Origin of the sequence: Dyella thiooxydans (assembly GCF_001641285.1) — a bacterium.
Taxonomy (GTDB): Bacteria; Pseudomonadota; Gammaproteobacteria; order Xanthomonadales; family Rhodanobacteraceae; genus Dyella_A; species Dyella_A thiooxydans.
Genome location: NZ_CP014841.1, coordinates 3,484,645 through 3,542,315, shown reverse-complemented (window position 1 = coordinate 3,542,315; position 57,671 = coordinate 3,484,645). Strand labels below are relative to the sequence as shown.

43 protein-coding genes, 1 pseudogene and 1 riboswitch (2 of these 45 only partly in view) are annotated in these 57,671 nt (G+C 67.3%); of the genes and pseudogenes, 33 read left to right on the top strand and 11 right to left on the bottom strand.

What is annotated here, in order from left to right; all coding sequences use genetic code 11:
* Nucleotides 1–1,510: the 5' portion of an NADP-dependent isocitrate dehydrogenase gene (locus ATSB10_RS15895; protein ID WP_063673708.1), read on the bottom strand. 722 nt of this gene lie to the left of the window's left edge; the window shows 1,510 of its 2,232 coding nt (coding positions 1–1,510); it begins with the start codon at nt 1,508–1,510; the stop codon falls past the left edge of the window.
* 365 nt (nt 1,511–1,875) lie between these two features.
* Here ATSB10_RS15895 and ATSB10_RS15890 point away from each other — a divergent pair, with 365 nt between their 5' ends.
* The 6 genes from ATSB10_RS15890 to ATSB10_RS15865 all read left to right on the top strand — a co-directional run bounded on the left by ATSB10_RS15890 (nt 1,876) and on the right by ATSB10_RS15865 (nt 10,579).
* Nucleotides 1,876–3,534: an OFA family MFS transporter gene (locus ATSB10_RS15890; protein WP_063673707.1), complete on the top strand. Its 1,659-nt coding sequence runs from the start codon at nt 1,876–1,878 to the stop codon at nt 3,532–3,534.
* Between the two features lie 15 nt (nt 3,535–3,549).
* Nucleotides 3,550–4,071, top strand: a complete 522-nt coding sequence (locus ATSB10_RS15885) for a formate dehydrogenase subunit gamma (protein WP_205631067.1) — start codon at nt 3,550–3,552, stop codon at nt 4,069–4,071.
* Entirely contained in the window at nt 4,068–5,606 is a 1,539-nt protein-coding gene (locus ATSB10_RS15880; RefSeq protein ID WP_063673706.1) for a formate dehydrogenase beta subunit, read from the top strand. Before ATSB10_RS15885 ends, ATSB10_RS15880 begins: the two co-directional genes overlap by 4 nt.
* A 26-nt stretch (nt 5,607–5,632) precedes the next feature.
* Complete coding sequence (gene fdhF / locus ATSB10_RS15875; protein WP_063673705.1) at nt 5,633–8,518, top strand: formate dehydrogenase subunit alpha; 2,886 nt, start codon at nt 5,633–5,635, stop codon at nt 8,516–8,518.
* 25 nt (nt 8,519–8,543) lie between these two features.
* Nucleotides 8,544–8,774, top strand: a complete 231-nt coding sequence (locus ATSB10_RS15870) for a formate dehydrogenase subunit delta (RefSeq protein WP_063673704.1) — start codon at nt 8,544–8,546, stop codon at nt 8,772–8,774.
* Nucleotides 8,775–8,893: 119 nt separating this feature from the next.
* On the top strand, nt 8,894–10,579 hold the full coding sequence (locus ATSB10_RS15865; RefSeq protein WP_063673703.1) for a type IV secretory system conjugative DNA transfer family protein: 1,686 nt from the start codon (nt 8,894–8,896) through the stop codon (nt 10,577–10,579).
* Between the two features lie 33 nt (nt 10,580–10,612).
* Here the strand turns inward: ATSB10_RS15865 and ATSB10_RS19470 are convergent, their stop codons facing one another.
* Nucleotides 10,613–10,894: a hypothetical protein gene (locus ATSB10_RS19470; protein ID WP_157469313.1), complete on the bottom strand. Its 282-nt coding sequence runs from the start codon at nt 10,892–10,894 to the stop codon at nt 10,613–10,615.
* Between the two features lie 415 nt (nt 10,895–11,309).
* Between ATSB10_RS19470 and ATSB10_RS15860 the strand changes: the two genes are divergently transcribed.
* From ATSB10_RS15860 to ATSB10_RS19075, 12 genes are all read left to right on the top strand, one after another.
* Entirely contained in the window at nt 11,310–11,846 is a 537-nt protein-coding gene (locus ATSB10_RS15860) for a hypothetical protein (RefSeq protein ID WP_335645872.1), read from the top strand.
* Nucleotides 11,847–11,886: 40 nt separating this feature from the next.
* Entirely contained in the window at nt 11,887–12,759 is an 873-nt protein-coding gene (locus ATSB10_RS15855) for a VirB8 family type IV secretion system protein (RefSeq protein WP_063673702.1), read from the top strand.
* Entirely contained in the window at nt 12,759–13,529 is a 771-nt protein-coding gene (locus ATSB10_RS15850; protein WP_063673701.1) for a TrbG/VirB9 family P-type conjugative transfer protein, read from the top strand. The genes ATSB10_RS15855 and ATSB10_RS15850 overlap by 1 nt, the downstream gene beginning before the upstream one ends.
* Complete coding sequence (virB10, locus tag ATSB10_RS15845) at nt 13,526–14,701, top strand: type IV secretion system protein VirB10 (protein ID WP_063673700.1); 1,176 nt, start codon at nt 13,526–13,528, stop codon at nt 14,699–14,701. The genes ATSB10_RS15850 and virB10 overlap by 4 nt, the downstream gene beginning before the upstream one ends.
* Before the next feature lie 10 nt (nt 14,702–14,711).
* A complete protein-coding gene (virB11, locus tag ATSB10_RS15840; RefSeq protein ID WP_063673699.1) occupies nt 14,712–15,743 on the top strand; it encodes a P-type DNA transfer ATPase VirB11 in 1,032 nt (343 codons plus the stop codon).
* 16 nt (nt 15,744–15,759) lie between these two features.
* On the top strand, nt 15,760–16,605 hold the full coding sequence (locus ATSB10_RS19860) for a lytic transglycosylase domain-containing protein (protein ID WP_063673698.1): 846 nt from the start codon (nt 15,760–15,762) through the stop codon (nt 16,603–16,605).
* Between the two features lie 180 nt (nt 16,606–16,785).
* Nucleotides 16,786–17,190: a TrbC/VirB2 family protein gene (locus tag ATSB10_RS15830; protein WP_063673697.1), complete on the top strand. Its 405-nt coding sequence runs from the start codon at nt 16,786–16,788 to the stop codon at nt 17,188–17,190.
* Nucleotides 17,183–17,491 (top strand): VirB3 family type IV secretion system protein, encoded by a 309-nt coding sequence (locus ATSB10_RS15825; RefSeq protein WP_017463877.1) that lies wholly within the window; start codon nt 17,183–17,185, stop codon nt 17,489–17,491. The genes ATSB10_RS15830 and ATSB10_RS15825 overlap by 8 nt, the downstream gene beginning before the upstream one ends.
* A 48-nt stretch (nt 17,492–17,539) precedes the next feature.
* On the top strand, nt 17,540–20,014 hold the full coding sequence (locus tag ATSB10_RS15820; protein WP_063673696.1) for a VirB4 family type IV secretion/conjugal transfer ATPase: 2,475 nt from the start codon (nt 17,540–17,542) through the stop codon (nt 20,012–20,014).
* A gap of 13 nt (nt 20,015–20,027) precedes the next feature.
* Nucleotides 20,028–20,816, top strand: coding sequence for a TrbJ/VirB5 family protein (locus ATSB10_RS15815; protein ID WP_063673695.1), 789 nt, complete (start codon nt 20,028–20,030; stop codon nt 20,814–20,816).
* A gap of 84 nt (nt 20,817–20,900) precedes the next feature.
* Nucleotides 20,901–22,016, top strand: a complete 1,116-nt coding sequence (locus tag ATSB10_RS15810; RefSeq protein ID WP_063673694.1) for a TrbL/VirB6 family protein — start codon at nt 20,901–20,903, stop codon at nt 22,014–22,016.
* Complete coding sequence (locus tag ATSB10_RS19075; RefSeq protein ID WP_083966261.1) at nt 22,013–22,519, top strand: DUF4189 domain-containing protein; 507 nt, start codon at nt 22,013–22,015, stop codon at nt 22,517–22,519. The genes ATSB10_RS15810 and ATSB10_RS19075 overlap by 4 nt, the downstream gene beginning before the upstream one ends.
* A gap of 941 nt (nt 22,520–23,460) precedes the next feature.
* On the opposite strand, the pseudogene ATSB10_RS19465 reads toward ATSB10_RS19075, so the two are convergent.
* The 4 genes and pseudogenes from ATSB10_RS19465 to ATSB10_RS15795 all read right to left on the bottom strand — a co-directional run.
* Nucleotides 23,461–23,612: pseudogene (locus tag ATSB10_RS19465) on the bottom strand (IS3-like element ISXac4 family transposase); the annotation flags it as partial.
* Nucleotides 23,613–23,742: 130 nt separating this feature from the next.
* Nucleotides 23,743–26,895 carry an efflux RND transporter permease subunit gene (locus ATSB10_RS15805; RefSeq protein ID WP_063673693.1) on the bottom strand — a complete coding sequence of 1,051 codons (3,153 nt, stop codon included), beginning with the start codon at nt 26,893–26,895 and terminating at the stop codon, nt 23,743–23,745.
* Between the two features lie 201 nt (nt 26,896–27,096).
* Complete coding sequence (locus ATSB10_RS15800; RefSeq protein WP_063673692.1) at nt 27,097–30,333, bottom strand: efflux RND transporter permease subunit; 3,237 nt, start codon at nt 30,331–30,333, stop codon at nt 27,097–27,099.
* Nucleotides 30,334–30,447: 114 nt separating this feature from the next.
* Nucleotides 30,448–31,710 (bottom strand): efflux RND transporter periplasmic adaptor subunit, encoded by a 1,263-nt coding sequence (locus ATSB10_RS15795; RefSeq protein WP_063673691.1) that lies wholly within the window; start codon nt 31,708–31,710, stop codon nt 30,448–30,450.
* 376 nt (nt 31,711–32,086) lie between these two features.
* Between ATSB10_RS15795 and ATSB10_RS15790 the strand changes: the two genes are divergently transcribed.
* Nucleotides 32,087–32,608 (top strand): c-type cytochrome, encoded by a 522-nt coding sequence (locus tag ATSB10_RS15790; protein ID WP_063674537.1) that lies wholly within the window; start codon nt 32,087–32,089, stop codon nt 32,606–32,608.
* A 53-nt stretch (nt 32,609–32,661) separates the two neighbouring features.
* Here the strand turns inward: ATSB10_RS15790 and ATSB10_RS15785 are convergent, their stop codons facing one another.
* On the bottom strand, nt 32,662–33,261 hold the full coding sequence (locus tag ATSB10_RS15785) for an acyl carrier protein phosphodiesterase (RefSeq protein ID WP_063673690.1): 600 nt from the start codon (nt 33,259–33,261) through the stop codon (nt 32,662–32,664).
* Nucleotides 33,262–33,322: 61 nt separating this feature from the next.
* On the opposite strand from ATSB10_RS15785, the gene ATSB10_RS15780 reads away from it, so the two are divergent.
* Together ATSB10_RS15780 and zapE are read left to right on the top strand one after the other, a co-directional pair.
* Nucleotides 33,323–34,009 (top strand): alpha/beta hydrolase, encoded by a 687-nt coding sequence (locus ATSB10_RS15780; protein ID WP_063674536.1) that lies wholly within the window; start codon nt 33,323–33,325, stop codon nt 34,007–34,009.
* A 12-nt stretch (nt 34,010–34,021) separates the two neighbouring features.
* Nucleotides 34,022–35,140: a cell division protein ZapE gene (zapE, locus tag ATSB10_RS15775; protein WP_063673689.1), complete on the top strand. Its 1,119-nt coding sequence runs from the start codon at nt 34,022–34,024 to the stop codon at nt 35,138–35,140.
* A 52-nt stretch (nt 35,141–35,192) separates the two neighbouring features.
* On the opposite strand, the gene ATSB10_RS15770 is transcribed toward zapE, so the two are convergent.
* Nucleotides 35,193–35,819: an OmpW/AlkL family protein gene (locus tag ATSB10_RS15770; RefSeq protein WP_063673688.1), complete on the bottom strand. Its 627-nt coding sequence runs from the start codon at nt 35,817–35,819 to the stop codon at nt 35,193–35,195.
* A 171-nt stretch (nt 35,820–35,990) separates the two neighbouring features.
* Between ATSB10_RS15770 and ATSB10_RS15765 the strand changes: the two genes are divergently transcribed.
* Entirely contained in the window at nt 35,991–37,781 is a 1,791-nt protein-coding gene (locus ATSB10_RS15765; protein WP_063673687.1) for a sensor domain-containing phosphodiesterase, read from the top strand.
* 117 nt (nt 37,782–37,898) lie between these two features.
* Nucleotides 37,899–38,774, top strand: coding sequence for a pirin family protein (locus ATSB10_RS15760; protein WP_063673686.1), 876 nt, complete (start codon nt 37,899–37,901; stop codon nt 38,772–38,774).
* 16 nt (nt 38,775–38,790) lie between these two features.
* On the opposite strand, the gene ATSB10_RS15755 is transcribed toward ATSB10_RS15760, so the two are convergent.
* Entirely contained in the window at nt 38,791–40,467 is a 1,677-nt protein-coding gene (locus tag ATSB10_RS15755) for an AMP-binding protein (RefSeq protein WP_063673685.1), read from the bottom strand.
* Between the two features lie 86 nt (nt 40,468–40,553).
* On the opposite strand from ATSB10_RS15755, the gene ATSB10_RS15750 reads away from it, so the two are divergent.
* A complete protein-coding gene (locus ATSB10_RS15750; RefSeq protein ID WP_063674535.1) occupies nt 40,554–40,943 on the top strand; it encodes a hypothetical protein in 390 nt (129 codons plus the stop codon).
* Nucleotide 40,944: 1 nt separating this feature from the next.
* On the opposite strand, the gene ATSB10_RS15745 is transcribed toward ATSB10_RS15750, so the two are convergent.
* On the bottom strand, nt 40,945–42,855 hold the full coding sequence (locus ATSB10_RS15745; RefSeq protein ID WP_063673684.1) for a sigma-54-dependent Fis family transcriptional regulator: 1,911 nt from the start codon (nt 42,853–42,855) through the stop codon (nt 40,945–40,947).
* Between the two features lie 249 nt (nt 42,856–43,104).
* On the opposite strand from ATSB10_RS15745, the gene adh reads away from it, so the two are divergent.
* The 7 genes from adh to ATSB10_RS15710 all read left to right on the top strand — a co-directional run bounded on the left by adh (nt 43,105) and on the right by ATSB10_RS15710 (nt 54,745).
* On the top strand, nt 43,105–44,625 hold the full coding sequence (adh, locus tag ATSB10_RS15740; RefSeq protein WP_063673683.1) for an aldehyde dehydrogenase: 1,521 nt from the start codon (nt 43,105–43,107) through the stop codon (nt 44,623–44,625).
* 256 nt (nt 44,626–44,881) lie between these two features.
* On the top strand, nt 44,882–46,084 hold the full coding sequence (locus tag ATSB10_RS15735; RefSeq protein ID WP_063673682.1) for a porin: 1,203 nt from the start codon (nt 44,882–44,884) through the stop codon (nt 46,082–46,084).
* A gap of 30 nt (nt 46,085–46,114) precedes the next feature.
* Complete coding sequence (locus ATSB10_RS15730) at nt 46,115–47,815, top strand: methanol/ethanol family PQQ-dependent dehydrogenase (RefSeq protein ID WP_063673681.1); 1,701 nt, start codon at nt 46,115–46,117, stop codon at nt 47,813–47,815.
* A gap of 15 nt (nt 47,816–47,830) precedes the next feature.
* Nucleotides 47,831–49,060, top strand: coding sequence for a c-type cytochrome (locus ATSB10_RS15725; protein WP_063673680.1), 1,230 nt, complete (start codon nt 47,831–47,833; stop codon nt 49,058–49,060).
* 118 nt (nt 49,061–49,178) lie between these two features.
* Nucleotides 49,179–51,311 (top strand): TonB-dependent receptor family protein, encoded by a 2,133-nt coding sequence (locus ATSB10_RS15720; RefSeq protein WP_425478206.1) that lies wholly within the window; start codon nt 49,179–49,181, stop codon nt 51,309–51,311.
* Nucleotides 51,312–51,338: 27 nt separating this feature from the next.
* Nucleotides 51,339–51,725, top strand: coding sequence for a DUF779 domain-containing protein (locus ATSB10_RS15715; RefSeq protein ID WP_063673679.1), 387 nt, complete (start codon nt 51,339–51,341; stop codon nt 51,723–51,725).
* Nucleotides 51,726–51,833: 108 nt separating this feature from the next.
* Nucleotides 51,834–52,047: riboswitch (cobalamin riboswitch) on the top strand.
* Nucleotides 52,048–52,294: 247 nt separating this feature from the next.
* A complete protein-coding gene (locus tag ATSB10_RS15710; protein WP_063673678.1) occupies nt 52,295–54,745 on the top strand; it encodes a ribonucleoside-diphosphate reductase subunit alpha in 2,451 nt (816 codons plus the stop codon).
* 54 nt (nt 54,746–54,799) lie between these two features.
* Here ATSB10_RS15710 and ATSB10_RS15705 read toward each other — a convergent pair whose 3' ends face one another.
* Nucleotides 54,800–55,162, bottom strand: coding sequence for a four helix bundle protein (locus ATSB10_RS15705; protein ID WP_063673677.1), 363 nt, complete (start codon nt 55,160–55,162; stop codon nt 54,800–54,802).
* 12 nt (nt 55,163–55,174) lie between these two features.
* Here ATSB10_RS15705 and ATSB10_RS15700 point away from each other — a divergent pair, with 12 nt between their 5' ends.
* Nucleotides 55,175–56,221 (top strand): ribonucleotide-diphosphate reductase subunit beta, encoded by a 1,047-nt coding sequence (locus ATSB10_RS15700; RefSeq protein WP_063673676.1) that lies wholly within the window; start codon nt 55,175–55,177, stop codon nt 56,219–56,221.
* A gap of 170 nt (nt 56,222–56,391) precedes the next feature.
* Nucleotides 56,392–57,671 carry the 5' end (the start) of a TonB-dependent receptor gene (locus ATSB10_RS15695; protein WP_063673675.1) on the top strand. The gene runs 1,963 nt beyond the window's last position, so the window shows 1,280 of its 3,243 coding nt (coding positions 1–1,280); it begins with the start codon at nt 56,392–56,394; its stop codon lies off the right edge, out of view.

The following is a 57,671-nucleotide window of genomic DNA, read 5'->3' as shown; positions in this document are numbered from 1 at the left end:
CCTTGGCGATCACCTGCGCGTCGTGCGCGCGCTTGGCGTCCAGCCAGAACACCGCCGGGGTGCCGGACAGGCGTGCGCGGGTGACGGCGAGCTTGACCCAGTCCTGGATCGGCGCGTCCTTGGCCTGGCACATGCGCCAGATGTCGCCCGCCTCGACCGCGTGCTCGAACACCACGCGGCCGTCCTGGTCGGTGACGCGCACCGTACCGTCGGCCTCGAGCTGGAAGGTCTTGTCGTGCGAGCCGTATTCCTCGGCCTTCTGTGCCATCAGGCCCACGTTCGGCACCGAGCCCATGGTGGCCGGATCGAACGCGCCGTGCGCCTTGCAGTCCTCGACCACCACCTGGTAGATGCCGGCATAGCTGCGGTCCGGGATCAGCGCCACGGCGTCCTGCAGCTCGCCCTTGGCGTTCCACATCCTGCCGGAGTCGCGGATCATCGCCGGCATCGAGGCGTCGACGATCACGTCCGACGGCACGTGCAGGTTGGTGATGCCCTTGTCCGAGTTGACCATCGCCAGCGCCGGACGCTTGGCGTATTCGGCCGCGAGGTCGGCCTTGATCGCCGCTTGCCGGTCTTCCGGCAGCTGGCCCAGGCGCGCGTAGAGATCACCGATGCCGTTGTTGCGGTCGAAGCCGACCTGCTTCAGGTCGTCGGCGTACTTGGCCAGCACATCCTTGTAGAACTCACCCACCACCACGCCGAACATGATCGGGTCGGAGACCTTCATCATGGTCGCCTTCAGGTGCAGCGAGAACAGCACGCCCTCGTCCTTCACCCGGGCGATCTCGGCATCGACGAAGCGGGCCAGCGCGGCGCGGCTCATCACCGCGGCATCGACCACTTCGCCGGCCTTCACCGCCACCTTCTCCTTCAGCACGCTGACCGTGCCGTCCTTGCCGAGCAACTCGATCTTCAGCTGACCGGCCTTGTCCACGGTGACGGACTTCTCGCTGCCGTAGAAATCGCCGTCGTCCATGTGCGCGACACGGGTCTTCGAATCCTTGCTCCAGGCGCCCATCCTGTGCGGGTGCTTGCGCGCGTAGCTCTTCACCGAGGCTGGCGCGCGGCGGTCGGAATTGCCCTCGCGCAGCACCGGGTTCACCGCACTGCCCTTCACCTTGTCGTAGCGCGCCTTGATGTTCCACAGCTCGACGTCGCCGTGCGGCTCGTCCGGGTACTCAGGCAACGCGTAGCCCTGCGACTGCAGCTCTTTGATCGCCGCCTTCAGCTGCGGCACCGAGGCGCTGATGTTCGGCAGCTTGATGATGTTCGCCGCCGGCGTGGTGGCCAGCTCACCCAGCTCGGTGAGGTCGTCGGCGACGCGCTGCTGCTCGGTCAGCGATTCGGGGAACTGCGACAGGATGCGGGCAGCCAGCGAGATGTCCCGGGTCTCCACGGCTATACCCGCGGTACCGGCGAAGGCCTGGACGATCGGCAGCAGCGACTGCGTGGCCAGGTACGGCGCTTCGTCGGTGAGCGTGTAGATGATCTTGGGGGTCTCGGACATGGGCTGGACTCTTCCTGGACGTGGGGGCGGACATCGGTCAGCCGGCAACCATGGAGGCTGCGCCATCGCTGCGCAAGGCCGACGCGGCAAACCCCTATTGTGGGGCCTGTGCCCGCCAAGGTGGACATCCCGCGCACGGCGATCGCCGGAGGATGCTGCACCGCAGCCATCCTGCAGGCCGCCTGGCGCTGGGCATCACCTGTCCCGAGCGGCGGCACCGCGTCATTTTTCTGCCGCATTCCGTTGCGACTTTTGTCGAGTGGCGACCCCGCGCTGACGGGCGCAATGATCGAAGCGGTGTGCATCCACCGCGCGAGGGTGGACGTACCGCCGCAAGTGTTTCCACCACCTCAGGGGAGAACTGTATGGCCAGTGTGCCGGGGGCATCGAACGCCGGGAGCCGGGGGGGTTCCGGGGGAATCTTGGCTAGGGAACGCACCATTGCAGGTCCACGCTTCAATCGATGGCTGGTCCCACCAGCCGCGCTCGCCATCCACCTCTGCATCGGCATGGCCTACGGCTTCTCCGTGTTCTGGCTGCCGATGACCAAACTGGTCGCCAATGCCGATCCGGCGATGTGCACCAACCTCGGCTTCATGGCTGCCTTGACCACCACCACGTGCAACTGGACGGTGCCCCAGGTCAACCACATCTTCGAAACCTTCATCGCCATGCTCGGCATTTCCGCTTTCATCTGGGGCGGCTGGCTGGAGCACGCGGGCCCGCGCAAGGCCGGCTTCATCGCCGCACTGTGCTGGGGCGGCGGCCTGGTACTGGGCGGCATCGGCGTGTCGATGCACCAGCTGTGGCTGGTCTATCTGGGGTGCGGCGTGCTGGGAGGCGTCGGCCAGGGCCTGGGCTACATCACTCCGGTGTCGACCCTTATCAAGTGGTTCCCGGACCGGCGCGGCCTGGCCACCGGCTTCGCGATCATGGGCTACGGCGGCGGCGCGATGATCGGCGCACCGATCGCAGTGGCGCTGATGAAGCACTTCTCGGCGAGCGGCGGCCAGGGCGTGGCGTCCACGCTGATGGCGATGGGCGTGTTGTACGTGATCGTGATGGCAGCTGGCGCGTTCGGCTTCCGCATCGCCCCGACCGGCTGGAAGCCCGAAGGCTGGACGCCGAAGGCGATCGAAGCCAAGTCCATGATCACCCAGCACCACGTGCACCTGAACAAGGCGTGGAAGACCCCGCAGTTCTGGCTGGTCTGGGGTGTGCTGTTCCTCAACGTGACCGCCGGCATCGCGGTGATCTCGATGGCCAGCCCGATGCTGCAGGATGTGTTCGGCGGCAAGCTGGCCGGCCTCACCGAGGCAGCCGCCGACCTCACGGCGGCGCAGAAGGCCGCGATCGTGGCCGCGGCGGCGGGCCTGGTCGGCCTGATCAGCCTGTTCAACAGCCTCGGCCGCCTGTTCTGGGCCTCGCTGTCGGACAAGATCGGTCGCAAGAACACCTACTACACGTTCTTCGTGCTCGGCATTGTCGTGTACTGCCTGCTGCCGACCTGGGGGCACCTCGGCCTGCCCGGCCTGTTCGTGATCTCGATCTGCGTCATCCTGAGCATGTACGGCGGCGGCTTCGCCACGGTGCCGGCCTACCTGGCCGACCTGTTCGGCACGCAGATGGTGGGGGCCATCCACGGCCGGTTGCTCACCGCCTGGTCGGCGGCGGGCATCGTCGGTCCGGTGATCATCGCCAGCATCCGCCAGGCCCAGCTGGACGCGGGCGTGGCCAAGAACCTGGTGTACGACCGCACGCTGTACATCATGGCCGCGCTGCTGTTCGTCGGCCTGATCTGCAACCTGCTGGTGAAACCGGTGAAGGAATCGGTGGTCATGACTCCCGAGGAGCTCGCCCGCGAACGCTCGCTGCAACACGAGGCCAGCGGCATCGGCGGCGACGCGGCCACCGCGGCCCGCGGTGCGTTCGGGGTCACCGGCATCCTCGCCTGGGCGGCGGTGGGTGTACCGTTCCTCATCGGTCTGTACATCGCCCTGGCGAAGGCAGCCGCCCTGTTCTGAGAAAGGTTCGACGTCATGAAACACGCGGCACGCGCGGGCTCCGACCCGCAGGAAAGCAGCAAATGGCTCTCCCCGGAGAGCCACGCCGCGGTGCTCGAGGTCACCGCCCGGCTGAAGGATCAGCCGGGCGCCCTGCTGCCGATCCTGCACGGCGTGCAGGAAGCGCTGGGTTACGTGCCCGAGGGGGCCATCGCGCTGATCGCGCGCGAACTCAACCTGTCCCGCGCCGACGTGCACGGGGTAGTGAGCTTCTACCACTTCTTCCGCACCCGGCCGTCCGGCAAGCGGATCGTGTACCTGTGCCGCGCCGAGTCCTGCCAGGCGATGGGTGCGGCAGCGCTGGAGAGCCACGTCAAGCAGAGACTGGGCGTGGACTTCCACGAAACCACCGATGACGGGCTGTTTACACTCGAACCGGTCTACTGCCTGGGTAACTGTGCCTGCTCGCCGGCCGTGATGGTCGACGAGGAACTGCACGGACGGGTGACGCCGGAACGCTTTGACGCCTGGCTGAAGGCCGCCCGGGAGGCTTCATGAGTTTCACCGTCTACGTTCCCCGCGACGCCAGCGCCCTCTCGCTGGGCGCGGAGGCGACCGCTTCGGCGATCGCCGCCGAGGCCGCGCGTCGCGGCATCGATGTCACACTGGTGCGCAACGGCTCGCGCGGCCTGTACTGGCTGGAGCCGATGGTCGAGGTCGCGACGCCCGAGGGCCGCGTGGCCTTCGGACCGGTGCAGGCCGACGATGTCGCGTCGCTGTTCGATGCCGACTTCCTGCATGGCGGCAAGCACGCGCTGGCGCTGGGCCCGACCGAGCAGATTCCCTACCTGGCGAAGCAGGAGCGGTTGACCTTCGCCCGCGTCGGCATCGTCGATCCGCGCAGCCTGGACGACTACCGCGCCCACGGCGGTTACCGCGGGCTCGACAACGCGCTGGCAATGAAGCCGGCAGACATCGTTCAGGCGGTCACCGACTCCGGCCTGCGCGGCCGCGGCGGCGCGGCGTTCCCCACCGGCATCAAGTGGAAGACCTGCCACGACGCCGGCGCCGACCAGAAGTACATCGTCTGCAACGCCGACGAGGGCGACTCGGGCACCTTCGCCGACCGCATGCTGATGGAAGGCGACCCGTTCGTACTGGTCGAGGGCATGACCATCGCCGGCCTCGCGGTGGGCGCCACCCAGGGCTACATCTACCTGCGCTGCGAATACCCGCACGCGCGCGACGCGCTGAACGCCGCGATCGCCAGCGCCGAGGCCGAAGGCTACCTGGGCGCCGACCTGCGCGGCAGCGGCAAGGCCTTCCAGCTGGAAGTGCGCATGGCCGCCAGCGCCTACATCTGCGGCGAGGAGACCTCGCTGCTCGAATCGCTGGAAGGCAAGCGCGGCATGGTCCGCTTCAAGCCGCCGTTGCCGGCGATCGAGGGCCTGTTCGGCAAGCCCACGGTGATCAACAACGTGGTCACGCTGTGCTCGGTGCCCGGCATCCTGGACCAGGGCGCGGCGCACTACCGCGACTTCGGCATGGGCCGCTCGCGCGGCACGCTGCCGTTCCAGCTGGCTGGCAATCTCAAGCATCCCGGCCTGGTCGAGAAGGCCTTCGGCGTGACGCTGAAGGAGCTGGTCAAGGACTTCGGCGGCGGCACCGCCACCGGCAAGCCGATGAAGACGGTGCAGCTCGGCGGCCCGCTCGGCGCCTACATCCCGCCGTCGCGCTACGACACGCCGATGGACTACGAGGCGTTCGCCGCGATCGGCGGGATGATCGGCCACGGCGGTCTGGTCGCCTTCGACGACAGCGTCGACATGGCAGCCATGGCCCGCTACGCGATGGAGTTCTGCGCGATCGAGTCCTGCGGCAAGTGCACCCCGTGCCGGATCGGCTCGACCCGCGGCGTGGAAGTGATCGACCGCATGCGCGCCAACGTCGAGCGCGACCGCAACGAGGCCCTGCTGCGCGATCTCTGCCAGACCATGCTGCACGGTTCCCTCTGCGCACTGGGCGGCATGGCGCCGTTCCCCGTGCTCAGCGCGCTGGACCACTACCCCGAAGATTTCGCGCGCACCGCCTGACGGCACCGCGCGCTGGAGGTTCCCCCATGCTTTCCATCGTCGAAATCGACCGCGGCACCCCGGCCGCCGCGTCCACGAAGACCGTCTCGCTGGAGATCGACGGCCGTTCGATCGCGGTGCCGGAAGGCACCTCGGTGATGCGCGCGGCCTCGCTGGCCGGCATCGCCATCCCCAAGCTGTGCGCCACCGAGATGCTCGACGCGTTCGGTTCGTGCCGGCTGTGCCTGGTGGAGATCGAGGGCCGCAAAGGCTATCCGGCCTCGTGCACCACGCCGGTAACCGAAGGCATGAAGGTCGCCACGCAGACGCCGAAGCTGGCCGAGATCCGCCGCGGCGTGATGGAGCTGTACATCTCCGACCATCCGCTGGACTGCCTCACCTGCCCGGCCAACGGCCACTGCGAGCTGCAGGACATGGCCGGCGTGGTCGGCCTGCGCGAGGTGCGCTACGGCTACGACGGCGCCAACCACGTCTACGCCAAGCAGTCCGACGGCTCGGCCAACCCGCTGTTCGTGGCCAAGGACACCTCCACCCCTTACTTCACCTTCGATCCATCCAAGTGCATCGTCTGCTCGCGCTGCGTGCGCGCCTGCGACGAGGTGCAGGGCACCTTCGCGCTGACCATCCAGGGCCGCGGCTTCGATTCCAAGGTGTCGCCCAGCCAGGACGAGAACTTCCTCGACTCCGAGTGCGTCTCCTGCGGCGCCTGCGTGCAGGCCTGCCCCACCGCCACGCTCAGCGAGAACACCCTGATCGAGCGCGGCCAGGCCGAACACAGCGTCACCACCACCTGTGCCTACTGCGGCGTGGGCTGCAGCTTCCGCGCCGAGATGAAGGGCGAGGAGATCGTGCGCATGGTGCCGAACCAGGACGGCCAGGCGAACCACGGCCACTCCTGCGTCAAGGGCCGCTTCGCGATCGGCTACGCTAGCCATCCGGACCGCATCACCACGCCGATGATCCGCAAGAAGATCTCCGACCCGTGGCAGGTGGTGAGCTGGGAGGAAGCCTTCGCCTACACCGCCAGCGAGTTCAAGCGCATCCAGGCGAAATACGGCAAGCACGCCGTCGGCGGCATCACCTCCTCGCGCTGCACCAACGAGGAGACCTACCTGGTGCAGAAGCTGGTGCGCGCCGGCTTCGGCAACAACAACGTGGACACCTGCGCCCGCGTCTGCCACTCGCCGACCGGCTACGGCCTGAAGTCCACCCTGGGCGAGTCGGCCGGCACCCAGGACTTCGACTCGATCCGCGCCACCGACGTGGTGCTGGTGATCGGTGCCAACCCTACCGACGCGCACCCGGTGTTCGGCTCGCAGATGAAGCAGCGCCTGCGCCAGGGCGCCAAACTGATCGTGGTCGACCCGCGCCGCATCGACCTGGTGCGCTCGCCGCACATCAAGGCGGACTTCCACCTCAAGCTCAAGCCCGGCACCAACGTCGCCGTGCTCAACACGCTGGCCCACGTGATCGTCACCGAGGGGCTGGTGAAGGACGACTTCGTCGCCGCCCGCTGCGAGCCGGACGCCTTCCAGCGCTGGAAGGATTTCGTCTCGCAGGAAAAGTACAGCCCCGAGGCGATGGAAGCGACCACCGGCGTGCCCGCCGCGCTGGTGCGCGGCGCCGCGCGGCTGTACGCCACCGGCGGCAACGGCGCGATCTACTACGGCCTGGGCGTCACCGAACACGCGCAGGGCTCCACCGCGGTGATGGGCATCGCCAATCTGGCCATGGCCACCGGCAACATCGGCCGCGAGGGCGTGGGCGTGAACCCGCTGCGCGGCCAGAACAACGTGCAGGGCTCGTGCGACATGGGCTCGTTCCCGCACGAGTTCCCCGGCTACCGCCACGTCGGCGACACCGCCACCCGCCAGCTGTTCGAGAAGGCCTGGGGCGTGCCGCTGCTGGACGAGCCCGGCCTGCGCATCCCCAACATGTTCGAGGCCGCGCTGGACGGCAGCTTCCTCGGCCTGTACGTCGAGGGCGAGGACATCGCCCAGTCCGACCCGGACACCCAGCACGTCACCGCCGCGCTCGGCGCGATGGAGTGCGTGGTGGTGCAGGACCTGTTCCTCAACGAGACGGCCAAGTACGCCCACGTGTTCCTGCCGGGCAGCTCGTTCCTGGAGAAGGACGGCACCTTCACCAACGCCGAGCGCCGCATCTCGCGCGTGCGCAAGGTGATGAAGCCGCTGTCCGGCTACGCCGACTGGGAGATCACCCAGAAGCTGGCGCAGGCGATGGGCTACCCGATGAACTACAGCCACCCGTCCGAGATCATGGACGAGATCGCCGCGCTCACCCCGACCTTCCACGGCGTCAGCTTCGCCCGGATCGACCAGCTCGGCTCGATCCAGTGGCCGTGCAACGACGAGCACCCGGACGGCACACCGGTGATGCACGTCGACGAGTTCGTGCGCGGCAAGGGCCGCTTCATGCTCACCGAGTACGTGCCCACTCGTGAGAAGGTCAACGCCGAGCACCCGCTGATCCTCACCACCGGCCGCATCCTCAGCCAGTACAACGTGGGCGCGCAGACCCGCCGCACGGAAAACTCCATGTGGCACGAGGAGGACCGGCTGGAGATCCACCCGCACGACGCCGAGGAGCGCGGCATCAACGACGGCGACTGGGTCGGCATCTCCAGCCGCAGCGGCGAGACCGTGCTGCGCGCCAAGATCGCCGACCGCATGCAGCCGGGCGTGGTCTACACCACGTTCCACTTCCCGGGTTCGGGCGCCAACGTGATCACCACCGACAATTCCGACTGGGCCACCAACTGCCCGGAGTACAAGGTCACCGCGGTGCAGGTGATCAAGGTGAACCAGCCCTCGGCCTGGCAGAAGCGTTTCCAGAGCTTCGACCAGCAGCAGCAGGACCTGCTCAGGGCGGCCGAAACCGCCGACCGCTGACGTCCGGATACAGGATCACGCCACGATGAACATCGACACCCTCACCCGGATGGTCAACGACATCGCGAACTACTTCGCCGCCGAACCGGACCACGCCGCCGGCGTGGCCGGCATCGCCGACCACCTGAAGAAGTTCTGGGACCCGGTGATGCGCAAGCAGATCATCGCCCACCTGGAGGCCGGCGGTGAGGGCCTGGAGCCGATGGCGAAGGAAGCCGTGCAGAAGCTCGCCTCGCTGCAGACCGCGGCCGCCTGAAACCGCTCCACCCGGAGATGTGACACAGACCCGGCCTACACGAATCCGCGTGGGCAGCGGGCTCGGCTTGGCGTTTTCCGTGGCTTACCATCGCGGCTCCACACCAAGGACGGGATGGCATGCACAAGGGAAAGGTATGGACGGCGGCGGCGCTCGGCGTGGCCGCCCTGGCCGCGGGCGATGGATTGTCGGGCTGGCTGACGCTGCGTTTTCTCGAGTTGGGCACGCAGTCGCTGCGCTGGAACACTTACTTCACCTACGTACGGGCCCTGCACCTGCCGCAGGTGCAGCCCTATGCCGGTCGCATCCAAGCAGCCGGCTGGCTCGGGTTCGGGTTGCCACTGCTGCTCTGGCTGGTCGCGCTCTATTTCCTGTTGCGGTCGAAGCGGCCCTCCCTGCACGGCGACGCACGCTTCGCCAAGGGCGGCGAGCTGTCCAGCCACGGGCTGTTCAAGCCGGCCGATGACGGCATCCTGGTCGGCAAGTTCCACGGCCGGCTGGTGCGTCTCAGCGGCCAGCAGTTCGTGATCCTCGCCGCGCCCACCCGTTCGGGCAAGGGCGTGGGTGTGGTCATCCCCAACCTGCTGGAGTACCGCGAGTCGGTGGTGGTGCTGGACATCAAGCAGGAGAACTACGAACTCACCAGCGGCTGGCGCGCCGCGCAGGGGCAGGAGGTGTTCCTGCTCAACCCGTTCGCGGAGGACCGCCGCACGCACCGCTGGAATCCGCTCAGCTACGTCTCCAAGGACCCGGCGTTTCGCGTTTCGGACCTGATGAGCATTGCCGCGATGCTCTACCCGGACGGTGCCGATGACCAGAAATTCTGGGTCAGCCAGGCACGCAACGCGTTCATGGCCTTCGCGCTGTTCCTGTTCGAGGCCTGGGACGACACCGAACGGCGCGGCGTGCCGGCCTCGCTGCGCACGAAGCCCACGCTCGGCGAGATCTACCGGTTGTCCTCAGGCGACGGCACCGAGCTGAAGGCGTTCTACCAGCAGCTCGCGCAGCAGCCGTTCCTCGGCGCCAACGCGAAGTCCGCCTTCGCCAACCTGCTGTCGCAGGCGGCGGAGACCTTCGCCTCGATCCTGGGCACCTTCAAGGAGCCGCTCAACGCGTGGATCAATCCGGTACTCGATGCGGCCACCAGCGCCGACGACTTCCTGCTCACCGACGTACGCAAGAAGAGGATGACCATCTACATCGGCATCCAGCCGAACAAGCTGGCCGAGAGCCGGCTGATCGTGAACCTGTTCTTCAGCCAGCTGATCAACCTCAACACCCGCGAGCTGCCGCAGAACAATCCGGCGCTGAAGCACCAGTGCCTGCTGCTGATGGACGAGTTCACCTCGATCGGCCGGGTCGAGATCATCGCTTCGGCGGTGTCGTACATGGCCGGATACAACATCCGTCTGCTGCCGATCATCCAGAGCATGGCCCAGCTGGACGCGACCTACGGCAAGGACATCTCGCGCACGATGATCACGAACCACGCGCTGCAGATCGTCTACGCGCCGCGCGAGCAGCAGGACGCCAACGACTATTCGGAGATGCTCGGCTACACCACGGTGCGCAAGCAGAACGTCACCCGCGGCCGCACCCGTGCCGACGTCTCGCGCAGCCACACCGAGGAACGGCGGGCGCTGATGCTGCCGCAGGAACTCAAGGCGATGGGCACGGGCAAGGAAGTCTTCTTCTACGAGGGCATCCCGCACCCGGTGAAGTGCGACAAGATCCGCTACTACCAGGACAAACACTTCACCTCGCGGCTGCTGCCGAAGGTGACGATTCCCGAGCTCACCGTGTGACGCGTCCGCGTGTAGGAAGAAGCTGACACCGAATCAGTCGATGCCTCGTTTTTTGCGCCCGAACGGCCGCTCGACCGACACGTCAGATGTGAGACCGATCGCAAAATCGAGAATCCGCCCCGCGTCGTTCCGGACATCCACGGGGCCGTCGAAGACGTGACGGGACGCACAAATCAGCGCTGCAACAAAACGTGCGAAAGCGGGCCGTGGCTCGCGCCACCACGCGCTTTTCCGGATGCCCTGCGCCACCTGCCAGCCCTTGTCGCACAAGCGCTGCGCCGCACGTGACAAGCAGATGTCGGTGCTTCCGCCCACGGCCTGCGACCGATCGATCAAACGATCGAATGGAAGTGGGTTCAGCGCACGCCCGGGAATTTTTCAAGCAGGATTTTCCTATTGGCAGGGCACGCCGCTTTTGGCAAAACTTTGCCGCGGATGGTCGAGCCATCCACAGAGGGCGTACTCCGAATCGCCGCGAACAGGCGATGCGCATCCGGCACCGATGAGCAAGGAGCACGTCGCAGGAAGCAACTCCCGCGAGCAAGAGCCAAGGATCGCCATGGAACGGGCAGCACGTCCCGGTGGCACGCAGCCACCGTTTCCCCGATATCCGTCTGCCGTCGCACCAGCCTGCGACGCGGACGAGTCTTGTCCGTCGATCGCAACCCTCGGGACACACGGATCGTTTTGACACGGCCGGACACCCCGGCACGCCAGGCAGGAACGCAGGATGCGCTTGAACATCGAGCCCCACGCGGGGCCCACACTCTCTTCCATCGCAACGCACACGCGCGCCGAGCCGCGCGTCGCGGCCAGCGCCTCACGGCGAGCCCGCGGCAAGCGGCATGCGCTCGCTGGACTGCTGGTCCTCGCTGCGCTCGCCCTGGCCGGGTGTGGCACCCAGCCGGCGCGCGACTTCCGTGGCTCGTGGAAACCGGTCAACCGGTTCCAGGCCCGGCCCACCGAGATTCCGCTGGAGCAGCCGTACACCTTCTTCGCCGCCCCGCTGGATGAAACGCTGCGCACGATGCTCGAGCGCTGGGCGAAGGACACCGGTCGCACGCTGGATTACGAACTGGGCTACGACGTCACCCTGTATCGACCGGTGTCGGACATCCACACGGCGGACCTGGCGCAGGCCACCGAGGAGCTGAGCAGGATCTACGCCGCCCAGGGCGTACAGGTCGTCGGCCAGCCACGGCGGATCCTGGTCCGCGCTGCCGCCGGCGGTGCAGCGTCCGCGCCGGCGACGGGAGCACGCCCATGATGCCGCCGCGCCACCGCCGCACGACCACGGAAGCCCCGCGATGAACATGAAGAAGTCCCCCACGCCGGCGATCGACAAGGCCGTCGCCCGCTCGGTCAATTTCGAGCTGAGCATCGCCGACATTGCGCGGCGCAGCGAACGGCGCGCCTGGATGGTGGCTTTCAGTGCCATCGGCATGTCGCTGATCCTCGCCGCCGGCTATTTCTACATGCTTCCGCTCAAGCAGAAGGTGCCCTACCTGGTGATGGCCGACGCCTATACCGGCACCGCCACGGTGGCCCACCTGACCGGCAACTTCGGCCCGCACGGCATCACCGCGAACGAGGCGATCAACCGCAGCAACGTCGCCCACTTCGTGCTGGCGCGTGAATCGTACGACCTGGCCATGCTGAACCTGGGCGACTGGAAGACGGTGCAGACCATGGCCTCGCCGGGGGTAAAGGCCGAATACATGGCCGAGTACTCCTCGCAGAACCCGGACAGCCTGTACAAGCAGTACGGCAAGGACCGCGCGATCCGTATCCGCCTGCTCAGCATCGTCCTGCTCGACGCCGGTCCGGGCCGCCCGCCACGCGGTGCCACCGTGCGCTTCCAGCGCAGCCTGTACGACAAGGCCACCGGCGCGACGCATCCGATGGACAACAAGATCGCGACGCTGGAGTTCACCTACAAGCCGAACCTGGAGATGGACGACCAGAGCCGCATCGAGAACCCGCTCGGCTTCTGGGTCACCAGCTACCGCGTCGATAACGACTACGCCTCGGCGCCGCCGCCGGAGGTGGCCGCCGCCCCGGCGCCCACTGTGGTCGAGCCTGCCGCGCCATCCGCCGCCGCACCCTCGGCGAGCGGGCCGGCGCCCGGCCCGGCCCAGGCCGGCTCCACGGCAACACCTGCTACGGGAGCGACGCCGTAATGCGCCGCCGCCCGTCCCTACTACGACTCGTCGCCCTGGGCCTCGTCCTGCTGCTGGTCATGCCCCTGGCCATGGCCCAGGCGCTGCAGACCTACGACTACCAGCCAGACCGCATCTACCCCGTGCGTACCGGACTGGGTATCACCACCCAGATCGAACTGAGCCCGAGCGAGAAGATCCTCGACTACAGCACCGGCTTCAGCAGCGGCTGGGAGCTGACCCGACGCGACAACGTCTTCTACCTCAAGCCAAAGAACGTCGACGTGGACACCAACATGATGGTCCGCACGGCGACGCACTCGTACATCTTCGAGCTGAAGGTGGTGGCCACCGACTGGAAGACGCTGGACCAGGCGCGCCGTGCCGGCGTGCAGTACAAGATCACCTTCAAGTACCCGGACGACACCAGCTTCGCGGCAGCCAAGAAGCAGCAGGAGAACGCGTCCGCGCAGAGTGCCGCACTGGTGCCGGGGCGCAGCTACAACTTCGACTACGACTACGCCACACGCACCGCGAAGAAGGCGCCCTGGCTGGTGCCGGTCAACGTCTACGACGATGGCCGCTTCACCTACATCCGCATGAGCGACATGAAGGCATTCCCGACCGGTGACTTCCCGGCGGTCTTCATGCGCGAGACAGAGCACGGCGAGGACTCGCTCGTGAACACCACCGTGGAAGGCAACACGATCATCGTCCACGGCACCTACGCCTACCTGGTGATCCGGCACGGCGACTACGTCGTGGGCCTGCGAAGGAACGTGAAGAAGTGAGCGCCCAAACACCCCATGAGCCCGGCGACGAGCACGGGCACGAAGCACCGACGGACCCGCGGCACGATCCGGTAGCCGGCAACCCCTACGCCAGCCACTACCAGCAGCGCATCGAGGAACCGGATCTGGACGCCGGCGCCCCGCAACTGCGTACCGCGGAACTGCGGCGCATGAATCGCCGCGCGCTGTTCCTGCTGGCCGCCGTCGTGCTGCTGTTGCTGATGGTCGCCTACTGGATGATCCAGAGCGCGATGACCCCGCGCGAGCGGCCCAAGATGCGCGAGGAAAAAGTCACCGTCGCCGAAGCTCCCGCGGCGGTGGCGCTGCCGCAGCTGCCCCGGCCGGCGCCCGCGCCCGTGGCGGCAGCCCAGCCGATTCCCCTGATGCCGCCGCCGCGCGCACCCGCGTTGCCGCGGACGCCCGCCGCACATGCGCCGCAGGAACCCAGCCTGGTCCAGCGCCGCATTGCCGCCGCCGAGGCTGGCGAGGCCGCGCCGCCGACGATTCCGGCAGCGCTTCCTTCTGCGGGCAACGGCCTGCCGGGCAGTGCCGATTCGGAGATCACCAGCGCCCAGCCGCTGACCAAGCCGGATACGCTGATGCAGCGCGGCACCTATATCCGCTGCGTGCTGGAGACGCGGATCATCTCCGACATCTCCGGCTACAGCACCTGCCTGGTGACCGAGCCGGTGTACTCGTTCAACGGGCACACGCTGCTTTTGCCGAAGGGCTCGAAGATCCTGGGCTCGTACCAGAAGAACCAGAGCCAGCGACGCGTCGAAGTGGTGTGGGACCGCATCATCACCCCGACCGGCATCGACGTGAACATGAAGAGCCCTGGCATCGACAACCTGGGCGGCGCCGGCCTGCCCGGCCAGTACGACGCGCACTGGGGCAGCCGCATCGGCGCAGCCCTGCTGATCAGCATGCTCAGCGATGCGTTCAAGTACGAGGCCGCCAAGCACGGCCCGACCACCACCACCATCAGCAACGGCTACGTCACCCAGGAGCCGTTCGAAAGCAATACCGCCCGCACCGTGCAGAACCTGGCCAACCAGGCCGTGCGCGAAGCGGCGAACCGCCCGCCGACCGTGACCATCAACCAGGGCACCGTCATCTACGTCTACGTCGCCAAGGACGTCGACTTCAGCGGCGTGGTCGCGCGGTTCTGAGGAGCAGGTCATGGACGACCGGATGGCAGCCATCTCCAGCGACTTCCTCGACTACCAGTACGAGGTGCTGGGGCTGCGCGAGTTCATGGCCTCGCCGGACGTCACCGAGATCTGCATCAACCAGCCGGGCGAGATCTACCTGGAGCGGCGCGGCGGGTGGCACCGGGTCGACGTGCCCTCGCTCACCTTCGAGCGAGCGCGCCAGTTCTGCACCGCGGTGATCAACGAGAGCAATACCGGCCAGCGCATCACCGACGTGGATCCGGTGGTCTCGCTCACCTTCCCCACCGGCCAGCGCGCGCAATTCGTGATCCCGCCGGCCTGCGAGGCCGGCCGGGTCTCGATCACCATCCGGCTGCCGTCCAAACAGCTGCGCACGCTGGAGCAGTACCAGGCGGACGGCTTCTTCGACGAGATCGTCGAGGTGCAGCAGGGTATCGGCGAGCAGGACAGCGAGCTGCTCGAGCTGCGCGCCGGGCGCCGCTACGCCGAGTTCTTCCAGCGAGCCGTGCTTAACAAGAAGAACATCGTGGTATCCGGCGCTACCGGCAGCGGCAAGACCACCTTCATGAAGTCGCTGGTCAACCACATCCCCGCCGACGAGCGGCTGGTGACGATCGAGGACGCGCGCGAACTGTTCATCGCGCAGCCGAACGTGGTGCACCTGCTGTACTCCAAGGGTGGCCAGAGCGCGAGCAATGTCACCGCCAAGAGCTGCATGGAGGCCTGCCTTCGCATGAAGCCGGACCGCATCATCCTGGCCGAGCTGCGCGGCGACGAATCGTTCTACTTCATCCGCAACTGCGCCTCGGGTCACCCCGGCTCGATCACCAGTTGCCACGCCGGCAGTACCGAGCAGACCTGGGACCAGCTCGCACTGATGGTGAAGGCCTCAAACGAGGGCGCCGGGCTGGAGTTCGACACGATCAAGCGCCTGCTGCGCATGACCATCGACATCGTCGTGCACATCAAGGCCCACGCCGGGCGCCGCTGCATCACCGGCATCGACTTCGACCCCGGCCGCGCGGCCGCGGGCCACTGAGAACGAGGAGTCCGTCATGCTCGCCGCCGTCGACCTGTCCATGTGCCCCAACCTTGCCGTCCCGGCCGAGGTGATGCAGCACATCGCCCAGGTGGAATCCGGCAACAATCCCTTCGCCATCGGCGTGGTGGGTGGACGGCTGCAGCACCAGCCGCGCAACCTCGCCGAAGCCACGGCCACCGCGCGCATGCTGGAGAGCCGGGGCTACAACTATTCGCTGGGCATTGCCCAGGTGAACCGCGCCAACCTCGGACGTTTCGGGCTGGACACCTACGCCAGGGCCTTCGATCGCTGCAGCAACCTGGAGGCGGGCGCCAGCATCCTCGCCGACTGCTACGCACGCGCCCGGGGCCACTGGGGCAAGGCGTTCAGCTGCTACTACTCGGGCAATTTCGTCACCGGTTACCGCGACGGCTACGTGCAGCGGGTATACGCCTCCATGAGTACACCGGGGGACCGTGGCGGTGGTGCGCCCGCCATCCCGCTGGAACGGGGCAAGCCCGTCCGGAAGCACACGCACGACCCGGCGGGCTCTGTGTCCAACCGCCTCGTCGCCCTCCGCAGCGTGGCGCTGGATACGGCCGCCACGGCCGTCGTCTCGAAGGTGGCCCTGTCGCCGGGGATACCTGCTGTCGATGGCGATGAAGGCCGCGGCTCGTCTGCGGCAGACACTACGCCCACTCCGACCCCGCCGGTCGCCGCGCGACCCGCTGGGGCGTCGACCGACGACGTCTTCCACCCCATCGTGCGCGGCCCCGGCGATCCGACCGCAACCGCCAGCGCTTCGCCATTACCGGCGCAGCGGGCGGTCGATCGCGCCGACCTGCGCCAGGAGCATGCCGATGCCGCCTTCGTGTTCTGAAACGGCTCGCACGCGACGCTTAGCCATGGCCACGTGCGCGCCACCGATCCGGCCAACTGGCCAACGCCCGGTCGCGAGTCCGCTCGCTCCCGGGTATCCACCGGACGGCCGCCCCTGACGGTCGCCCACCTTCCGGCCATGCATCCGGCCACCTGTTCAACGTCGACAAGGAAATTCGAGATGGCTCCGAACCTGACCCGCAAGGACTCCGTGCTTCACTCCCGGCGCACCCGCCTGTTCGTCTTCATGTGCCTCGCCGCACTGCTGGTGTTCGTGCTTCCGGGCACGGCGTTCGCACAAGGCGATGAGACCACCACCACTGTGTGCGGGTTCGCCAGCAGTATCAACAAGGTACTCAATGCTGTTTCCATCGTGGTGGTGACCATTGCGGTGATCTTCTCCGGCTACCAGATTGCCTTCGCACACAAGCGCATCTCCGACGTGTCACCGGTGCTGATCGGCGCGATCCTGATCGGCGCGGCAGGCCAGATTGCCAAGATGTTCCTTGCCGGCAGCACCACGGCCGCAGGTGCCACCGCGTGCACCGCGCAGGTGGTGACACACCTGCTGACGCACTATGCATAAGAACGCCCTGTTCCGTGGCTGCACCCGCCCGCCGATGTTCCTCGGCGTGCCGTACGTGCCGTTCTTCCTCGGCGCGGGCGGATGCATGCTGCTGGCGATGTACACCAACCTGTTCTACCTGCTGCTGATGCCGGTGGTGATTTTCGTGATGCGACAGATGGCGCGTCGCGACGAAATGATCTTCCGCCTGCTCGGCCTTCGCCTGCAGTTCCGCACGCGCATGCGCAACATCCGGGAAAACGACGGCATGTGGGTATTGACGCCCAACCTCTACCGCGACCCGGCCAAAACCAAACCGTGAGCCTCTCCGGGCACCCCGCAGCTGCGGGGTGCCCTCTGGATCTTCGTCATGCCCAAAGCCGCCTTCATTCCCGATACGCCGATCAGCGAGTTCGTCCCGCTGTCCACGCACGTGTCGCCCACGGTGCTCAAGACCACCGGCGGCGATTTCCTGCTGGTGTGGCGACTCGGCGGCCTGCCGTTCGTGGGTCGCGAGGAGTGGGAGATCGAGCACAGGCACAACACCTTCAACCGTCTGCTGCAGACCCTGCGCGCGCCGGATTTCGTCAACGTGGCGTTCTGGGTGCACGACATCCGCAGGCGCCGGCGCCTGCGCGACCACAGCCGGTTCGGCCAGGCCTTCAACCAGTCGCTGTCCGATGCCTACTACCAGGCGCTGTCGTCGCAAAAGTTGATGCAGAACGAGCTGTACCTGACCCTGCTCTACCGCCCCGTGGTCAGCGGCAAGCGCTTTGCCGAGAAGTCCGCCGACCTAACCCGGCTGGAAGCCGAGCAGGCCGATGCGGTCAACACCATCCTCGAGCTGGCCGGCAACGTCGAGGCCGTGCTCAAGGACTACGCACCGTACCGCCTGGGCATGTACGAGGCGGCCAACGGCGTGGTGTTCTCCGAAGCGCTGGAGTTCTACGGCTACCTGCTCAACCGCATCGACGAGCCCGTGCCGGTGTTGCCGGCCCCGGTGCCGGAGTACCTGCCGCTCAGCAAGCAGCGCTTCTCGGCCAAGACCGGCGACTTCGTGCTCACCACACCGGACGGCGCCAACCAGTTCGGCGCCATCCTCAACATCAAGGAATACACCGAGGGTACCTACCCGGGCATCCTCAACGGCCTGAAGTACCTGGATTTCGAGTACGTCATCACCCACTCCTTCAGCCCGATGGGCCGGCACGACGCGCTGAAGGCGCTGGATCGCACCAAGGGCATGATGATCTCTTCCGGCGACAAGGCCTTCAGCCAGATCGCCGAGCTGGACCAGGCGATGGACCAGCTGGCCTCCGGCAACTTCGTGCTGGGCGAATACCATTTCAGCATCGCCATCTACGCCACCAGCCAGGAGGCGCTGTCGCAGCAGATCGCCACCACGCGGGCCGAGCTGTCCAACGCGGGCTTCGTCTCGGTGAAGGAGGACCTGGCCGTCGCTGCCGCGTTCTATGCGCAATTCCCCGGCAACTGGAAGTACCGCACCCGGCTGGCCAACGTCAGCTCGCTGAACTTCCTCGGCCTGTGCCCGCTGCACAACTTCGCCACCGGCAAGAAGGACAACAATCCCTGGGGCGACTGTGTCACCACGCTGCAGACCACCAACGGCCAGCCCTACTACTTCAACTTCCACGCCACTCATCCGGCGGAGAACTCGCTCGGCGAGAAGGCGATCGCCAACACGATGGTCATCGGCAAGTCCGGTACCGGCAAGACGGCGCTGATCAACTTCCTGCTCAGCCAGGTGCAGAAGCTCAGTCCCTCGCCGACGATCTTCTTCTTCGACAAGGATCGCGGCGCGGAGATCTTCGTGCGCGCCTGCGGCGGCAACTACCTCGCGCTGGAGAACGGCCGACCGACAGGATTCAACCCGTTCCACTGCGAGCGGAGCGAAGCCAACGTGCAGTTCCTCGCTGAACTGGTGAAAGTGCTGGTCGGCAAGGCCGTCTACAGCTCGCGCGAGGAAGAGGACATCTTCCGTGCGGTAGAGAACATCCTCGACACACCGATGCACCTGCGCACGATGACCAACTTCCAGAAGAGCCTGCCCAACATGGGCGACGACGGCCTGTACATCCGCATGCGCAAATGGACCGCCGGCAACTCGCTGGGCTGGGTGTTCGACAACCCGGTCGACACCATCGACCTGGAGAAGGCCAGCATCATCGGCTTCGACTACACCGACATCATCGACAACCCGGAAGTCCGCGTGCCGGTAATCAACTACCTGCTGCACCGGCTGGAGGCACTGATCGACGGCCGGCCACTGATCTACGTGATGGACGAGTTCTGGAAGATTCTCGACGGCAAGGGCGGCCTCAAGGAATTCGCCAAGAACAAGCAGAAGACCATCCGCAAGCAGAATGGCCTGGGCATCTTCGCCACACAGAGCCCGGAAGACGCGCTCGCCAGCGACATCGCCGCTGCGCTGATCGAACAGACCGCCACGATGGTCCTGCTGCCCAACCCCAACGCCAGCCGCGAGGACTACGTCGACGGCCTCAAGCTCACCGAAGCGGAGTACCAGGTGGTAGTCAGCCTCGACGAGCGCTCCCGCTGCTTCCTGGTCAAGCAGGGCCACGCCAGCGCCGTCTGCCAGCTCAACCTGCGCGGCCTCGACGATCACCTGGCAGTGATCTCGGCCTCCACCGACAACATCGAGATCATGCACGAGGTGCTCGAGGCCCGCGCCCAGGCCGAAGGCTGTTCGCCGGACGACCTCACGCCGGAACAGTGGCTTGAGACGTTCTATGAGAACCGCAAGGGGAGCGGGAGAGGCACTGATCGAAACGTTCCGCGCGCAACACGCGTGGCTGTCCGCTAACTGTGGAGAACAGATGATGCGAAACGAGAATGCCGTCGTCCGGGACTTTGGGCTCAGCACTGTTGGACCCGGACTTGCCTCGCTGACCGCGGTCCTCCTGCTCTCCGGCGCAATCGGTAGCAGAGCCCATGCGCAAGTCCTCGTCACCGATGTCGCTTCGAACGCAACCCAGAAGTCAGAGCTCGCAAAGCAGGTCCTGCAGTACGAGAAGCAGATCCAGCAGTACACGACTCAGCTGGAACAGCTGCACAACATGCTGACCAAAATCGAGAGCCTCGGAAACGGCATTTCCCTTGTGCCCAAGAGGCTCGAGCCACTGAGTAGCGCCGACCAGGAAAAGCTCGCGGATCAGGCCTGTCCCGGAGCGCCGGCAAGTGCAGTCGTCGCTGGAGCGATCTCCGGCCTGCTGGGCAGCTCGCATCAGCCAATTGTCGTTCGCCAGAACCTGATATGCAGAACGATCGTCATGACGCAGGCCGACGAATACAACATCACTGCGCAAGCACTTTCATCGCTGACAGCCCAAGCGAGTACCGTCCAAAAGCTCAGCGAAATCATCAACTCCATCGGTACGTTCGGCGAGTCCAGCAGCGCGACATCCCAGGCGGAGCAATTCATGAGCCAGCTGAATCTCGCGGGGAATACCTGGCAAAAGCAGATCGAAGCGGACGAGAAGATGATCGCCACGCTTCGGGACCAGCAAGGCACGCTCGCGAAAGTGGCGCTCAATGGAAGCAACACGATTCTTGGCAACGTCGTGCAGGCCGCCGCGCTCAAGACTGCCTTCACCGTCAATGAGTAACTACAGAGTGCATCATGTCGTGAAGATGCGTATCGCCAGTGATAGCTTGCTGGCGCAGGTGTCTTTCCACGCCCAGGAATCACCATGAGCAACCTTGGCGACTACCTCTACTACGCGCTGGTCTACAACTATCTTCAACAGAAGATCGAAGACTTCCAGCACGACGTCCTCGCTAACATGATGACGTGGGCAAGTGGCATCGCGCTCGTGCTCATCACGCTCTGGATCATGATCCAGGGTTTCCGTCTGATCACCGGGCAGTCTCGCGATTCGATGATGGCCATGGTCGTCAACATGACGCGGATCGTGATCATCGTAACGGCGGCCACCTCCATGAGTATCTTCGGCGGATCCCTGCAGGGCATGCTGTCCGCCAACGGTACGCTTGGATCAGAGATCAGCCAGGTGGTCTCCGGTGAAGACTCGCCGGTCAGCGCCATTGACAAGAATATGGCCGCAACGCAGCTTTCCTTGGCCGCGATCGATGTCGTACAGGTTCCGCCTGGCGACAGTGCAACTGCCGATCAGAAGGCCCACGCCATGCTGCTGGCTGGCTTTGGTGCAGCCAGTCCTGCCATGGCAGCCGGTGCCATGCTGCTTCTCTATCAGTTCACCATGGCGATCTTCGTAGGGCTCGGACCACTGTTCATCCTTTGTCTGATCTTTGACCAGACCAAGGAACTCTTCAGGCGTTGGCTGCTCTACGGCATCGGCACGCTCTTTTCGATTGCCGTACTCTGCGTCGTCTCTAGCATCGTGCTCAAGCTCACCATCAATGTAGCCGTGGCCCTTTGGTCAGCCTCCGTCATCAACAGCATCACAGATCAAGGTGCCGAGGGCTTTTCGAGCCAGGCGCTCCAGCAAGGCGGTATCGGTTTGCTGCTTACCGTGCTCATCATCTCCGTCCCGCCGCTCGCCGCGGCTTTCTTCCAAGGCACGGTCGGTCAGTTCTTGCACTTCTCGGCGTTCGGAGGTGGATATGCAAACCGCCCTGGACCCCAGGGACAGCCTCCGGGGTCCTATGGCGCGGGACAGTCACCATCCTCTCCTATCTCAGGACAAACTCACTCTGGACAACTTAGCGGGGTCGGCGGCTTTGGCGGCGGCGCCCGCGCCATTCGAGTTTCCAATGATCCACGCTCGGCTTTCGCTGATGGCATAAAGGCCCAGACGCGCGAGCCATCGAGAGGTAATCCATGAACATTCATCGCTGGGTTCTTATGGGAGTGCTCTTGTTGATCGCGAGCAACGTTCATGCCGAGGGCGGATGCCCTCCGGGCATGATTCCTGCGAGCGGCACCAACATCAACTCTTGCATTCCCATTCCACAGGGGTACTACCAGAATAAAAAGAGCAACTCAGCCCAGACGCCACCGGAAAGATGGATAGATCGCTGGGGCGCAATTGCGACTTACGAACCCAATGGAAGCCTTGGAATCGCCGAAAATATGCCAAGCCAAGAGAGCGCAGAGCAGCTTGCGCTCGAAGATTGCCGGTCAAAGCACGGCTCCACATGCGAGGTGCAACTCTTTTATCGCAACCAATGTGCCGCAATGATTGTAAGTAACGGTGGATATAACGTAACGCCCGCCAAGACCATCGATGCCGCCGAAAGAAAGGGCATGGACATATGCAAGAAAGCAGGAGATTCCAACTGCCACGTTTATTACTCAGCTTGCAGCCTTCCGCAACGCATTCAATAGCAACAAGCACTGCAAGGGATAGAAGGAAGAATAAAACACGCTAGTGACACGATCTTTAGACCACTTCGTAGAAATTGACTAGATTGCCGCGTTGAACCCGCTTGCGCCCAGAAAGACAATTTCCGCCCTCTTTACCCATGGCTAAGTCGATCAACGCTCGCAGATGAATAAGAGCAAGCCGACTTAGATCAAAGGAGCAGCCTTACTGCGCAGTTGACCGCGGTGCCTGAGCAAGATCCGACGCCAACATTGAAGCCACGTCTCACAGAGCCGAAACCTCGACACGTTGATCAAACGCCGTTTGGACGTCATGGATTAGGCACACGACGCGCTCTGTAAAACGCGTCATAAATTGAAGGAAGCGCAAATGAAACCATGTGCTTTACTCACTATTTTCGCTCTAGGTGCAAGCTGCCTAGTTGCCACGCCCACCAGAGCCCAGACCGTGGATCCTTGCACTGTCTATGTATGCATGGCGGGCATCTCGGGATTCGGGAAAAGTGGCGGACCCGCATGCGTACCAGCACTGGCTTATTGGCATGCCCCCGCGCCGGCGGGATTGGCGGTTTATCACCCGCCCCAAGGGTTCAATCCGCCTGCCAGCGTTGTAAAGCGCACGACTTACCTAGAGAGCTGCGTGACCACGACAGTCAATCCTGATGTCGTAAGCGCCATCATCACCATGCATGGCTCGAAGCCGTAGGCTCCGATCCACTCCGGCAACAAGCAGATCATGTCCTCGCGGAGCATGCTTGCCCATCGGTCGGTTGATTCCGCAGAGCCAGGTTTGCTTTCCTGTCTGTGGAAGTGTCGGGCGGTCATCCGCAAGCGCTGCAGTCCTCTTTCTGTTGCCCCGCTCCGGGAGCATCCCGATGAACGGCGCACCTTGATCGACGAACTACTGGACTTGCATTAGCCGACGCCGAGTGGGGAAGCTTGCGCAGTGGCGGGTGGGAGTCCGCGGCACGCGACAAATCCACACAGGCGCAGAACCGGCGTAGCGGCCGTGCGTGTACCTCGATCAGGTACCCTACCGCCTCTCGCTTGCTCGCCGTCCCTACAGTTCTTTTTCGATCAGGTCCTTCATCGCAGCGATTAGACTCCAAACCACGGTGCTACTCAAAAGTGGGGGACGTCGGACTCACGGACATGGCCTGTTGGGTCGTCGAAGCCGCGACAGAGCCGTCCGTTTCGGCGTCCTGCCGGGCCCCGCGGGACGAGCCTCAGGCGTTCGCCAGCTTGCGTAGCCGCCGCGCCGCGCGCCGCTCGCGGCGCTTCTCCCGCCGCACCCGCGCACGCTCGGCCAGGCACGAGAAGATCACGTAAAGCGCCGGGGTGCTGAGCAGGGTCAGGGTCTGCGAGATCAGCAGGCCGCCGATCATCGCGATGCCCAGCGGGCGGCGCAGCTCGGAGCCTTCGCCCAGGCCGATGGCGATCGGCAGGGCGGCGAGGATGGCGACCATCGAGGTCATCATGATCGGGCGGAAGCGCACGACGCAGGCTTCGCGGACCGCTTCCAGCGGGGGCTTGCCGTGCTCGCGCTGCGCGACCAGGGCGAAGTCGATCATCATGATCGCGTTCTTCTTGACGATGCCAATCAGCAGCACCAGCGCGATCATCGCCACGATGGAAAGCTCGGTGTTGGTGACCACCAGCGCGGCCAGCGCACCGACGCCCGCGGCCGGCAGCGTGGAGAGGATGGTGACCGGATGGATCAGGCTCTCGTAGAGCATGCCCAGCACGATGTAGACGGTGACGATGGCCGCCAGCATCAGCCACAGCATGTCGCCCTGCGACTGCTGGAAGCGGCGGAAGTCGTCACCCAGGCCCACCCGGATGTCGCCGGGCATGCGCATGTCCTTCACCACCTGGTTGATGATCTGCAGCGCCTGGCCCATCGACGCGCCGGGCGCGAGGTTGAAGCTCAGGTCCATCGTGGTCATCTGGTTGACGTGACTGATCTGCGATGGCGCCAGCCCCGGCTCCTGGTGCGCCACCGCAGTGATCGGCACCATCTTGCCGGTGTTGGAGCGCACGTAGATGCGGTTGAGCGCCTCGGGCGAGGCGGTCTGGCTCGGCAGCGCGTTCACCACCACCTTGTACTGGTTGACGTCCGAGTAGATGGTCGACACCTGGCGCTGGCCGAACGCGTCGTAGAGCGCGCCGTCGATGGTGGCCATCGAGATGCCCAGCCGCGTCGCGGCATCGCGGTCGACCACGATGTTCTGGCGCAGGCCGCCCTCCTCCACGTCGGAGCCGACGTCGCGGAACAGCTTGTTCTTCGCCAGCTCCTTCACCAGCTTCGGCAGCCATACCTCCAGCTCGTCGAGGTCGTCGCCCTGCAGCGAGATCTCGTACTGCGCGCCCTGGTTGCTGTTGCCGCCGCCGCTGGGCAGGTCCTGGATCGGCCGCAGACGCAGGTTGAGGTCGGGGTACTTGGCGGCCTTGGCGCTGAGCCGGTCGAGCACGGCGAAGGTGTCGTCCTTGCGGCCTTCGGCGTGGGTCTTGAGCTGGATGTCGAACGAACTGGCGGCGCCGCGACGGCTGGTACCCAGGCGCGAACCGACCACCGCCACGTCCGGGTCGGCCAGCAGCATGTCGACCAGCCGCTGCTGGCGCTTGACCATGTCCTGGAACGACACGGTAGCGCCGGAGGTGGCGAAGCCGTGGATCAGCCCGGTGTCCTGCGGCGGGAACAGGCCGGCCTTCACCTTGCCGAACAGCAGCACGGTGAGCACGATCAGCACCAGCGGCGTGAGCGAGAATGCCAACGCGTGGCGCAGCGAGAAGTTCAGCGCGCGCACGTAGACCGCGAGCATGCGCTCGTGGGCGCGGTCCAGCCATTGCCCCAGCCGCGCGAAGCGACGCGGGCGTCGCTCGGCATGATCCTCCGCCGCATGCCCTTGCAGGAAACGCCCGCACAACGCCGGCGTAAGCGTCAACGACACCACCGCCGACACCGCGATCGCCGAGATCAGCGTCATGGTGAATTCGCGGAAGAACATGCCGACGATGCCGCTGGCGAACAGCAGCGGGATGAACACGGCGATCAGCGAGGCGGTGATCGAGACGATGGTGAAGCCGATCTCCCGCCCGCCGCGCAGCGCCGCTTCCAGCCGCGGCACGCCCTCGTCGATGTGGCGGATGATGTTCTCGATCACCACGATCGCGTCGTCCACCACGAAGCCGATGGCGATCACCAGCGCCAGCAGGGTGAGGTTGTTGAGGGTGTAGCCGAGCACGTACATCATGATGGATGCACCGGCCAGCGACAGCGGCACCGCGGCCGCAGCGATCAGCGTTGGCGCGAGCCGGCGCAGGAACAGCGCCATGGTCAGCACGACCATCGCCAGGCTGATCAGCAGCGTGACCTGCACCTCCCGCAGCGACGCGCGGATGGTGGGCGTGCCGTCGAAATACGGGGTGAGCTTGGTCGCCGGCTGCAGGAAGCTGCGCAGCTCCGGCAGCGTCGCGCGCACGCGATCCACCGTGGCGATCACGTTGGCGTCCGGCTTCTTGTACACGTACAACAGGATCGCCGGCTCGTGCCCGAAGGTGCCGGCCTGGTAGGCGTCCTCGGGGCCGTCGTAGACGCGGGCGACGTCGCGCAGGCGGATGGTGGTGCCATTCTTCACCGCCACCACCAGGTTGGCGAAGTCGGCGGCGGTGTGCAGCTCGTCGTTGGCCGTCACCAGCAGGTTGGTGACGCCGTTGCTCAGGGTCCCCAGCGGCGAACTGACATTGGCGGCATTCAGCGCGTTGCGCAGCTGGTCCGGTGACAGACCCATCGCATTGAGCTTGCGCAGGTCCACGTCGACGCGGACCGCCGGGGTCGCCGCGCCGGCGATGTCCACTGAAGAAACGCCCTTGAGCTGGGTCAGCCGCGGCATCAGGAAGGTATCGGCGACGTTGTAGAGGTCGGTGGCCGACTGCGTCTGCGAGGTCAGCGCGAGGATGATCACCGCGTCATCGTTGGGATTGGCCTTCTGCAGCGAGGGCGCGTTGGTGAGCCCTGGTGGCAGATCCGGCGCGGCGGCATTGATCGCCTGCTGCACGTCGCGCGCGGCCGCATCGAGGTTGCGGCTGCCGTTGAAGATCATGAAGACGAAGGTGCGCCCCTCCGAGCTGCTCGAACGCATCGTGTCGATGCCCGGCACCTGGCCCAGGTGGCGCTCCAGCGGCGCGGCCACGGTGGCGGCCATGGTGGCGGCATCGGCCCCGGGCTGGGAGGTCTGCACGAAGATCGCCGGAAACTGGATGGTCGGCAGCGCGGACACACCGAGCAGGCTGTAGCAGACGGCACCGACCAGGAACAGGCCGATCGCCAGCAGCGAGGTGCCGATCGGACGGCGCACGAAAAGGGCGGAAATGTTCATGCAGGGGTCGGAGCCATTGCGCAAGGGGAAGCAAGGCACGCAGCGCGTGGACGGATCATCGCACCCCTAACGCACGGGGGCGAGATCGGTTGATACGCGCGAGAGGGCGCGATGGAGGCTCCCGCGACCCTGCTGCTGCAAAAGCAAACGGCGCGCCCGCTGGGGACGCGCCGTGGATGGGGCGGAAAACCTTCTTCAGACTCAGACGGTGCCGTGGCGCGCCTTGGCCAGCTCGCGCTGCTCGCGCCGGAGCCTCAGCCAGTCGGAGAAACGCTCCATGTACAGATAGATCACCGGCGTGGTGTACAGCGTCACCAGCTGCGACAGCAGCAGGCCGCCGACGATCGACACGCCCAGCGGCTGGCGCAGCTCCGAACCGATGCCGGTACCCAGTGCCAGCGGCAACGCGCCAAGCATCGCCGCCGCCGTGGTCATCATGATCGGGCGGAAGCGCAGCAGGCAGGCGCGACGGATCGCGTCGTGCGGCGACAGCCCCTCGCGCTGCGCCTCGATCGCGAAGTCGATCATCATGATCGCGTTCTTCTTCACGATGCCGATCAGCAGCACGATGCCGACGATGCCGTCCACCGACAGGCTGAAGCCGCACAGGATCAGCGCCAGCAGCGCGCCCACGCCGGCCGGCGGCAGGGTGGAGATGATCGTGATCGGGTGGATGTAGCTCTCGTACAGCACGCCCAGCACGATGTAGATCACGATCACCGAGGCGAGCAGCAGCAGCACCTCGTCGCCCAGCGAGGAGGAGAACTCCGCCGCCTTGCCGACGAACTCGCCACGCACCTGCGGCGGCAGGTTCTGCTGCTTGACCGCCTGGTTGATCGCATCGACCGCCTGCGACAGCGAATAGCCCGGCGCCAGGTTGAACGAGATGGTCACCGCCGGCAGCTGCTGCTGGTGGCTGACCACCAGCGGCGCGCTGGTGTACTCGGCCGAGGCCAGCGAGGAAATCGGAATGCTGCCGCCGGCGCCGACCTGGAAGCCGACGTTGCCGGTGTTGCCGATGCCCGACGGCGTGGCCGAATTGCTCGAGGTGAGCTGGCCGAAGCTGGTGGCGTTGGAACCGGTCAGCGCGCCGTTGCCGTTGCCGCGCACGGTGAGCTTGTTGAGCAGGTCGTCGGTGTTGCGGAACTGCGGCGCCACCTCCAGCACCACGCGGTACTGGTTGAGCTGGGTGAAGATGGTCGAGATCTGGCGCTGGCCGAAGGCGTCGTAGAGCGTGTCGTCGATGGTCTGCACCGGCACACCGAGGCGGCTGGCCTTGTCGCGATCGATGGTCAGCTTCAGCGCGTTGCCGGAGTCGGCCAGGTTGTTGTCCACGTCGGCCAGCGCAGGCAGCTGGCGCAGCGCCTGGGTCAGCTTCTCGGCGTAGCCGGACAGCTCCGAGGCATTCACGTCGGACAGCGAGTACTGGTACTCGGTGGCCGAGACGCGGCTATCCAGCGTCACGTCCTGCACCGGCTTGAGATACAGCGCCACGCCCGGGATATTGGCCACGGCGGCCTGCAGGCTGGGCAGCACCTTGTCCAGGCCGCCGCGCTCGGAGCGATCCTTCAGCACGATCGACAACTGGCCCTGGTTGAGCGTGGGGTTGATCGAGCCGGCGCCGATGAACGCGGCGACGCCGGTCACGGCCGGGTTCTTGCGCAGCGCGTCGGCCACGGCCTTGGTGCGCGCCTCCATCTGCGGGAACGCGATGTTCTCGTCGGCCTGTACCACACCGGTGATCAGGCCGGTGTCCTGCTCGGGCAGCAGGCCCTTGGGGATGGCGATGTACAGGAACACGGTGAGTACCACGGCCGCACCCGCCACCAGCATGGTCAGCCGGCGATGGTCGAGTACCCAGTCCAGCGTGCTGGCATAGAGATCCACCGTGCGCGTCCACAGGTCGCGCTTGCCGCCGGCGGCATGGCGCTCGTGGCTGTCGTCGCCCGGCGGCAGCTGGTCGGGCTTGAGCAGGTAGGCGCACATCATCGGCGTCAGCGTCAGCGACACCAGCATCGAGATCGTCACCGCGATGGTCAGCACCCAGGCGAACTCGTGGAACAGGCGGCCAGTGACGCCGGGCATCAGCAGCAGCGGCAGGAACACCGCCACCAGCGACACGGTCAGCGACAGCACGGTGAAGCCGATCTCCTTCGCGCCGATCTCGGCCGCCTCCCTGCCGCTCTTGCCCTGCTCGATGTAGCGCACGATGTTCTCGATCATCACGATCGCATCGTCCACCACGAAGCCGGTGGCCACGGTCAGCGCCATCAGCGAGAGGTTGTCCAGCGACATGCCGGCGAACGACATCACGCCGAACGTGCCCATCAGCGACAGCGGCACCGCCACCGAGGGGATGATCGTCGCCCACAGCCGGCGCAGGAACACGAAGATCACCGCCACCACCAGGAAGATGGTCAGGATCAGGGTGAACTGCACGTCGTGCACCGAGGCGCGGATGGTGATGGTGCGGTCGGCGAACACGTCCAGGTGCACGTCGGCCGGCAGCACCGCCTTGAGCGAGGGCAGCGTGGCTCGGATCTGCTCCACCGTCTTGACGATGTTCGCGCCGGGCTGGCGACGGATGTCCAGCAGCACCGCCGGCTTGCCGTTGGCCCAGGCGGCGAGCTGGTCGTTCTCCACCCCGTCGACCACCTTGGCCACGTCGGCCAGCCGCACCGGCGCGCCGTTGCGGTAGCTGATGATGGTGTTCTTGTACTGCTGCGCATCGACCAGTTGGTCGTTGGTACCGATCGAGTAGCTCTGCGTCTTGCCGTTGAGCGTGCCCTTGGGCGCGTTGACGTTGGCCTGGCTGAGCGCGCTGCGCACGTCCTCCATGGTCAGGCCGAGGTTGGACAGCTGTGCCGGATTCACCTGCACGCGCACCGCCGGGCGCACGTTGCCGGCGATCGACACCAGGCCCACGCCCTGCACCTGCGACAGCTTCTGCGCGATGATCGAATCGGCCAGGTCGTTCACCTCGCGCAGCTGCCGGCTGTCGGAGGTGAGCATCAGGGTGAGGATCGGCGCGTCGGCCGGGTTCACCCGGTTGTAGACGGGCGGATACGGCAGGTTGTTCGGCAGCGTGCCCTTGGAGGTGCTGATCGCCGCCTGCACGTCCTGCGCCGCGATGTCGATGTCGCGGTCCATGTTGAACTGCAGCACGATCGTCGACAGGCCGGCGGACGAGTCGGAACTCATCATCGCCAGGCCGGAGATCTGCCCGAACTGCCGCTCCAGCGGCGTGGTGACCAGGGCCGCCATGGTGGCCGCGCTGGCGCCGGGATACTGCGTGGTGACGACCAGGCTGGGCGCGTCGATTTCAGGCAGCGCCGACACCGGCAACTGGCGATAGCCGAGCACGCCCAGCAGCAGCACCGCCACCATCAGCAGCGAGGTGGCGATCGGGCGTCGGATGAAGAGCGATGAGAATCCCATGGTGTCCTGGTCTGCCGTCAGTGGCGGGGCACCGGCCCCGCCCTCGGTGGATGCGCGGGTATCCGGCACCCGCGTGCCGCAGCCGGCTCCGCCGGCCGCGGCGATCGATCATCGTCAGCCGCGGCGACCGCGACGACCGCCTTCCTTCGCGCCCTGCGCCGCCTTCTTCAGCTCGGCCTCGGTCGGCGCAGCGGGCACTTCGCCCGGCTTCAGCGCCTTGACCTTGCTGCCCGGCTTGAGGCGGAACTGGCCCTCGGTCACCACCTGCTCGGCGGCCTTCAGCCCCTGGGTGACCATCACGTGGGTGTCGCCCACTTCCTGGCCGGTGGTCACCGACTGCATCTTCACCGTGCTGTCCGGCTGCAGCAGATAGACGTAGTCGCCGTCCGGCCCGCGCTGCACCGCCTGCGACGGGATCACCAGGCCGCCCTGCACCGTGTTCACCTTCAGCCGCACGTTGACGAACTGACCCGGGAACAGGGCGTTCTCGTCGTTGGGGAACTGGGCCTTCAGGTTGAAGGTGCCGGTGCTGGTGTCGATCTGGTTGTTGATCACCTTCAGCACGCCCTTGCCGGCGATGACCTTGCTGCCGGCGCTGTCCAGCGCCGCCACCTCCAGCGGCTCGCCGCGGGCCTGCGAGCTGCGCACCAGCTCCACGTTCTGCTCCGGCAGCGGGAAGATCACGTTGATCGGATGCACCTCGGTCAGGGTGACGATGCTCGAGCTGGTGGTGACGATGTTGCCCGGATCCACGCCGCGGATGCCGGCCAGGCCGGTGATCGGCGCGATGACCTTGGTGTAGCCCAGCTGCACCTTGGCGTCGTTGATGCTGGCCTCGTCGGCGGCCACCGCGGCCTCGTACTGGCTGACGGTGTTGCGCAGCGTGTCCATGTCCTGCTTGGAGATGTAACCCTGCTTGACCAGATCCTGGCTGCGCGCAAGGTTGCTGCGCGCGGTGGACAGCTGCGCGGCATCCTGGCCCTTGCGTGCAACGGCCTGGTCATAGGCGGCCTGCAGCGAGCGCGGATCGATCTCGGCCAGCACCTCGCCCTTGTGCACCTCCTGGCCCTCGGTGAAGTTCAGCTTCATCAGCAGGCCGCCGACCTGCGGGCTGACGGTCACCGTGTTGAGCGCCTGCACCGTGCCCAGCGCGGTGAGGTAGACCGGCACGTTCTGCACGGCGACCGGCTCGACCGTCACCGGCACCGGCTCGTCCTTGCCCTTGTCCTTGCCCTCGCCCGGCGCCCCCGGCTGGCCGGACGGCGCGCCGGCTTGGCTGCGCCCCGCGGCGCCAGGCTTGTGCATGAGGCGAAGACCGACCGCGCCCACCACGAGCACGGCGACGACGATCAGCGCGATCTTCCAAAAACGCGACATGTGAAACTCCCGGGTTCGGACGGCGAGGCTGGGGGCCCTGCGCGCAAGGAGCGCGCCCTGCCTTGGGTTGTGGCTGGGAAAAGAATAGGTGCACTGCAACGAGACCGGACACTGCCGGTTGACATGGTCGAGCTATGACCGATGGCAGGGTGGAGGGTTCGCGGGGTGAGTGCCACGCCGCGCCGCAGCAGACGCAAGATACCGCGCACCGCCCGCCGCCGCCATGTGGACGCGCTGAAAGTTGGCCGGGGCTTCGTCTATACTCCCGCGGTTGCCACCGAACCGGGCCCGACGGGGACCCGCGGTGTCGCGCCGGGGGATTCATGGTGGCCCCGCGGCTCCTTCCATCGACTGGAGTACGTTCGTGAGCGGTTCCCTGAGCAAATCCGATCAGAGCTTCATGCGCCAGTTCTCCTGGCTGATCGCGGGTCTGGCTGTGCTGACCGTGTTGCTGATCACCCTGGGCTGGATGATCTACAACCACGAACCGAAGGAAACCAACCCGGTCGCCGCCAAGCAGCTTGCCGCGCGCATTGCACCGGTCGGCGCGGTGTATTCGGGCAACACCGGCCGCGCGGCGATCGCCGCCGCCGCGGAAGCCGCGGCCAAGGCAGCCGCCGCACAGGTGGCCTACGGCGGCACCACCGATGGCAAGACCATCTACGAGAACCTCTGCCACAGCTGCCACACCGCCGGCGTCGCCGGTGCACCCAAGCTGGGCGACAAGGCTGCCTGGGCGCCGCGACTGGCCCAGGGCATGGCCACGCTGATCAAGCATGCGACCGAGGGCTACCATGGCCCGGACGGCAACTTCATGCCGCCCAAGGGCGGCAACCCGGCATTGACCGACGCGCAGGTCAAGGCCGCGGTGACCTGGATCACCGACCAGGCCAAGTAAGCCGCTCCCGTTCCGGGATCGAGAGAACGCCGCCCCGACCGGGCGGCGTTTTTTTATGCGCCGTCGACGCCTCTGGTCGCCTGCCAGTCCTGCGCGAAGTCCAGCAGGTCGGGGAAGAACGCCTCGAAATGTCCCGCCAGCACGGGAGCGTTCGCCTGCAGCACGGGCAGGGCGTCGGCGAGCGGGTTGTCGCGGCGCAGCCGCTGGCCGATCCCCGCCAGCGCCCGCCCGACCACCTCCGGCCGCGCATAGGTGGCCGGCAGGTCGTTCATCTGCATGTAGGCGAGAAAGCGCGCCAGGCCGGGTGGCAGGCTCGCCCGGTGATCGACCAGCAACTGGCGCAGGCCACCGGAGAACGCATCCAGCGGCGTCGACGACCATCGGTCGAAATCGCGCGCCAGCAGATGGTCGAACCACACGTCGAGCAGGATCCCCGCATAGCGCCGGAACGGCGGCTCCAGCCGCGCCTTGGCGGCCAGCACCTGCGGGTGCGCATCGGTATAGGCATCGATCGCCCGATGCAGGCGGATGCCGGCAGCGACCCCGGCCGACCAGTCCGCCTCCGGCGCGCCGCGCACGAAGTCGCCGAGCATGCCGCCCAGACGCAGCGCCTCGTCGTTACCGGCCAGCAGGGCGTGGGCAAGATGGTTCATCGCCTGATCCAGATGCGGCCGCCGCGGACGGGGGACAAGCCGCGCGGTTATCATGGTGCGGATGAATATTGCCGCCCTGCCCCACGATCCGGCCCGGTTCCCCGACGAGGCCGCCAGCTTCATGCTCACCGGCCCGGCCGGCGAGCTGGAAACCATCACCGACCTGGCCGAGCGCCCGGGTGCCCGCCGTGGCGTCGCCGTGATCTGTCACCCCAACCCGGTGCAGGGTGGCACCATGCACAACAAGGTGGTGACCATGGTCGAGCGCGCGCTGCGCGAATCCGGCCTGGACACGGTGCGCTTCAATTTCCGCGGCACCGGCGCCTCGGAAGGCCAGTACGACGAAGGCAACGGCGAAGGCGACGACCTGGCTGCGGTGGTCGACTGGGTGCGCCGCGTGCGCCCCGGTGAAGACCTGTGGCTGGCCGGCTTCTCGTTCGGCAGCTACGTCACCATCCGCAATGCGGTGCGACTGGGCGCGCACGCCCTGATCAGCATTGCGCCTCCGGCCGGGCGCTGGCCATTCGACGGCTTCGAGATCCCGCGCTGCCCGTGGCTGGTGGTGATGGGCGAGGAGGACGAAGTGGTCGACCCGCAGGCGGTGTTCGACTGGATCGACGGCCTCGAGGTGAAGCCGGAGCTGGTGCGCATGCCGGAAACCGGGCACTTCTTCCACCGCCGCCTGATGGACCTGCGCGGTGCGGTGAAGGCCGCCGCGCGCCGCTGGTTGCCGCCCGAACGCCACTGAGTCCGACCGCCGATGAGTGAGACCATCGCCGGCGCGCCCAGCGCGCGCTACCACGAGGGCGTGATCGCGCACCGCTGGGAAAGCGACCCGGCGCAGCTCGCCGTGCTGCCCGAGTTCGACCGCATGCACGCCGCGCTCAGCACCGTGCAGGAGAGCCCGGGGCTGTTCGGGCGACTGAGGCAGAGCCTGCTCGGCAACGAACCGGCCGCGCCGGTGCCGGGGCTGTACCTGTGGGGCAGCGTGGGTCGCGGCAAGACCTTCCTGATGGACCTGTTCGTGGCCAGCCTGCCGGCCGGGACCGCGCTGCGGCGGCACTTCCACCGCTTCATGGGCGAGGTGCACGCGGAGCTGCGCACGCTGGGCGAGCGGGCCGATCCGCTGGTCGAGGTCGCCGCGCGCATCGCCAGACGCTGCCGTGTGCTTTGCCTGGACGAATTCCTGGTCAGCGACATCGGCGACGCGATGATCCTGGCCAACCTGCTGGACGCGCTGTTCGCCCGCGGGGTCAGCCTGGTCACCACTTCCAACACGGTGCCGGCGAAGCTGTATCGCGACGGCCTGCAGCGCGCCCGCTTCCTGCCGGCGATCGCGCTGCTGGAGAAGCATTGCCACGTGGTCGAGATGGTGTCGCCGCACGACTGGCGATTGCGCGCCCTGACCCAGGCGCCGGTGTACCTGACCCCACCGGGACCCGAGGCCGAACGTGCACTGGCACGCATCTTCGCCAGCCAGGCGCAGGAAGACGCCGAGGAGGACACCCCGATCGTGCTCAACGGCCGCGAGATCCCGGTGCGCCGCCGCGCCGAGGGCGTGCTGTGGTTCGCCTTCGACGCGCTGTGCGACGGGCCGCGCGCGGTGGCCGACTACATCGCGCTGGCGAAGTCTTCGGCGACGATCCTGGTGTCCAACGTGCCGCAGTTCACCATCTACAGCGAGGACGCGGCCAAGCGCTTCGTGCAGCTGGTGGACGAGTTCTACGACCGCCGCGTGAAACTGGTGCTCTCGGCCGCCGCGCCGATCACCGAGCTGTATGACGGCGAACGCCTGCGCGCCGAATTCGGCCGCACCGAGTCGCGGCTGATCGAGATGCAGAGCGAGGAATACCTCGCCGCCCCGCACCGCCCCGAATAAAAAGACGGCCGCCATGCCGGCGGCCGCGGGAAGAAACGCCCGTGCGGCGGACTCAGAAGCGGTAGCCCACGCTCACGCCGTAGATCCAGGGATTCACCTTCACCTCGCCGATGCCGGCGCCGTTGAGCTCGACCTTGCTCTTCCAGTCGAAGTAGCGCGCGTCGGCCCGCACGAACACGTTGTCGGTGGCGTACCAGTCCGCGCCGAACTGCCCGACGAAGCCGTCCGCGCCCTTCACGTCGAGCGAGGTGCCGGCGATCGGGCCGGTGGTGCGCTCGCCGCTGACGTTGACGAAGCCGTAGCCGGCGCCGATGAAGGGACGCACGGGGCTGTCCGGCAGGAAGTGGTACTGCGCCGTGAACAGATACGGCATGTGCTTGATGCTGGCCGACTTCGCCCCGTCGAGGCTGACGTCGTGCTTGAACTTGGTCAGCGGCAGCCAGGCTTCGGCGCTCCAGTTGGCGTCGAAGTTGTAGCCCACGGTCAGGGTCGGCTCGGAGTCGCTGCTGATGTCGCTGCGGAAGACCCCGGCCAGGGTGCCATTGCCGCTCTTCGGGTTGACGTAGTGATAGCCGATCGCACCGTAGAAGCCTGCGCCCGGGGCCTGCTGCGCCTGGGCCACACCGGTGGCGGCCATCAGCAGGGCACCGGCGAGGATTGCGGGAGAAGCGACTTTCATGGGGACTCTCCATGGAATGGGTGGGGAAGGACTGCCGGATCTCCTTGTGATCCGGCCGCCTGCTTACGGACCACCCCGCCCAAAGGACTGAACCTGCGCTAAATTCAACTCATACGGGGCCGCGGGCGAGCAGGCGAGGGTGGACGAGTGACCGTGCACGATTCGGGATCCATGGGGCTGGCGGGAAGCGCGTTCGACGTTCCGTCGGGTGCCACCCGCGAGGCGTTCGGCGACGGCTTCGCGGTGCCTGGTTTCGACGCGGTGGCCCGCCTGGCCGCCCACTCGCTGCATGTGCCGCTGGTGTCGCTGGTGCTTTCCACGGGGAGCGCATTCTGGTTCAGCGCCGATGCGCACCGGCCCGATTCCCCGCATGCGCTGCATCCGCGCTATCTGGAAGCCACCCGGCAGGGCCAGACCCAGGTCGTGCCCGACACCGAGGCCGACACGCGCTTCGGCGGGGCGCCACTGCTGACCGACATCGGCCCGACGCGCATGCGCTTCTTCGCCAGCGAGCCGGTCTACACGCTCAGCGGCCAGCACGTGGGCGCGCTGTGCGTCATGGATTACTCGCCGCGGGACGGGCTCAACGAGAGCGAGTGCGCGGACCTGCGCGACGCGGCCCGTCTCGCCGGCACTGGCCTGGTGCTGGGCAGCTACGTCGGCCGCATCGATCCGGTGACCCAACTGCCGCACCGCAATGCCTTCTTCGAGGATCTGCGGGCACGCCAGCGTGGCGGCGAGCACCAGGCCTGGCTGATTGCGGTCGACGTGGCGCCGGTCAGCCGTTTCAGCGCCTTCATCCGCGCCATGGGTCACGCCTACGCCGACGAGCTGATGCGCGACGTGGCGGCTCGTGTGCAGGTGTGGATGCCCGAGCACACCCACCTCTATCAGGTGGGCACCAGCCGTTTCGCGGCAATCCTCCCCGGTTCGGCAGACGGCATCGATGCCGCATGGATGGACGAGCTGGTGCATCGCCTGCGCCAGCCGTTCGACTGCCTTGGCATTCCGCTGTGCGTCCAGCCGGGCGTGGGCCTGCTCAGCCTGGACATCGATCAGCTGGAGGGCGGCGATCCGCTGCGACTGGTGATGAGTGCCTCGCATGCCGCGCAGGAGAGCGTGCGCGGCTGGGCGACCTACGAGCCGAGCGACGACGAGCGCCACCGGCAGGAATTCTTCCTCGTCACCGAGCTGGCCGCCGCGCTCAACGAGCGGGCGGAGCTGGACCTGCATTACCAGCCGCGGGTCGACCTGGCCAGCGGCCGCTGCATCGCGGTGGAGGCACTGGCACGCTGGCAGCACCCCACCCAGGGGGCGATCCCGCCGGGACGCTTCATCGAGCTGGCCGAGCAGGCAGGCCTGATGCGCAGCCTCACCGAATGGGTGCTCGATCACGGCGTGGCCCAGCTCGGCCTGTGGCAGCGCGCCGGACTGGACCTGAAGCTGTCGATCAATGTTTCCAGCAGCGACCTGGGCACCGAGCTGATCGACCGTCTGCGCGAGGCCGCCGGCCGCCATGCGGTGGCGCTGGAGGCGCTGGAGCTGGAGGTCACCGAGGGCACCCTGCTGGAACATTCGGACACCACCCGCGAGATCCTCGCGGCGATCCGCGCACTGGGCGTGGGCATCGCCATCGACGACTTCGGCACCGGCTACAGCAACCTCACCTCGCTGCGCGAGATGCCGGCGACCAGCCTGAAGATCGACCAGTCGTTCGTCCGCGGGATGGAAGCGAGCCCGCACGACGGGGCGATCGTGCGCTCGATGACCGAGCTGGCGCGTGAGCTGGGCTTCCGCGTGGTGGTCGAGGGGGTGGAGACGGCCAGCATTTTCGCATCCGTGCAGGGCATGGCCTGCGACGAAGTGCAGGGTTACCACCTGGCCCGGCCGATGCCGGCGGCGGAGCTGCCGGACTGGCTGGCGCGCCACGACGTCGCCCGCTTTCGCCGCCCGGCCGGGTGAATCGGCGCCCAATCGGCAGCGAGACGCTTTGCCCAGCGTGACCGGTGCCACAGCCCGAAGGCCGCCATCCCGTCAAAGTGCGGCATGCCCGCACTCCCCCTACGCTCCCGCCCCCCCATGTCAGACACTCCGCCCCCGCGCGACCAGGTGTTCTCGCGCCCGCTGCGCCCACGGGTGCACCCGGCTGGCGCCGACGGGCGGCTGCGGCAGTTCCGCCACGATGCCTTCGATCGCGACATGTCGCCGCTGCTGGTGGTCGACCACGTGCAGTCGGCCGGTCCGGACGGCCAGCCGGCTCCCCACGCGGGGCTGTCGGTGGCGACGCTGCTGTTCGAGCACGCGCAGGGCGCGATCGAGACCGAGGACAGCACCGGAGCGCGGCAGACGATCCGTCCGGGCGACCTGCACTGGACTTTCGCCGGCCGGGGCCTGGTGCGCCGCGCGTCGGCCGGCGACGACACCCTTTCACTGGATGCCCTGCAGCTGCTGGTCAATTCGCCCGCGGCGCTCAAGCAGCAGGCGCCGGCCAGCTTCCACCTGGCCGCGGCCGATGTGCCGCAACTGGTTCTGCCCGGCACCCGCATGCGCCTGCTCGCGGGGCGCTTCGGCGAGCAGGTCTCTCCGCTGGAGCTGGTGCTGCCGCAGCCGATGCTGGTCCTGGACGGCCGCATCGACGGCGGCGCGAGCTTCCCGCTGGAGCTGCCGGCAGGCTGGAACGCCTGGTGCTATGCCGTCTCGGGTGAACTGGCCGTCGCCGCCGACGGCGCCGCCACACGTGCCCTGCCGGCCACCACCGCGGTGATCGCGACGGCAACCAGCGACGATGTGTGCCTGCGCATCCGCGGCGTCGGCACACGTTCGCACCTGGTGGTCGTGGCCGGCATGGCGATCCACGAGCCGGTGGTGCAGCACGGTCCGTTCGTGATGAACACGCGCCAGGACGTGATGCGCGTGGTACGCGACTACGAGGCCGGCCGGCTGGGAAGCCTCTGATCCGGAAGCGCCGAGGTCAGTCCCGGCGCGCCGCCAGTTCGGCGGCCATCGCCTCGCGCATCAGGTACTTCTGCACCTTGCCGGTGACCGTCATCGGGAACGCGTCGACGAAGCGCACGTAGTGCGGCACCTTGAAGTAGGCGAGGTGGTGGCGACAGTAGTCCTGGATCTCCGCCTCGGTCGCCTGCACGCCCTCGCGCAGCTTCACCCAGGCACAGGCCTGCTCGCCGAACTTCGCGTCGGGCACGCCGAACACCTGCACGTCGAGCACCTTGGGATGCGTGTAGAGGAATTCCTCGATCTCGCGCGGATAGATGTTCTCGCCGCCGCGGATGATCATGTCCTTCAGCCGCCCGACGATACGGCAGTAGCCGTCGGCGTCGAGCGTGGCCAGGTCGCCGGTGTGCATCCAGCCCTCGGCGTCGATCGCCGTGCGCGTGTTCGCCTCGTCGTTCCAGTAGCCGCGCATCACCGAGTAGCCGCGCGTGCACAGCTCGCCGGTGTCACCGCGCGGCACGGTGGCGCCGGCCTCGTCGACCAGCTTCACCTCCAGGTGCGGATGGATCCGCCCGACGCTGTCCACGCGCCGCTCCAGCGGATCGTCCGGCACGGTCTGGAAGCTCACCGGGCTGGTCTCGGTCATGCCGTAGGCGATGGTCACCTCGGCCATGTGCATGCGCTCGACCACCTGGCGCATCACCTCCACCGGGCAGGGCGAGCCGGCCATGATGCCGGTGCGCAGGCTCGACAGGTCGAACTCGGCGAAGCGCGGATGCGCCAGCTCGGCGATGAACATGGTCGGCACGCCGTGCAGGCCGGTGCAGCGCTCCTCCGCCACCGTCTCCAGCGTCGCCAGCGCGTCGAAGCCCTCGCCGGGGATCACCATGCAGGCGCCGTGCGTGACGCAGGCCAGGTTGCCAAGCACCATGCCGAAGCAGTGGTAGAACGGCACCGGGATGCACAGCCGGTCGTGCTCGGTCAGCCGCATCGCCTCGCCGACGAACCAGCCGTTGTTGACGATGTTGCGATGGGTCAGCGTGGCGCCCTTTGGCGCGCCGGTGGTGCCGGAGGTGAACTGGATGTTCACCGCGTCGTCCGCCGACAACGTGGCCTGTACGGCACGCAGATGGGCCATCGCCGCGTCGTCGGCCGCCAGCTTGGTCCAGCGACGCGCGCCGGGGACGGGCTCGTCGTCCAGCACGATCACCTCGCGCAGACCCGGCACCCGCTCCGCGTGCAGCTGGCCGGCGGGCGCATCGCCCAGCTCGGGCGCCAGCTCGATCAGCACATCCAGGTAGTGCGAGGTCTTGAACCGCCGCGGCAGCACCAGTGCGCGGCAGTCGACGTGATTGAGCGCGTAGGCCAGTTCGTGCGCGCGATAGGCCGGATTGATGTTCACCAGCACCAGCCCGGCCATCGGCGCGGCGAACTGCAGGATCACCCACTCGGCGCGGTTCGGCGCCCAGATGCCGATGCGCTCGCCCGGCGCCAGGCCCAGCGCGAGCAGCGCGGCGGCGACCCGCTCCACTTCGGCATGCAGGCCACGGTAGTCCAGCCGTATCTGCTGGCCGCGCACCACCAGCGCCGGACGATCCGGCCACCGCCGGGCGATGCGCGCCAGCAGACCGCCGACGGTGTCCTGCAGCAGGGGTTGTTCGGTGGGGCCGGCGACGTGACTGGGCGAAGCTTGCATGCTTGATTCCATCGGATGGCGTGGCGCTGCACCGGAAGCGACGGCGGTGCTACCGTCTGGCGGCCGAGTCGACCCACGGACCGATCATGCCAAACCTGCTTGCCCTCGCGTTGCTGATGGCCCCCGGGGCTGCCGCTGCCCCCGCCGAGGATTTCCACGACCGCATCGTGCAGGGCCGGCTGGCCGAGGCGGCCGCGACCGGCGCGCCCTACCAGAAGGCGCTGTGGGCGAAGATCGGCGACCCGATGACCGACGCGCTGAAGGGCTGCATCGCGCACCACCGCAACGTGGACAAATCACCGTTCACCCTGGTCGCCGACGTCCAGGCCGACGGCCATCCGGTCCGGGTGGACGTGCAGCCGGCGACGGTGCTGGCCACCTGCCTGGCCGGGCAGTTCGCGGGCTGGACGCTGCCGGCGCCGCCGAAGGACCCGAAGCCCTACCCGATCGAGATCGACGTCAGCATCACCCACTGAGTCATTCGCCGCGCTGGCGCGCTTCCAGCCGCCGGTACAGCGTGCTGCGGCTGATGCCGAGCTTGCGTGCCGCCGCGGCCATGTTGCCGCGGCAGGCAGCGAGCACCTGGTCGATCGCCTGTGCCTCCAGATCGTGCAGGTTGCCGGCGACCGGGCCGGCGGTGAACGCAGATGACGCCGATGCATCGGCTGCCGGGCGGCGCCAGCCATCGGGCAGGTCGTCCACCGTCAGCGTGGCGCCCACCGTGCCGAGTGCCATCAGGCTGCGCAGCACCCCGACCAGCTCGCGCACGTTGCCCGGCCAGCGCCGGGCGGCCAGCTCGCGCACCAGGTCCGGCGCCAGCCGCATCGGCACCTGCTCGGCGCCCAGCGCGGCCCACAGGCGGCGTACGGTGTCGGCCACGTCCGGGTGCTCGCGCAGCGGCGGCAGGTGCAGCACCGACTGCGCCACACGGAAATACAGGTCGGCACGGAACTCGCCGCGGTCCACCGACTGCTGCAGCTGGCGATGGGTGGCGGCGATCACCCGCACGTCGATGGCGTGCGCGCGACCGCCACCGAGCGGCGTCACCTCGCGCTCCTGCAGCACGCGCAGCAGCCGGCTCTGCAGCGACAGCGGCATGTCGCCCAGCTCGTCCAGGAACAGCACGCCGCCGTGCGCCTCGCGCAGCAGGCCCGGCGCGCCCTCGCGGCGGGCACCGGTGAACGCGCCGGGCAGATGGCCGAACAGCTCCGACTCGATCAGCGCTTCCGGCAGCGAGGCGCAGTTCACCGCCACGAAGGGGGCGTCGGCGCGTGAGCTGCGACGATGCAGCTCGCGCGCCACCACTTCCTTGCCGGTGCCGGTTTCGCCCTGCAGCAGCACGGTGATGTCGGCATCGAGCAGGCGCACCTGGCGTTCGATCGCGGCATCCAGTTGCGCATCGAACACCGTCGCCGGTGCGCGCAACGGGCGGATAGCCTGCTTCGGCGGCGAGGGTTCGCGGGGAGAGCGCACGGTGCCCGGTACGACGATGCGCGAGCGCTGCGGATCGCGCCGTGCGTGCACCATGTCGCCGGTCTGGCAGCGCATGCTGGCGACGCTGCCGGGCACCGGCAGGGCCGAGGCGAACAGCTCGTCGTAGCGGCGCTTGCCCAGCTCGCTCCAGTCCAGCCCGAGCAGGCGCAGTGCGTGGCGGTTGGCCGCGGCGAGACGATGCCCCTCGAACACCAGCATGCCTTCGCGCGCGGTGCCGATCAGTGCGGGGTCCGGCTGGATGCGCACGATGTCGGCGCCGTCGAAGGCGCACTCGAACAGGCGGTGCTCGATCTGCTCCACCGCCAGCTGCACCATGCCCAGCGCGTGCAGGTGATGCACCGAGGCGTGGCCGGACAAGTCGAGCACGCCGACCACCCGGCCCTGCGGATCGAAGATCGGCGAGGCCGAGCAGCTCAGCACACGATGCGGCGCGTAGTAGTGCTCGGCACCGCGCACCTCGACCGAACGCCGCTCGACCAGCGCGGTGCCGATCGCGTTGGTGCCGGTGGACTGCTCGCTCCACGGCACGCCCGGTCGCAACGACACGCGCGCGGCCTTGTCGAGGAAATCCGGGTCGCCCAGCGCATCGAGGATGAAGCCGTCCGGCGCGGTCAGCACCACGATCGAGCCGGCCTGGTTGGCGCTCGCATACAGCGCTTCCAGCTCGGGACGGCACAGCCGGCGCAGCGCCTCGTGGCGCTCCTGCATCTCGCCCAGCGCGCGGCGCTCGACCGGCATCAGGCTCGGCCTGGCGCTGGCCACCAGGCCCTGTTCCAGGCAGCGGCGCCACGAGGCGAGGATGGTGTCCGAGACCAGTCCACGCGGAGCGGCACCATCGTCGAAGAAGCGGCGGCGGGCGGTATCGATCGATTCGGACATCACGTTGTGTCGCATGGAACACTCCGGTGTGTCGCAATCTGCGACACCTGTTGCGAGGTGTGTTCCGATACAAAGCACACGCTCTTGCGGAGCGCAACGCGACCTTCGTGAACGGCGCTGCTGCGATGCAGCGACCAGGAAATTTTCGCGAGCGCGCATGCCTCCCGGGCTTTTGGCACGGCGCAACATCGATCGCATGCGGCAGGTGGCTGGCACGGCTTTCGCTCTGCTTCATCCACCATCCACCCACCACGGAGCCGCGCCATGACCAAGCTCGAACAGCAACACCTCGCCGTGCAGGTCCCCTTCAAGCAGCGCTACGACAACTTCATCGGCGGCCAGTGGGTCGCGCCCAAGGCCGGGCGCTATTTCGAGAACATCACGCCGATCACCGGCAAGGCGTTCTGCGAGATCGCCCGCTCCGACGCCTCGGACATCGAGGCCGCGATCGATGCCGCACACGCCGCCAAAACCGCCTGGGGTCGCACCCCGGTGGCCGAGCGTGCGCTGATCCTCAACCGCATCGCCGACCGCATGGAGCAGAACCTCGCCCTGCTCGCCCACGCCGAGACCTGGGACAACGGCAAGCCGATCCGCGAGACCATAGCCGCCGACCTGCCGCTGGCGATCGACCACTTCCGCTACTTCGCCGGCTGCATCCGCGCGCAGGAAGGCAGCATCGGCGAGATCGACCACGACACCGTCGCCTACCACTTCCACGAACCGCTGGGCGTGGTCGGCCAGATCATCCCGTGGAACTTCCCGCTGCTGATGGCCGCGTGGAAACTCGCCCCGGCGCTGGCCGCCGGCAACTGCGTGGTGCTCAAGCCGGCCGAGCAGACCCCGGCCAGCATCCTGGTGTGGGCCGAGCTGGTCGGCGACCTGCTGCCGGCCGGCGTGCTCAACATCGTCAACGGCTTCGGCCTGGAAGCCGGCAAGCCGCTGGCGTCCAACCCGCGCATCGCCAAGATCGCCTTCACCGGCGAGACCACCACCGGCCGGCTGATCATGCAGTACGCCAGCCAGAACCTGATCCCGGTGACGCTGGAGCTGGGCGGCAAGTCGCCGAACATCTTCTTCGACGACGTGGCGCGCGAGGACGACGACTTCTTCGACAAGGCGCTGGAAGGCTTCACCATGTTCGCGCTCAACCAGGGCGAGGTATGCACCTGCCCGAGCCGCGCACTGGTGCAGGAGTCGATCTTCGACCGCTTCATGGAGCGCGCGGTCAAGCGCGTGCAGGCGATCAAGCTGGGCAACCCGCTCGACCCGTCGACGATGATCGGCGCGCAGGCCTCCGGCGAGCAGATGGAGAAGATCCTGTCCTACATCGACATCGGTCGGCAGGAAGGCGCCAAGGTGCTCACCGGCGGCGCGCGCGCCGAGCACGGCGGCGAGCTGAAGGAGGGCTACTACGTGCAGCCCACCGTGTTCCACGGCCACAACAAGATGCGCGTGTTCCAGGAAGAGATCTTCGGCCCGGTGGTCTCGGTCACCACCTTCAAGAACGAGGCCGAGGCGCTGGAGATCGCCAACGACACGCTGTACGGCCTGGGCGCCGGCGTGTGGAGCCGCGACGCCAACCGCTGCTACCGCTTCGGTCGCGAGATCCAGGCCGGCCGCGTGTGGACCAACTGCTACCACGCCTACCCCGCGCACGCGGCGTTCGGCGGCTACAAGCAATCCGGCATCGGTCGCGAGACGCACCGGATGATGCTCGACCACTACCAGCAGACCAAGAACATGCTGGTGAGCTACTCGCCGAAGAAGCTCGGCTTCTTCTGACGCAGCACCGGGGACGGCCGTAGCGGCCGTCCCCCGCCGCCTCATCGGTCCGGTGGTCGCTGGGGAGCGGCCGCCACCTGAAGGGATTGCACCTGAGGGCTTTCGCCTCGTCATGCCCGCTTCGCGCGGGCGTGCCCGGAGCGTGCGCCCTGTCCCTGGCCGGTACGGCGGCAGGCACGGAGCACGGCATCCGCCGGCTCCGCATCACGGCGGGCGGCCACGACCGCGCCGCCGACCAACCGAGGGGAGAGGGGCAATGAAGGCACATCCATCGCAACACGACGCCCGACGGCGTCGATCCGGTCCGCGTCGCGGGCGGCTCGCCGCCTGGCTGGCGCTGGGTCTGGCCGCGGCACCGGCGGCGGCCGGCGCGACCGAGTTCAAGGGCGACAGCTGGACCGTCGACATCAGCGGCTACGTCAACGCGTACTACACCACCGTGAGCTGTTCTGGCGATGCGGTGGGCGGCACCGCGCTGGCCGGCCGTGCGCTGGGCTGCGGCGGCCAGCCGAACCGCACCACGATCGGCAACGGCCTGCTGCCGAACGCACTGGTGACCAAGTTCACCACGCAACAGGAAGGGATCGACGTCGGCGCGCAGATCGGCATCATGGCGCACACCGCCACCGGCGACGCGCTGTCGGCCAACAGCGGCGTGGACGTGCGCCAGGCGTTCTTCACCCTGGGCACGCCGGACTTCGGCACGGTCAAGCTCGGCCGCGACTACGGCGTGTTCGGATCCAACGCGATCCTCTCGGACATGACCCTGGTGGGCGCCGGCGCGCCGACCCAGGCCACCCAGCGCGGCCGCGTCACGCTCGGCCACATCGGCGCCGGCTACACCTACCTGGGCAGCTACGGCCAGATCGTCTACACCTCGCCGACCGCCAGCGGTTTCACCTTCACCGGTGGCGTGTTCAGCCCGGTCGACAACACCGGCAACTACGACTCGCGCTCGGCGCCGCAGGTGCAGCTGCAGCTCGGCTACGCCAGCGGCGGCTTCAAGGCGTGGATCGGCGGCAAGACGCAGCGCTTCTACGCCAAGGACGGCACCGGCGCGATGCCGGCGCAGTTCACCATGACGGCCGCGGAGATCGGCGCCTCCTATGCCATCGGCGGCTTCAGCCTGCTCGGCAACGTCCAGGCCGGCCGCGGCATCGGCATCCTCACCGACGGCGACCAGGGCAACGCCAAGGGCGTGAACTACCTGGTGCAGGCCACCTACGCGGTCACCGACAAGCTCAAGCTCGGCCTCAGCGACGGCCTCAGCCGCAACCGCGACGACCTCGCCAGCGCCGCCGGCTTCAAGTCCAACAGCAACGTCACCGCCGGCGCGTACTACGCGCTGACCAAGAGCGTGACGCTGGCCTTCGAACTCGGCCAGACCCGCTCCAAGGATTTCGCCGGCCATACCGCCCGCCTCAATGGCGGTTCGGTCGGCGGCATCGTCTTTTTCTGACCCGCACCATCCGCCACGAGGACCCACGACATGAAGCGAATCGCACATCTTCGCCGCACCGCCCTGATCGCCGCCCTGCTGGCCACGAGCGCGGGCGCCATGGCCGCCGAGCACTATGCACCCGTCACCGACGCGCGGCTCAAGGCGGCGGCCAGCGACAACGGCTGGCTGATGTACCGGCGCGACTACACCAGCTCCGGCTACGCGCCGTTCACCCAGATCGACACCGCCAACGTCGCCCACCTGAAACAGGTGTGGGACTACAAGACCGGCTTCGACCAGGGCCATGAAGCCCCTCCGGTGGTCAATGGCGACTTCATGTTCATCACCACGCCCAAGGACGAGCTGCTGGCCTTCCAGGCGAGCACCGGCAAGCTGCTGTGGAAGTACCAGCACGACCTCTCCCACGTCGGCCTGCGCACCGTGTGCTGCGACGTGGTGAACCGCGGCGTGGCGCTGTACGGCGACGACGTCTACATGGCCACGCTGGACAACTACGTCGTCGCGCTGGACGGCCGCACCGGCAAGATCGCCTGGAAGCACCAGCTCGCCCCTGCCGACAAGGGCACGGCGATGACGCTGGCGCCGCTGGTGGTCAAGGGCAAGGTGATCGTCGGCCTGTCCGGCGGCGAGTACGGCGCGCGCGGCTTCATCGAGGCGCTGGACGCGAAGACCGGCAAGCCGGTGTGGAAGCAGTACACGATTCCGGCACCGAACGAGCCGGGCGGCGACACCTGGCCGAAGGGCGCCTACAAGACCGGCGGCGGCGGCGCCTGGCTGACCGGCACCTACGACGCCGACACCGACACCCTGCTGTGGGGCGTGGGCAACCCCGGCCCGTGGCTGGCCACCCTGCGCCCGGGCGACAACCTGTACACCGACTCGGTGATCGCGATGAACCCGGCCACCGGCAAGATCAAGTGGCACTACCAGTACACGCCGAACGACACCTGGGACTACGACGGCACCAACGAGACGGTGCTCACCGACATCGACTACCAGGGCAAGCAGCACAAGGCGCTGGTCACCGCCAGCCGCAACGGATGGTTCTATGCGATCGACCGCACCGACGGCAAGCTGATCTACGCCAAGAAGTTCGCCACCGCCACCTCGGTCAGCGGCTTCAAGGACGGCAAGCCCGAGACCGACCCGAACCTGCGCCCGACCATCGACAAGGAAGTGTTCACCTGCCCGAGCTTCCTCGGCGGCAAGAACTGGTGGCCGATCTCGGTCGACCCGCAGACCCACCTCGCCTACGTGCCGACCATGCACACCTGCATGACCATCAAGGGCGCCACGGTGGCGTACAAGGCCGGCCTGCCGTTCCTCGGCGAGACCTTCAAGGTGGTCGCCGACCCGGCGCACAAGGGCCAGTGGGGCTCGGTGCAGGCGATCGACGTGAACACCGGCGACCAGGTGTGGAGCTATCCGTCCGCGCTGCCGTGGAACAGCGGCATGCTCAGCACCGCCGGCGGCCTGGTGTTCTCCGGCAGTGCCGACGGGCACCTGGTGGCGTTCGACGCCAGGACCGGCAAGGTGCTGTGGAAGAGCCCGGAAATGACCTCCGGCGTGATCGGCGTACCGAGCACCTGGGTGGTCGACGGCAAGCAGTACGTCGGCGTCTACGCCGGCTGGGGCGGCGCCACGCCGATCTGGGGTGGCGACATGGCGAAGGATCCGGCGGTGATGAACATCCCGGTCGGTGGTCACCTGTACGTGTTCTCGCTGTAACCGGAGCGCCTGACGATGAAACTGACCCGCCATTCCCGCCCGCGTGCGTGGCTGGTCGCGATCGCCGCCGTACTTCTGTACGGCGGCACCGCGGCAGCCGCCGACCTGTCGGTGTGCATCGACAGCTCCAGTCCCACCGCCGCCATGGACACCCGCCTGGCCCAAGCGGTCGCGCAGCATGAGCACGCCATGCTGCAGATCCACCGCTTCGACGGCAGCGGCGACGACGGCGGCTTCGACCTCGATCACTTCAACAAGCTGGCCGGCCACAGCTGCGATCTGGTGCTCGGCTTTCCGATCGACGCCGACGCGCACGGCGCGCCACCCGGACTGAAGGCCAGCACGCCTTACGGCCACACCGGCTTCGTGCTGGTGACGCCGCCCGGCAGCCACGTCGCCACGCTGGACCAGCTCGCCGCCGGCAGCAATGTGGCGGTGACCTACCAGACCACGCCGAACCTGTACTTCATCGACCATCGCCAGCTGGTCGCCGACGTGCGCCTGAGCGACGAGGACTCGCTGCGCGCGCTGGCCCGGCACCAGGTGCCCGCGGCGATGCTGTGGGAGCCGACGGTACGGCGCTATCTCGCCGGGGCGGGGGCGCACAGCGGGCTGCAGATCCATCCGCTGCACGAACCGCACGCCAACTTCAACCTGGTGGCGTTGTACGACGCCCGGCACCAGCCGGCGGCCGACGCCTTCGAGCAGGCGATCACCGCGATCCAGGCTTCCGGACGCCTGGCCGAGCTGTTGGCACCGTACGCCCGCACCGGGGCGGTCGGACCCTCGCGTCCGTTGGCCCGCGCCGCCCGCGTGGAGCGGAGCGATCGCCGCGTCGCGCGCCATTGCTCCGGTACCGCACCCAAACCGGTGGGTAATCGCAAGCCGCACCACGACGACGACGCGCTGCCGGCGCTGTACACCGCAGCCCAGGCCGAGCTCGGCCAGGCCAAGTTCAAGGAAAACTGCGCGGTGTGCCACGGTCCGCATCTGGAAGGTCGCGCCGGCCCGGCATTGAAGGGCGCCAACTTCGCCTCGGAAGAGGCGCAGTTCCACGTGCGGGACATCTTCACCATCCTCGTGCACAACATGCCGGCGACCGAACCGGGCAGCCTGGCGCACGACGATTACGTGCAGATCATGGCGTTCCTGCTGCAGCAGAACGGCTATCCCGCCGGGCCGCAGCAGCTCACCTACGACGAGGCGCTGAACTCGAAGGTGAAGCTGCTCTATCACGGCGAATGACTGGCCGAAGGGCGGGCCGGAGGCGCATGCTCCCCCGGCCCCGCCCTTTTCCGCACGAGACGAGGAGATGGATGTGATGCATGGATCGATGGGCCGTCCGACCGGGACTGTCGGCTCGCTGTACCGCCTCGCCATGGCGCCGCTGGCCATCGCCCTCGCGTTCGCGCTGGTCGCGCCGGCCGCCGCCCAGACCGCCGCGACCGATGACGCCACGTCGCTGCCGGCGATCCAGGTCAACGCCAGCCGGCTGGATATCCCGCCGTTCGACGTCCCGGCTGCGCTGAGCGTGATCCATGTCGATCCGGGCAACGCCGGCCAGCCCGGAGTGAACTTCTCCGAGGTGCTTGCCGGCGTCCCCGGCATCCTCGCCCGCGACCGACAGAACTACGCGCAGGACGAGCAGATCTCGATCCGCGGCTTCGGTTCACGCACCACCTTCGGCGTGCGCAGCATCCGCGTGTTCATGGACGGCATCCCAGCCACCCTGCCCGACGGTCAGGGCCAGGTGTCGCAGTTCAACCTGGATTCGGCCGACCGCGTGGAAGTGCTGCGCGGACCGTTCTCGGTGCTCTACGGCAACGCCGCCGGCGGCGTGATCCAGCTGTACACCGCCGACGGCACGCCGACCCCGCAGACCACGCTGGGCGTCTACGGCGGCAGCTACGACAGCTTCCGCTTCATGGCCGATACCCGCGGCACCGTCGGCCCGGTCGACTACAACATCGCTGCGTCGGAATTCCTCTCCGACGGCTACCGCGCGCACAGCCGCGTGCGCCGCGAATCGGACAACGCCAAGTTCGGCATCGACCTGGGCCAGCAGCGCAAGCTCACCGTGGTGCTGAACCGGATCAACCAGCCGGATACGCAGGACCCGCTCGGCCTGACCCGCGCGCAGATGGAGCAGGACTCGCGCCAGGCCACCGCGGTGGCGGCGACCTACAACACCCGCAAGAGCGCGCAGCAGAACCAGGTCGGCCTGATCTACGAGCAGACACTCAGCGCCAGCGACCAGTGGCGTGCGATGGCGTACTACGGTTACCGCAGCATCATCCAGTACCTGTCCATCCCCACCTTCGTGCAGAAGAATCCGCTGCAGTCCGGCGGTGTGGTGGCACCGGCCACCAACTATGGCGGCGCCGACGCGCACTGGACCCATCGCGGCCAGCTCGGCGGCGGCATGTACGAGGCGGTGCTCGGGGCCAGCGGCGACTACCAGATCCAGCGCCGCACCGGCTACGAGAACTTCGTCGGCAGCACGCTTGGCGTGAAGGGTGCCCTGCGCCGCAACGAGCACGACAACGTCAACAACGTGGCCGAATACGCGCAGTTCTACTGGCACTTCGTGCCGCAGTGGGCACTGCTGCTTGGCCTGCGTCATGACACCGTGCGCTTCAGCGAGCACGACTTCTACATCACCCCGAGCAACCCGGACGACAGCGGCCATGTGAACTACAGCGCGACCACGCCGGTGGTCGGCCTGCAGTACCGCGCCACCGATGCGCTGCGCGTCTACGCCAGCTACGGCCGCGGCTTCGAGACGCCCAGCTACAACGAGCTGGGCTACCGCTCCGATGGCCAGGCCGGCCTCGCCTTCGACCTCAAGCCCGCGCGCAGCAACAACGTCGAGCTGGGCGCGAAGTGGCAGGCGACGAAGGGGGTGGAATTCGACGCCGCGCTGTTCCGCGCCGACACCCGCAACGAATTGGCGGTGGCCAACAACACCAACGGCCGCGCCACCTACCGCAACGCCGGGCACACCCGCCGCGAGGGCGTGGAGCTGTCCGCCACCGGCGAGCTGGCGCCGGACTGGCGCCTCAGCGCCGGCTACACCCATCTGCGTGCACGCTTCCAGGACGGCTACCTCGCCTGCACCGGTTCGCCGTGCACGGTGCCGACCACGCCGGTCGCCGCCGGCTCGCGCATCCCCGGCGTGCCACAGGACTATGGCTCGCTGCGGCTGGAGCACGGCAGCGGCACCGGTTGGCGCGAGGGCATCACGCTCACCGGCGTCGGCTCGGTCGTGGTGAACGACTTCGGCACCGATCGTGCTGCCGGCTACGCCCTGGTCGACGTCGATGCCGGCTACACCTTCGCGCTCGGCGAAACGACCCGGCTCGACCTCAGCGCCCGCATAAGCAACCTGGCCGACCGCCGCTACGTCGGCTCGGTGATCGTCAACGACGGCAACGGCCGCTACTTCGAGCCCGGCCCCGATCGCAGCTACATGCTGGGCGCGCGGCTGACCTTCTGAGGCCGCGCTTCGAGAGGAGGAACCCCCATGCCCGCCCACGCCACCGACATCGCCAAGGTCCTCGCCACACCCGCCGCCGAGGCGCTGATCGAGCGGCTGCGCGAGCGGCACGGGCCGTTGCTGTTCCACCAGTCTGGCGGCTGCTGCGACGGCTCCTCGCCGATGTGCTACCCGCAGGACGACTTCATCGTCGGCGACCGCGACGTGCGATTGGGCGAGATCGCCGGCGCACCGTTCTACATGAGCCCCTCGCAGTACGAGTACTGGAAGCACACCCAGCTGATCATCGACGTGGTCGAGGGCCGTGGCGGCATGTTCTCGCTGGAGAACGGCGAGGGCGTGCGCTTCCTGACCCGCTCGCGGCTGTTCACCGACGAGGAAGTCGAGGCGCTGCAGGCCGCCGGGCGGTTCTGAGCCGCGCTGCCTCCGTCGATCCCCGGCAAGTCCCCGCGGGGACAGGAGTCGCCCGGCTTTTCCACAGGTTTGTCCACAATATCTGGGGTTGACCGCCCCGGATCAGCCCACTATGTTGCGCTCGTTGGTGCCCGACCAGACGCGGCTGTCGGTCGGGCTTAAAAGGGAATCCGGTGCGAATCCGGAACTGCCCCGCAGCGGTAAGCGGAAACGAAACTCCTCACATGCACTGGGTCGCAGCACCTGGGAAGCGAGGGGGACTAGGTGGGCCTTCGGGCCCGGGTCCGCGAGTCCGAAGACCTGCCAGCACGTCGGGCCCCATGGGCCGGCGGTCGCGTCCGGTGAGACGCGGTGCGCCGATGCTCTCGCGACCCGGCGCAGGTGACCGTTTCCGCGGGGAGACGCGTCGCAGGCGGGCCGCCGTGCCCGCATGTCGACGCGTTGTATCCCAAGGAAACCTCAGCCTCAGGCCCTGCGCGCGGGAGCAGGCGTTTGAGTTTTCGGAACCGTCGCGTCGTCCCAACCCCTCCCGGGCCGGCGCGGCGGATTCCTCCTCGGGAGCATCTTTCATGGAAACCCTGGAACCCGCGATCCGCGAGCACGCCGTGCCCGCGCCCTTCGTCCGTGACGCCTCGGACGATTTCGCCCTCACCCCGCCGCACAACCCCGGCCAGATGCGCGTGACCAAGCGCAACGGCGGCCAGGAGATCGTCGACGTCAACAAGATCGTCAAGGCGGTGACCCGCAGCGCCGACGGCCTGCACGGGGTCGATCCGCTGCGGGTGGCGCTGAAGACCATCGGCGGCCTGTACGACGGTGCCACCACGCAGGAGCTCGACCAGCTCTCGATCCGCACCGCCGCCGCGCTCACTGCGGAGGAACCCGAATACGGCCAGCTCGCCGCGCGCCTGCTGTCCGCCTTCATCGACAAGGAAGTGGCAGGACAGGAGATCCAGAGCTTCTCGCAGTCGATCGCCCACGGTGCCGAGGTCGGCATCCTCAACGAGCGCCTGCGCGATTTCGTGGCGCTCAACGCGCGCAAGCTCAACGACGCGACCGACCCGCTGGCCTCGCGCCGCTTCGAGTACTTCGGCCTGCGCACGGTGTACGACCGGTATCTCCTGCGCCATCCCACGAAGCGCTACGTGATCGAGACGCCGCAGTATTTCTTCATGCGCATCGCCTGCGCGCTGGGCGGCAACGATATCGCGGAAACGCTGGAGTTGTACCGGCTGCTGTCGGCGCTGGAGTACATCGCCAGCTCGCCCACGCTGTTCAACGCCGGCACCACCCACGAGCAGCTGTCCTCGTGCTTCCTGCTCGACTCGCCGGTCGATTCGCTGGAGTCGATCTACGACAAGTACGCCGACGTCGCCAAGCTCTCGAAGTTCGCCGGCGGCATCGGCCTGGCCTACTCGCGGGTGCGTTCGCGCGGCTCGCTGATCAAGGGCACCAACGGCCACTCCAACGGGCTGGTGCCGTGGCTGAAGACGCTGGACGCCTCGGTCGCCGCAGTGAACCAGGGCGGCAAGCGCAAGGGCGCCGCCTGCGTGTACCTGGAGCCCTGGCACGCCGACATCGAGGAATTCCTCGAGCTGCGCGACAACACCGGCGACGAGGCGCGCCGCACGCACAACCTCAACCTGGCCAACTGGATTCCCGACGAGTTCATGCGCCGGGTCGAGACCGATGGCGACTGGTCGCTGTTCGACCCGAAAGTGGTGCCGCACTTCGTCGACAGCTGGGGCGCGACCTTCGAAGCCGCCTACCGCAGCGCCGAAGCCGAGGGCCTGGCGGTGAAGACGGTGAAGGCGCGCGAGCTGTATGCGCGCATGCTGCGCACGCTGGCGCAGACCGGCAACGGCTGGGTGACCTTCAAGGACCGCTGCAACGCCACCAGCAACCAGACGGCCAAACCGGACAACGTGATCCACCTGTCCAACCTGTGCACCGAGATCCTGGAAGTGACCTCGGCGGGCGAGACCGCCGTGTGCAACCTGGGTTCGGTGAACCTGGCGCGGCACGTGGTCGATGGCGCGTTCGACTTCGAGCAGCTCGCCGCCACCGTGCGCACCGCGGTGCGCCAGCTCGACCGCGTGATCGACCTCAACTTCTACCCGATCGCCACCGCACGCAGCGCCAACATGAAGTGGCGCCCGGTCGGGCTGGGCGTGATGGGCCTGCAGGACGTGTTCTTCAAACTGCGCTTGCCGTTCGACTCGGCCGAGGCGCTGGCGTTGTCCACGCGCATCGCCGAGGAGATCTACTTCCACGCGCTGAGCCAGTCGAACGAGCTGGCGATGGAGCACGGCGCGCACCCGGGCTTCGCCGAGAGCCGCGCGGCCAACGGCGAGCTGCAGTTCGACTACTGGCCGAACGCGCAGCCGCACGAGTTGCCGCGCTGGGAGGCACTGCGCGAGAGCGTCAAGGCGCACGGCCTGCGCAACTCGCTGCTGGTCGCCATCGCCCCCACCGCCACCATCGCCTCGATCGCCGGCTGCTACGAATGCATCGAGCCGCAGGTGTCCAACCTGTTCAAGCGCGAGACCCTGTCCGGCGACTTCCTGGTGGTGAACCGCTACCTGGTCGACGAACTGAAGACGCTGGGCCTGTGGACCGCCGAGGTGCGCGACCAGATCAAGCTGGCCGAAGGCTCGATCCAGGGCATCGCGGCGATCCCCGAGCGGCTGCGCACGATCTACCGCACCGTGTGGGAGCTGCCGCAGAAAGCGCTGATCGAACTGGCCGCCGCGCGCGGCGCGTATATCGACCAGAGCCAGTCGCTGAACCTGTTCATGGAAAACCCCAACATCGGCCAGCTGAGCTCGATGTACATGTTCGCGTGGAAGGCCGGCATCAAGACCACCTACTACCTGCGCTCGCGGCCGGCGACGAAGATCGCCAAGGCGACGGTGAGTGCGGGGAAAGCGGTGGCCGAACCTCCCGCAGAACAGGACCAGGCCACCGCGGCGGTGTTCTGCTCGCTGGAAAACCCCGAGTACTGCGAGGCTTGCCAGTAGGAGCGGGGAGTGAGTGAAGAGGAGTGAGGAGTGAGAGAGGTCAAGAGCCGGCGCTCACTCCTTCGCTTTCTGGCGCAATCGCTGGCGAAAGGTGGTGAGCATGCGGCTGGTTTCGTCGATGCAATCGCGGAGCGACGCGGTCTGTTCGGCGGATAGCCAGCCAATCTCCTCACACAAGGTCAGTTGGGTTTCCAACTCGGCAAGCGAGCCTTGCGCAACGGAGAGGAACTGGCGCTTTTCTGCTTTCGATTCCCTCGTCCAGCCTTCGGCGATGTTGCTTGGCACCGACACTGCCGCACGCGTCATCTGCACCCGCATGCCATAGGTCTCTTCCCGAGGAAGGAACCGTACGAGCCGATAGACCTCTTTCGCCGCCTGCACGGCTCTCGTCCAGACCACCGTCTCCCGATAATGCATAGGAACACCTCCATGTCCGGCACATCCTCTCTCACTTCTCACTCCTCTTCACTCACTCCTCGCCTCCTCGACCCAGGCTTCGAACTCACCCTGCGCCCGATGCGCTACCCGGCGTTCTACGAGATGTACAAGAACGCGATCAAGAACACCTGGACGGTGGACGAGGTGGATTTCTCGCTCGATACCACCGACCTGCGTTCGAAGATGAGCGCGGCCGACCGCCACCTGATCCATCGGCTGGTGGCGTTCTTCGCCACCGGCGACACCATCGTGTCGAACAACCTGGTGCTGAACCTGTACCGGCACATCAACGCACCGGAAGCGCGCATGTACCTGTCGCGCCAGCTCTACGAGGAAGCGTTGCACGTGCAGTTCTACCTGACCCTGCTGGATACCTACATCCCCGATCCGGCCGAGCGGAGCAAGGCGTTCGCGGCGATCGAGAACATCCTGTCGATCCGTGCCAAGGGCGCGTTCTGCTTCAAGTGGATCGACTCGATCCAGCAGCTCGACCGCCTGGACACGCGCGAGCAGCGCCGGCAGTTCCTGCTCAACCTGATCTGCTTCGCCGCCTGCATCGAGGGCCTGTTCTTCTTCGCCGCGTTCGCCTACGTGTACTTCCTGCGTTCGCGGGGCCTGCTGCACGGGCTGGCCTCGGGCACCAACTGGGTGTTCCGCGACGAGAGCTGCCACATGGCCTTCGCCTTCGACGTGGTGCGCACGGTGCGCGCCGAAGAGCCCGAGCTGTTCGACGATGCCATGCGCATGCAGATCGAGCAAATGCTCGAGGAAGCCATCGCCTGCGAGACCCAGTTCGCCGAGGACGTGCTCTCCGGCGGTGTGGCCGGCCTGTCGGTGAAGGACATGCGCCAGTACCTGGAGTACTGCGCCGACCAGCGCCTGGCCCAGCTCGACCTGCCGAAGAAGTACGGGGCGGGCAACCCGTTCGACTTCATGGACCTGCAGGACGTGCAGGAAGTGACCAACTTCTTCGAACGGCGGGTCTCGGCCTACCAGGTCGGCGTGTCGGGCGAGGTGGCGTTCGACATGGCTTTCTGAACGGATCGCAGCATGTTTCGACACCTGGGTGATATCCGGGCGTAACAAAGATCGTTAAAATTGTGTGGTTACAGACGCCGAGTCCCTCCCCGGGACCCGGCGTTTGCGCGTCTTGGGCTCCGATAAAGGCCTGAGGCGCATCGGTTTTCCCACTACCCGAGGTCTTTCCGATGAAATCCACCCTTCGCGGCCGGCTGCTGCCCGTCGCCATCGCCACCCTGCTCGCCGCCGGCACCGCCTCGGCGCAGAACGTGACCACCTCCGGCGTCGCCGGCCGCGTGCTCGACACCGCCGGCCAGCCGGTCGCCAACGCCACGGTGACCATCGTCCACCGTCCGTCCGGCACCACCAAGACGGTCACCACCGACGCCGACGGCCGCTACGCCGCGCAGGGCCTGCGCGTGGGTGGTCCGTTCGACATCACGGTGAACAAGGGTGGCTCGACCGCCGCCGAGCAGGACAACGTGTTCCTGCAGCTGGGCCAGACCTCGTCGATCAACCTGAGCATGGGCCCGAGCGCCGCGCAGGCGAGCAACCTGTCCGCCGTGACGGTGAGCGCCTCGGCGCTGGCGCAGACCTTCTCCAGCGAGAACAAGGGCCTGTCGACCAACATCTCGCAGCAGCAGCTGGCCGCCACCCCGCAGGGCAACCGCTCGGTGGACGACGTCGCCCGCCTCGACCCGCGCATCACCGTGCTGGACCAGGGCGTGGGTTCGATCTCCGCCAACGGCATGAACAACCGCTACAACAACATCGCCGTGGACGGTGTGACCCAGGGCGACCCGTTCGGCCTGAACGCCAACGGCCTGCCGTACCAGAAGGCGGCGATCTCGCCGGAGACCATCGCCGAGTACAACATCTCCACCGCCAACTACGACGTCAGCTCGGACACCGTCGGTGCCGACGTCAACGCGGTGACCAAGTCCGGCACCAACCAGTACCACGGCTCGCTGTACTACTCGTACCGCAATGCCAACCACCTGGTCGGCGACGCCGGCTGGCTGCCGTCGAGCAACCCGGGCTACAAGTACAACGGCTACGACAAGGACGCGACCTACGGCGCGACCTTCGGCGGCCCGATCATCAAGGACAAGCTGTTCTTCTTCGTCTCGGCCGAGCACGAGAAGACCACCGGCATCGGCGCCGATTCGGCCAACGGCCTGGACGCCTCGCTGGGTGACGGCGCGTCCACCAGCAACAAGGTGTCGCCGGGCGACCTGCAGAAGGTGATCGACACCGCCACCGCGCTGGGCCTGACCCCGGGCAACTTCGGCGGCTCCACCGGCCTGACCTACGACGACAAGCGCTACCTGGGCAAGATCGACTGGAACATCACCGACAACCACCGCGCCAGCTTCACCTACCAGAACACGCGCGAGCTGCTGCCGGCCGTCGGCGGCAACGGCGCCAGCAGCGTCGGCCTGTCCAGCTACACCTACACCAAGAAGAT

What these genes read in the sequence shown, in the direction of transcription:
- ATSB10_RS15885 (WP_205631067.1), top strand. Translation starts at nt 3,550, where the DNA reads ATGAAACACGCGGCACGCGCGGGCTCCGACCCGCAGGAAAGCAGCAAA.
- ATSB10_RS15765 (WP_063673687.1), top strand. Translation starts at nt 35,991, where the DNA reads ATGGGGCTGGCGGGAAGCGCGTTCGACGTTCCGTCGGGTGCCACCCGC.
- ATSB10_RS19860 (WP_063673698.1), top strand. Translation starts at nt 15,760, where the DNA reads ATGCTCGCCGCCGTCGACCTGTCCATGTGCCCCAACCTTGCCGTCCCG.
- fdhF (WP_063673705.1), top strand. Translation starts at nt 5,633, where the DNA reads ATGCTTTCCATCGTCGAAATCGACCGCGGCACCCCGGCCGCCGCGTCC.
- virB11 (WP_063673699.1), top strand. Translation starts at nt 14,712, where the DNA reads ATGGACGACCGGATGGCAGCCATCTCCAGCGACTTCCTCGACTACCAG.
- ATSB10_RS15705 (WP_063673677.1), bottom strand. Translation starts at nt 55,162, where the DNA reads ATGCATTATCGGGAGACGGTGGTCTGGACGAGAGCCGTGCAGGCGGCG.
- adh (WP_063673683.1), top strand. Translation starts at nt 43,105, where the DNA reads ATGACCAAGCTCGAACAGCAACACCTCGCCGTGCAGGTCCCCTTCAAG.
- ATSB10_RS15770 (WP_063673688.1), bottom strand. Translation starts at nt 35,819, where the DNA reads ATGAAAGTCGCTTCTCCCGCAATCCTCGCCGGTGCCCTGCTGATGGCC.
- ATSB10_RS15710 (WP_063673678.1), top strand. Translation starts at nt 52,295, where the DNA reads ATGGAAACCCTGGAACCCGCGATCCGCGAGCACGCCGTGCCCGCGCCC.
- ATSB10_RS15820 (WP_063673696.1), top strand. Translation starts at nt 17,540, where the DNA reads ATGCCCAAAGCCGCCTTCATTCCCGATACGCCGATCAGCGAGTTCGTC.
- ATSB10_RS15825 (WP_017463877.1), top strand. Translation starts at nt 17,183, where the DNA reads ATGCATAAGAACGCCCTGTTCCGTGGCTGCACCCGCCCGCCGATGTTC.
- ATSB10_RS15805 (WP_063673693.1), bottom strand. Translation starts at nt 26,895, where the DNA reads ATGAACATTTCCGCCCTTTTCGTGCGCCGTCCGATCGGCACCTCGCTG.
- ATSB10_RS15795 (WP_063673691.1), bottom strand. Translation starts at nt 31,710, where the DNA reads ATGTCGCGTTTTTGGAAGATCGCGCTGATCGTCGTCGCCGTGCTCGTG.
- ATSB10_RS15700 (WP_063673676.1), top strand. Translation starts at nt 55,175, where the DNA reads ATGTCCGGCACATCCTCTCTCACTTCTCACTCCTCTTCACTCACTCCT.
- zapE (WP_063673689.1), top strand. Translation starts at nt 34,022, where the DNA reads ATGAGTGAGACCATCGCCGGCGCGCCCAGCGCGCGCTACCACGAGGGC.
- ATSB10_RS15730 (WP_063673681.1), top strand. Translation starts at nt 46,115, where the DNA reads ATGAAGCGAATCGCACATCTTCGCCGCACCGCCCTGATCGCCGCCCTG.
- ATSB10_RS15715 (WP_063673679.1), top strand. Translation starts at nt 51,339, where the DNA reads ATGCCCGCCCACGCCACCGACATCGCCAAGGTCCTCGCCACACCCGCC.
- ATSB10_RS15870 (WP_063673704.1), top strand. Translation starts at nt 8,544, where the DNA reads ATGAACATCGACACCCTCACCCGGATGGTCAACGACATCGCGAACTAC.
- ATSB10_RS15755 (WP_063673685.1), bottom strand. Translation starts at nt 40,467, where the DNA reads ATGCAAGCTTCGCCCAGTCACGTCGCCGGCCCCACCGAACAACCCCTG.
- ATSB10_RS15890 (WP_063673707.1), top strand. Translation starts at nt 1,876, where the DNA reads ATGGCCAGTGTGCCGGGGGCATCGAACGCCGGGAGCCGGGGGGGTTCC.
- ATSB10_RS15760 (WP_063673686.1), top strand. Translation starts at nt 37,899, where the DNA reads ATGTCAGACACTCCGCCCCCGCGCGACCAGGTGTTCTCGCGCCCGCTG.
- ATSB10_RS15855 (WP_063673702.1), top strand. Translation starts at nt 11,887, where the DNA reads ATGAACATGAAGAAGTCCCCCACGCCGGCGATCGACAAGGCCGTCGCC.
- ATSB10_RS15880 (WP_063673706.1), top strand. Translation starts at nt 4,068, where the DNA reads ATGAGTTTCACCGTCTACGTTCCCCGCGACGCCAGCGCCCTCTCGCTG.
- ATSB10_RS15815 (WP_063673695.1), top strand. Translation starts at nt 20,028, where the DNA reads ATGATGCGAAACGAGAATGCCGTCGTCCGGGACTTTGGGCTCAGCACT.
- ATSB10_RS15865 (WP_063673703.1), top strand. Translation starts at nt 8,894, where the DNA reads ATGCACAAGGGAAAGGTATGGACGGCGGCGGCGCTCGGCGTGGCCGCC.
- ATSB10_RS15850 (WP_063673701.1), top strand. Translation starts at nt 12,759, where the DNA reads ATGCGCCGCCGCCCGTCCCTACTACGACTCGTCGCCCTGGGCCTCGTC.
- ATSB10_RS15860 (WP_335645872.1), top strand. Translation starts at nt 11,310, where the DNA reads ATGCGCTTGAACATCGAGCCCCACGCGGGGCCCACACTCTCTTCCATC.
- ATSB10_RS15830 (WP_063673697.1), top strand. Translation starts at nt 16,786, where the DNA reads ATGGCTCCGAACCTGACCCGCAAGGACTCCGTGCTTCACTCCCGGCGC.
- ATSB10_RS15800 (WP_063673692.1), bottom strand. Translation starts at nt 30,333, where the DNA reads ATGGGATTCTCATCGCTCTTCATCCGACGCCCGATCGCCACCTCGCTG.
- ATSB10_RS15750 (WP_063674535.1), top strand. Translation starts at nt 40,554, where the DNA reads ATGCCAAACCTGCTTGCCCTCGCGTTGCTGATGGCCCCCGGGGCTGCC.
- ATSB10_RS15745 (WP_063673684.1), bottom strand. Translation starts at nt 42,855, where the DNA reads ATGCGACACAACGTGATGTCCGAATCGATCGATACCGCCCGCCGCCGC.
- ATSB10_RS19075 (WP_083966261.1), top strand. Translation starts at nt 22,013, where the DNA reads ATGAACATTCATCGCTGGGTTCTTATGGGAGTGCTCTTGTTGATCGCG.
- ATSB10_RS15735 (WP_063673682.1), top strand. Translation starts at nt 44,882, where the DNA reads ATGAAGGCACATCCATCGCAACACGACGCCCGACGGCGTCGATCCGGT.
- ATSB10_RS15785 (WP_063673690.1), bottom strand. Translation starts at nt 33,261, where the DNA reads ATGAACCATCTTGCCCACGCCCTGCTGGCCGGTAACGACGAGGCGCTG.
- ATSB10_RS15780 (WP_063674536.1), top strand. Translation starts at nt 33,323, where the DNA reads ATGAATATTGCCGCCCTGCCCCACGATCCGGCCCGGTTCCCCGACGAG.
- ATSB10_RS15725 (WP_063673680.1), top strand. Translation starts at nt 47,831, where the DNA reads ATGAAACTGACCCGCCATTCCCGCCCGCGTGCGTGGCTGGTCGCGATC.
- ATSB10_RS15810 (WP_063673694.1), top strand. Translation starts at nt 20,901, where the DNA reads ATGAGCAACCTTGGCGACTACCTCTACTACGCGCTGGTCTACAACTAT.